This is a genomic window from Chryseobacterium arthrosphaerae, assembly GCF_001684965.1.
In the GTDB taxonomy this organism is placed as follows: Bacteria; Bacteroidota; Bacteroidia; order Flavobacteriales; family Weeksellaceae; genus Chryseobacterium; species Chryseobacterium arthrosphaerae.
Genome location: NZ_MAYG01000001.1, coordinates 2710564 through 2766948, shown reverse-complemented (window position 1 = coordinate 2766948; position 56385 = coordinate 2710564). Strand labels below are relative to the sequence as shown.

Sequence of the window (56385 nt, the reverse complement as noted above, 5' to 3'; positions counted from 1 at the left end):
GAGCATCGTAAACCAGGAAGATCCGTATACTTTCAAATATACGGTGGACGAAATTCTTCCGGGAACCGTTTATAAGATCAATTTCCTTTTAGGATTTAAAGTAGACCGAAGAATCAACGATTATTTCAATATGGTACTGAGAGATCTTATGGCAGATGGAACTATTCCTTCAAGAAGCAGTCATCCGTCTCTGAGAGCACATAATATTCCGCCGGATCTGAAATACGTTATCATAGATAACACCTATATCAACGATATTCTTTTAACTGTTAAACAGAAGATTACCCTTAATATCTACAACTTCGTGAAGTATATCGGAAGTGATGACTTTAAGGCCTGGGGAGTGTCTTCCCACAACGTTGAAGTGGAATCTGCACCGATTACGGAGCTTACTGTTTATGACAACAAGATTGAGCAGTCCGGGTACTTCCGTCACAACTCTTAACCGTTAGTATTTAACCATAATATCTATTTAAATAAAATTCAATAAATTTGTAGATAATTTTTTTATGGATACAGTACAAAAAGAAAAAAATATAGCTTTGATCAAGGATGTTCTGAGAAACTACTTATTAGAAAAAGGGTTCAGAAACACACCTGAAAGATATACGATATTAGAAGAAATTTATAATATGGATCATCACTTCAATGTTGATGATCTGTATCTTCTGATGATGCAGAAGAAATACCATGTTTCCAAAGCAACAATTTACAATACGATTGAGATTTTCCTGGATGCAGGTTTGATCCGTAAACACCAGTTCGGAGAAAAAACACTGACTTCTTCTTCTTATGAAAAGTCTTATTTTGATAAACAGCATGACCATTTGGTGATCTACAAAAAAGACTCAGATAAAGAAATTGAAGAAATTATCGAATTCTGCGATCCAAGAATCCAAGGAATTAAAGAAGCCATTGAAGAAGCATTTGGCGTAAAAATTGATTCTCATTCGCTATATTTCTATGGCACTAAGAATGACTAATTAATGAGAAAAATCCTTTTTCTGTTCATCTTGATCTCTGCGCTCAGCTTTGCGCAGGATAAAACCCCTGTGAAGAGAGATCCTTACCTGCAGCCTTCTTCACCGGCAAAAACCCAGCCGACAAAACCGGAAGATAAGATAAAGATCATCAATGCTGATAAAATCATCAAAGACCCTGCAAAATATGAAGGAAACCAATATTTTACAGGAAATGTGAAAATTGAGCATCAGGGATCTGTGCTTACTGCGGATGAAGTCGTTCTTTACAATGAAGAAAACTTCGTAAAAGCCATGGGGAATACCAGACTCCAGAATGCTGACGGTTCAGTAATCACTGCAGGAGAAATGGAATATGACGGTAACACCCAGAAAGGTGTGGCCCGGAAAAATGTAGTCCTTACCGATCCCAAGCAGACCATAAAAACGGATATCCTCTACTATGACAGATTAGCCAACCAGGCTTATTTTAATACGGGAGGAACCATTACAGACAGCCAGGGAAATGTAATGTATACCAAATCTGCAACGTACTTCCTGAATACCAAAATGATCGATTTTGTTGGCAATGTAAGAATAGACAATGCCCAGTATATCATAGAAGGTGTTAATATCAAACAAAATCAGAATACCAAGGTTGCTGAATTTTTTGGTCCTACAACCATTACCAACAGAGCCAATCCTAAAAACAGGGTTTACACCGAAAGAGGAACGTACAGAATGGAAACCAAAGAAGCTTTCCTGAATAAGAATTCCAAGATCTTCTATAATGATAAAATCCTTACCGGTGATGATATGTATTTCAATCAGATTACAGGTTTTGGAAAGGCTACTGGGAATGTAACACTGGACGACCCGAAGGAAAGAAGATACATTAAAGGGGGCTATGGAGAGATTTTTGAGAAAAAAGACTCTTCAATGATGACCAAAAACCCTTATGCTGTGAAAATCATGGAAAAAGATACCGCTTATTTTGCAGCCGAAAAAATTATCTCTTTTCAAAGACCGGACTCTCTTGACATCAATGTAAAGAAAAGCTTCTTAAGAGCCTATAAAAAAGCCCGTATCTACAAATCCAATGCACAGGGAAGAGCAGATTCTATTGCCTTTAATGAGACAGATGGGGTACTGCATATGTTTACGAAACCGATTCTTTGGAGCGGTGAGAAACAGGTAACAGGAGATAAGGTAGAAGCTTATTTTAATACCCAGAACGAAAATATAGATTCCCTGAAAGTAATCGGAAATGCTTTTGCCATCAGTAAAGTGGATTCCCTGAATTTGAAAGATGAATTCAACCAGGTGAAAGGAAAATTCATGACCGTTTACTACGAGAAAAATTATATTAAAGAAGCCAGAGTAGTAGGAAATGCACAGTCTATTGTATATGTGGATGATACCGATCAGGAAACCAAAAAACCTGAAAGAATCGGGATTACACTTTCTACCTGCGGAATTATAGGTGCTTTATTTGAAGAGAGAGCCTTGCAGATCATCTCATGCAGCATCGGTGCCGCTTCAGATACCTATCCGATGAGTAAAATTGAACCTTCGAGACGTAAGTTCCCTGATTTTAACTGGAATACCAAAGACCGGATCAGGAAATGGCAGGATATACTGGTAGACAGCCCGAACTATGAAGAAATAAAATACACAGCCGATAACGAGCTGTATGATCAGGCCCAAAAGGTTATAGATGATGAAAGAGCCAAAGAAGAAGCCAAAAAGCCAAAAAGAACCAGAAAATAATACATAAAAAGAACCGCTTGACAAAGCGGTTCTTTTGGTTTAATAATAATAATATGTTTTCAGGACCATACGGCAGCCCGTTGGTGTTGAACCACAGAACTCTGTTATTCCATGTCAATAATTTCCGCATTTGCTGAATCTTTTATAGCTTTGCTGAAATTTTTTGAGACGATGGAAATGCATAAAGATTTTTTTATATATCAGGCGCAAACCACAAAATTTGCTGCAGGTTTTGAAGTTGAAAAAGCCGAAGGAAATTATATCTACGGTACAGACGGAAAGAAGTACCTTGACTTCGTTGCAGGAGTTTCTGCCAACACACTTGGGCATTCTCATCCTAAAATAGTCAATGCGATCAAAGAACAGGCAGATAAATATCTTCACGTGATGGTATACGGTGAGTATGCACAGGAAAAACCTGTTGCCTTATGTAAATTGCTTGCAGAAGCCACTCCGGAGCCCCTTGAAGTGACGTATCTTGTAAACAGCGGGGCAGAAGCTATAGACGGAAGTTTAAAGCTGGCTAAACGATATACAGGAAGAGAAGAAATTGTTTCTTTCAAAAACTCTTACCATGGAAATACCCATGGAGCTTTAAGTGTTTCAGGAAATGAGAACCATAAAAGAGAGTTCCGTCCGCTACTGCCGATGGTTTCTTTTATTGAATTCAACAATGAAAAAGATTTAGATAAAATTACAGAAAAGACAGCAGGTGTGATCCTTGAAACCATTCAGGGAGCTGCAGGTTTTCTTGTTCCTGATGCTGATTATCTGATTAAACTGAAAAAAAGATGTGAGGAAGTAGGAGCACTTTTAATCCTGGATGAGATTCAGCCGGGATTCGGAAGAACCGGGAAGCTTTTCTCATTCGAACACTTCGGTATTGTTCCGGATATCCTGGTGATGGGTAAAGGTATGGGTGGCGGAGTTCCTGTAGGAGCTTTCATGAGTTCAGGAAAAATAATGGAAACCTTGTCCCATTCTCCCAAGCTGGGGCATGTTACTACTTTTGGCGGTAATCCTTTGATTGCAGCAGCCAGTTATGCTACTTTAAAAGAAGTTTTGGAAAGCGGGCTGATGAATCAGGTGGACGAAAAAGAAAAACTGTTCAGGGAACTTCTAGTTCATCCGAAAATTAAGAATATCAACGGTAAAGGGCTGATGCTTGCAGTAAATCTGGGCGCTCCTGAATATACCTTGGAGGTAGCTAAAAAATGTATGGAAAGAGGACTTATTGTTTTCTGGCAGCTCTACAGAAACGAGTACCTGAGAATCTCTCCTCCGCTTACATTATCTATGGACGAAATCAGAGAAGGGTGTCAGATTATTCTCGATATCCTGAATGAAAATTAAATACAAAAACCTCTCCGGAAAAGAGAGGTTTTTTTATGCCTTGCATGGTAGTTTTGAATAAGTTGACTTAACATAATACCGATTTGAATTCTGTGATAAATATCATACAGATTCTTTAAAAAAGTAATTGCTTTTTTGTGTAATAAAAAAATTAATTTATATATTGCGGGACGATAAAACAAAGATTATATGGCGAAACATAAAGTCCATTACGAATTTCCAATGCACTGTTTATCAGAGATTTTATATGAATATCTGGCTACTGCAGAGGGGTTGTCTGAATGGTTTGCGGATGAGGTAACAGAGAAAGGCGATGATTTCTTTTTTAGCTGGGGTGGAGGCCCTGCAGAAAAGGCCACTTTGATCAGATATAAGCCTGAAGGTTTCGTGCGTTTCAGATGGGAAGAAGATGAAGGAACTAAGAATTTCTTTGAAATGACTATCGTAATAGATGATATTACAGAAGATTTAGCTCTGAATATTACAGATTTCTGTGAAGAAGGAGATGAAGAAGAAAACGCAATGTATTGGGAAAATCTTATTGAAAACCTCAGAATAAAATTAGGTGCGGCATAATGCCGGACTGTATTAAATGATAAAACTGATGAACGATTTATCGTTCATTATTTTTTTGTAAATAAATCACATCAAAAATTGGAAAATCAATATTTTACGTCAGACGGGTTGAATGTTAAAAACAGAGCCTTTCTTTTGGGCGACTCGGTGAAGGTTTCTTTCTTTGTAAGAAACGGTAGATTGATCATGGATGAAGAATGCTATTTTTTTCTGATGGCTTCCATGAGAAAGATGAGAATGAATATTCCTTTGACTTATACCCTGGAGTTTTTCCAGTCCCTGTTTCATAAAGAGATCATAGAAGGCGCAGGAATACAGAACGGGATTATCAATTTCCAGGTGTTCAGAAACAATGATGGGGTAACTTTGGCGAAATCTTCCGTATCCTACTTTTATGAAGTGGCAGAAATGGATGATGTGCTTGCGGTATACCATAGACCTCAGGAGCTTGATCTTATCAAAGAAATCAATGTGAATAATAATCTGTTGAGCAATATCAGGGTACACTGCCCGGAAAATATTTACGGTGGAATTTATGCTCAGGAAAATGACCTGGACGATGTCATTCTTCTGAATCCCAATAAAAGGATTGCCCGTACCACTTCAGGAAACCTGCTGTTTCTCGAAGGAAATGTCATCAAAGTTCCGAAACAGACGGAAGGAGCATACATTTCTCCTCTGATGGAAAATTTTGTTACGTTTTTACATAAAAATAACCTGGCCGATATTCAGGAACACGAAATTATTGCCTTTGAATCTCAAAAAGCTGAAGAAATTCTAATGATTTCGGATGAAAAGGGAATATTCTCTGTAGGAAAAATAAGAAACAAGACTTTTGAAAATACCCGCTTCCTGGAACTGGTGGAAGGCTGGAAAAAAAGCTTCGATCAATAAAATTGACAAACCCGGTAAACAACAAAGTTCCAAAAGTCCTTTACCGGGTTTTATTCTGAATACATCAGAAATTGTTTCTTTATTTAATATTCATTGATGACTTCAATGAATTTCTGTGCGATTTCTTTCTGACCCTGCTCACTGGTCATATAATTTCTGTCTTTGGTATTGTTGATAAATCCCATTTCTACCAAAACAGCAGGAGCTTTAGTCTCTCTTAGAATACGGTAATTACTTTCTTCCTTTATTTTACGGGCCTTGAATTTTTTATAAATCTTTCCTGCCAGTTCCTTTGATGCTTCTGAGTTCTGGGCATAGACTTCAAGTCCGCTCTGTGGTGTTTCTTCCTGTGCCGAAGTATTGGCATGCAGCGAAATCACCATTTCAGGATTCAGTTTATTGATCTGTTCCGTTCTTTCAGAAAGAGTAGGAAAAATGTCCGTATCCCTTGTCAGTACCACTTCATATCGATCCTGAGTTTCATTGATCTTCTGAATCTCTTTGGCAATCTTTAATGAAATGTCTTTTTCCGCAAACTGTCCATGCGTAGCTCCCTTATCATTTCCACCGTGGCCGGCATCAATGACAATGTATTTTTTATTGACAGGAGTAAAGGATAAAAATGCTGCAGAAAAGACTGATAAAGTAAGTAGTGGTATCCCTTTCATTTCAGTGGTTTTTGTTTTTCCAAAGAACGTAAAAACTTTCTTTAAAATTGGTTAATGAAATCTTAAAGTTTGTTAATTATCTGTCTGTTATACAGCGAGATAGTTTTTTTAGTTCAGTGAAATGTCTTCAGGGGAATTGGCCCAAAGAAGAAACTCGCCACCAAGGTTCTGCATGATCGATTTCCAAAGCGTCTGATCATTCGGAAGCGTATAGTCTAAATTATAGACATCCACTACGGTCCACATTTTTCTCTGTACTTCAGTATCCAGCTGATTAGGAGACCATCCTGAATAGCCTGAGAATATTTTTATATTATGAATATCAAGCTCACTGCTCAAAACAGCATTGATGATGCGCTCAATATCTTCTGTAAGATAGTATTCATCGGTGATCTCTGTATAGATTTCAGTAACTTTCTGTCCTTTCACGATGAAAAACACCTTGTCGTTTTCTACAGGCCCCCCATCGTATACTTCGATTTTAAAATCAAAAAAATCTTTGAATTTACTACTCATCTGGCTATTCTTCTTATTCAATATCAAACCAAATGCACCGCTTTCATTATGTTCAATAACCAATACTACAGATCTGGAAAAAATATCGCCGGAAATGTCAGGTGTCGAGATTAATATTTTACCTTTGTATGAGTGATTCATACTCAAATTTAATAAAAAATATCTATGGAAAACCTGCACGACAAAAGAAAAGTGTACGAGAAATCCCAACTTATTGAAAGTGAGGTAAAACAAAATCCAATTGAGCAGTTCAGGGACTGGTTTTTGGAGGCAAGTGAAAGCTCAGTGATCTCAGAAGCCAATGCTATGGCTGTTTCTACGGTGGAAGAAGATGGATGCCCGAGAACGAGAATGGTGCTTCTGAAGGCCTACACCCATGAAGGATTTATCTTTTATACCAATTACAACAGCCGGAAGGGAAAAGCCATAGAAAATAACCACAAAGCCTGTCTGCATTTTTTCTGGCCTAATCTGGAAAGACAGATCATCATCAAAGCTGATCTTGAGAAAGTGGCTGAAAACCTTAGTGACGGTTATTTTCATTCAAGACCAAAGGGAAGCCAGCTGGGAGCCGTAGTTTCGCCCCAAAGCCAGGAGATACCCAACAGAGAGTTTCTTGAAGAAAAACTGAAAGAACTGGAAAAAGAATACGAAAATACAGAAGTTCCAAGACCCTCCAACTGGGGCGGTTATCTGGCAAGACCTTACGAAATTGAATTCTGGCAGGGAAGGCCCAACCGTCTTCATGACAGAATCATCTATACACTGGAAGATCTGGACTGGAAGATTTCAAGACTGGCGCCATAATGGGGGGAAATTAGAGTTTAGAAACTAAAAGTTAGAGTTTAGTGACGGTGGTTTTAATATGCCTCAAAACATAAACTCTGTCCACCAATAGAAGCGGGCTTTAGCCCGCTTATTTTTATTGTGCATAATGAATAGAGGCTTTAGCCAAAACTTAATATTCTTATTGCTTAAAATCTTTTAACGGTTGAATTAATTTCTCTTACTATTGGTAATAAAAAAAGGCTGCTTCTTTAGAAACAGCCCTTGAATTTTTGTAATCTGAATGATTATTTTTTCTTAGCACCGGAAACTGCATTTGATAAATCAGCTCCAGCTTTGAATTTAGCAACTTTTTTAGCAGCAATTTTGATTGGTTTCTTAGTTGCAGGGTTAATACCTTGTCTGGCTGCTCTCTCAGCTACTGAGAAAGTACCGAAACCTACTAAAGAAACTTTTCCGTCTTTTTTCTTTAAAGTAGAAGTTACGTTACCAATGAAAGACTCTAAAGCAGCTTTTGCTGCAACTTTAGTGATACCTGCATCTTTTGCGATTGCGTCGATTAATTCAGACTTGTTCATAATTTTTAATATTAAAGTTAGTTCGTAATTATAGCAAATATAATACTATTTTCTAATTGTGCAATTTTTTTATTAAAACTTATACAATTTTTTTACTTTTCAGTGAAAACAGTTAAAATATGATAATTCGGTTTTTCACGAAAAATCTACGTTACGGGTTACTAAAATCATGCCAAATGCTTATGTTTATTGACTTTAGCAAAAACTTAATATTATTTCCTGTATTTATTAAATCCTAAATTGTGTATAAAGTATTGATTTTTTTAAGCATATGATTGTTAACTTTATAAGTAAAATTAATATTCCTTGTGTTTTGTGAAATTAAACCCCTGTGTTTGTGGGAGTTTTTAAATGATAGTAAAGGTCTGTTTTATTAATTTTTATTAATAAATTTGCATCATGTTAATAGAAGTTTTCAAGTCCAAGATCCACAGGGTGAGAGTTACGGCCTCTGACCTTAATTATATAGGAAGTATAACGATAGATGAAGATCTTATCGAAGCTGCCGGATTGGTAGTGGGAGAAAGGGTTTATATCGTGAATGTGAACAACGGAGAGCGTTTTGATACCTACGTTATCAAAGGAAAAAGAAAATCCGGTGAAGTATGTCTGAACGGCCCTGCTGCAAGAAAGGTACAGAAAGATGATATCATTATCATTATTGCCTATGCACAGATGACACCTGAAGAAGCAAAAGATTTCCAGCCGAAGATCGTTTTCCCGGACGAAAAAACAAACCTTCTTACCTAGTTCATGGAGAAAACATCAAAAAATCCATTAAAATCAATACTTACAATAGTAATATCGCTTGCTTTTGCAGGCTTTTTTTTATGGCTTGCCTTACGCGGGCTTGATTTTAAGGTGATTCAACAGTCATTGGCCAAGGCCAATTACCTCTGGGTATTGTTGGCGTCTGTGTTTGGTCTTCTTGCTTACTGGTTCAGGGCTATCCGCTGGAATCTGATGCTGGAACCCATGGGGCACAGGATTTCCAACTCCAATGCGCTTTGGTCTATCTCATTTGGTTACCTGATGAATCTTACCATCCCAAGAAGTGGTGAAGTAGCAAGAGCAACCGCTTTATATGGAGTAGAAAGAGTACCTGTAGACAAATCTATTGGGACTATTATTTTGGAAAGAGTAGTGGATCTTATATGTATGGTGGGATTTTTGCTTCTAACAGGAATTTTTAAATTTAATGCAATTCTTGCTTTCTATCATTTTGTAATGGATAAAAAGGATGAAAAAGAAGAGTTTGTTCCTAATTTTTTTGAGAGGCAAATCATGAAGTTGGGGGTAAGTGATTTTGATTCATTTTATTTATGCGTTAAAATTGGTCTTGTAATATTGGTTTTAATTGGGTTAGGCGTACTTTATAAATATAAAAAAGAGAAACTTGTCAACTTTGGGAAAGGAATTCTTCTGGGAATAACTTCCATCTTTAAATTAAAAGAAAAAGGAAAATTCATCCTGTACACATTAGGAATCTGGATTTGCTATTACTTTGCTGCATATCTGGTATGTTTTGCTCTTCCTGAAACTTCAGCATTTACCTTTGCAGACGGTTTTTTTATTATTGTAGTAGGAACATTAGGAATGATTATCCCTGCCAGTGGAGGAATCGGAGCATATAACCTTGCCATGAAGTATGGTTTTATGGCGCTGTTTATTTCAGTAGGGAAAAGTGCAGATTTTGGTGGTGAAATGGGGCTTACCTACTCCTTTATTTCTTTACCGCTGCAGATTGTAATTATGCTGGTCATGGGATTAATCTCTATTCCTATGCTGGCCAAAGCAAGAAATACAGCAGTTTTGGATAAAGAATTTGAAAATTAATTCAATACATTTTTAACAATACAAGGTTCAATTTTTTAATTGGACCTTTTTTATGGCTGTTTTTTAACTTAAATCGTTTTAATTAAGCGGTCTATAGCATTTTTTCATCAATAAATTTGGTCAGTTCGTAAATCACTTCTATCTTAATGCAAAAAATAATTCATAATATAAAACACTATGGCAATTAATCTACAGAAAGGACAAAAGATCGAGATAGGATTGACGAAAATGACGATCGGGCTTGGCTGGGATCCTAATGAAGGAACAGGCTACGATTTTGATCTTGATGCTTCTGCTATCATGATCGATTCTGACAGAAAATTAGTAAGCGAAGAATATTTTGTTTTTTATAATAACCTTCAATCTCCGGACGGAGCTCTTACCCATACGGGAGACGATCCAAGCGGAAAGAATAGCGATGGGGATGATGACGAAGCGATCATTATTGACCTTGACAAAGTGGATTCAAGAGTTGAGGAAATTCTTTTTGTGGTAACTATTGAAGATTTTGAAAGAAGAAAACAGAATTTCGGACAGGTAAGAAATTCATATATCCGGGTGGTAGACAACAATACCAATCAGGAAATTGCCAAATATGAGCTTGACGAAGATTTCTCTATTGAGACTGGGGTAGAATTCGGAAGACTGTACAAGAGAAACGGAAGCTGGAAATTTGAAGCTTCAGGGATCGGTTACAGAGCAGACCTGGGATTCTTCCTTGAAAAATATTATAAAGGCCAGATTATCAAATAAAAAACATCAAATACACAAAATAGCTATGGCAATTAATTTACAGAAAGGTCAGACCATCGATTTGAGAAAGAATGACCGTGGAGAAAGTGTTTATGATCTTTCAAAAGTAACGATAGGCTTAGGATGGGACGTAAGAAAACAGGGTGGTTTCTTTGGAAAACTGTTCAATAAAGAAGCTGAATACGACCTTGATGCCGTTGCTTTTCTTTTGGATGGCAACGGAAAAGTGGCTAATCTCGGAAAGACGGTACAGACCAATGACGGAAGACAGATAGGACTATATCAGGGGGATGTGGTTTTCTTCAATTCTATGCAGCATCCGAGCGGAAATGTATGGCTTACGGGAGATAACAGAACGGGAGCCGGTGATGGTGACGATGAGCAGATCATTGTGAAGCTGGATCAACTGGATCAGAGCTATCAGAAAATTGTATTTCTGGTAACCATCTACCAGGGAAGAAGTAATAATCAGCATTTCGGAATGATTGAAAATGCATTCATCCGTGCAGTAGATGCCAGAGGAAAAGAGATTACCAGATACAGCCTTTCAGGAGATTCAAGCATGAACGGAATGTGCGCAATGGTTTTCGCAGAAGCCTACCGTCATAATGGAGACTGGAAGTTCCGTGCAGTAGGTGAGCCGCACAATACCGATAATTTTATCGATATTCTGAGACAGCAGTACGCTTATTCGAACTAGATTTACATTTTTATTAAACATCATATGAGCCGGCTTGGAAGTCTTCGACTTCCTCCGCCGGCTTCAGAACTAATATTTGCTTTATATGGCCAGAAGATTATTAGCCTATTTTTTATTGGATACTTCAGGTTCTATGAACGGGGAACCGATTCAGGCACTTAATAACGGCTTCAACGGGTTGATCAGCATGTTACGGTCAGATCCTCAGGCGATGGACAGCCTTCATTTGAGTGTGATTACCTTCGACAGGGAAGTGAAAAATATTTTCCCTCTGATTGATCTGGCAAGTTTCTATCCCATGGAAATCACCTGCCCGGACAGTGGCCCTACCCATACAGGAGCTGCATTGGAAATGGTTGCTGAGCTTGTTCAGAAAGAGCTGGTAAAGGAATCTGCAGATTCAAAAGGAGACTGGCAGCCGTTACTGTTTATATTTACTGACGGGAAACCATCGGATATCCAGAAATACAGACAGATGATCCCTGTGATCCGGGGACTGGAGTTTGGAGCCATTGTAGGCTGTGCTGCGGGACCCAAAGCTGACGAACAGTTTCTTAAAGAACTGACGGATCATGTAGTGAAGCTGGATACTACTGATGCTATTACACTTTCTTCTTTTTTCAGGTGGGTAAGTTCTTCCATTACACAGGGAGGACATTCACAGAATACGGGCGAAAATATTACACTTCCTCCGCCGCCATCGGAGCTTACTATTATTATTTAAAAAATTGTCTTTACCATGAGAAGACTGCCTATTTATTTTTTAGTGGATATTTCCGAGTCTATGGTAGGGGATCCTATCGAGCAGGTACAGGAAGGTATCGCCAATATTATCAGGGAATTAAAAAAGGATCCGTATTCATTGGAAACCGTCTATATCTCTGTGGTTGGTTTTGCAGGAGAAGCAGAGGTGATTACACCGCTTCAGGATATCATCAGTTTTTATCCTCCCAAAATCCCGATCGGAAGCGGGACCTCATTGTCTCAGGGACTCATCAAAGTGATGGATTGCATAGACAGGGATATTGTGAAAACCACTTATGACAGAAAAGGAGACTGGAAGCCTATTGTCTTTCTTTTTACGGACGGAGTGCCTACGGATGATGCTACCAAAGCTATTGAACGCTGGAATAATAAGTATAACGGAAAATCAAATACGATTGCCGTATCGATAGGCGAAAATACCAATTATAAACTTCTGGGATCTTTAGCAGATAATGTATTGCTTTTCAATAATTCTGATGAGAACTCCTATAAAGAATTTTTCAGATGGGTGACAGATTCCATTAAAACAACCAGTCAGAGTGTTACTGAAGCCAAGAAAGAAGGAATTAATCTCTCTAAAATTGATTCTCTGATTCTGGAAAAAGTAGATCCGGAAATGGAGCAGCGATTTCCGGATAATAATTTTGTAGTGCTGAACGGTAAGTGTTCGGAAACGGAGAAGCTCTATCTGATGAAGTTTAAAAAGACATTTGCAGAGTCAGGCATACCCGGAATGTCTACCCGGTATTACAGGCTGGATGGTGCTTACAAGATCGATGAAAAGGCATACTACAGGCTTTCATCTTCTCAGAAGACGAATCTTAAAATCTCCATAGAGGAACTGCAGGGGGGGACCTCATGCCCTCATTGTGCCAATCCTATTGCATTGGCCACCTGTTCCTGTGGCGGAATTCACTGTCTGGGTGGTGAAGGCTACAACAGATGCCCGTGGTGCGGTACATCAGATTATTACGGCTTTTCCAGTGAAGGATATGATATCAACAGAACCTTGGGATAAAAATCTTACAGATTGCTTATGAAAATACCTGGATTTTATTTCGGAGCCAAGAAAACTATGGAGAAATCTGTTGTTCATAAAGAAAAAGAAGACTTTAAAGAAATCCATTGGGTGTTCAAAAATGCACACTCCCATAAATTCTATGAATTCAGTTTTGATATGGATGATTTTCCGAATATAAGGATCCGGAAGATCATTAACCTTGAAGAAACAGGGCTTCGTTTTGAAGACAACAAGATATCAGGAATTCCGATGGTCAGTAATGTCTATCATTTGGGTATTGAATTTTACCATATCGACGACGAAAAGAATATTGAGATTAAAAATGTAGACCTGTTTGTCAATGCAGATCCTAAAGATTTATGGAAAAATATTCCAGGTGATCCCGATGATATTTTTTATAAACCGGATGATATTTCATACCAGGGAAAATTCCTGGATAAAAAAATTGTCGTTACCTCTAAGAGAGGGCGTTCTCATGCCCATGAAGGCAAATTCCGGGAAGATGATTTTGCCGTTAATGAACTTCCTGCAGACTGGTGTATTGTCTCTGTTTCAGACGGAGCAGGTTCGGCTAAAGCTGCAAGGGAAGGTTCAAGGGTCGCCACAGCTTCGGTGAATAGCTTTTTTAATTCTTCTGAGGTTTTAGCTGAATTGGACGATAATATTAATATCATCTACACTCCGGAAGATTCCACAAGAGATAAAGATGAAGCCCGCAGGAATGTAATCAAAACTCTGTATGAAGGTGTTTTGTTTACTTATACAGCGCTGGATAAAACCGCGACAGACCATGATTTGTCCATCAGTGACCTGCATGCAACCCTTATTTTTGCTTTGGTTAAAAAGTTCAGCTTTGGATATATAATACTGAGTTTTGGAGTAGGAGACTGTCCGGTTAATCTGATCAGTACAGGTTTTTCTGAAGTACAGCTTCTGAACCGCATGGATGTTGGCGAGTTCAGTGGCGGTACCCGTTTTATTACTATGAAGGAAATTTTTAACGATCAGATGGCTGCCCGTTTCAGTATCACCTGTGTAAATGACTTTGCATATCTTGTGTTGATGACTGACGGGATATATGATCCTAAATTCAGTACAGAAAATAAGCTGGAAGACAGAGAAAGCTGGAGAACATTTTTTAATGATCTGGCAGGACACAATGATGATTCAGCCAAAGTAGACTTTATAAACGATACCGGTATTGATGTACAGCTTTCCCTATGGGCAGACTTCTGGAGCAGGGGAAATCATGACGACCGTACATTAGCCATAATCTATTAATACCAATGAAAAATACCGTTAAGGTTGTTTCCGTTCTGGATGCAGCCAGATCCTATGAATACATTAATGAAAACCCTATTCAGGGTGGGGTGAAAGATGTCTACTTTTCTCCTGAAAGAGATTATGTAGTGGCATTTTACCGCAATCCTTTAGATCACGGCCAGAAAGAGCGTATTATGAGAATTGTTTCCACATATCTGCAAAATATACAGAGCGGAAATGCTTCAGAATACTTCCTGAATGAGATCTTCAGGTGGCCTTATGATATTGTGGAAAAAGGAAAACTTACAGGAATTGTGGTTCCCGTTTACAACAGGAAATTCTTCTTTGCCAAAGGATATATCGGTTCAGATAATATCCAGGGACAGGATAAGGTGGGGAAATGGTTTACAGCTCCTATGTTCCGGAATCCTCAGTATCCGTTGAGGTTGGATCAGTCTGAACTGGGTGATTGGCTGAGCTATTTCCAGATAGCGATCAATATCAGCAGGGGAGTCAAGAAGCTTCATCAGATGGGGCTGGCCCATTCGGATCTTTCCTACAATAATATTCTGGTGGATCCGGTGACAAAATCTGCCTGTATCATTGATATTGACGGTCTTGTGGTTCCAAAATTATTCCAGCCTGAAGTGATAGGGACAGCAGATTTTATTGCTCCCGAAGTTTTAAAGACCCAGCATTTGAATATTCAGGACCCCGGGAGACATTTACCCAGCCAAAAGACAGATCTGCATGCTCTCGCTGTGCTGATCTATATGTATCTGCTGAGAAGACACCCTTTGCGGGGCGGAAAAATATGGGACCTGGATTCTGAAAAAGATGAAATCATCTCAATGGGTGAAAAAGCATTATTTATAGAACACCCGAAAGACCCTTCCAACCAGGTGAAAGCAGATCAGCTGAGAAAATGGGATGCTTTCTGGGGAGATCCACAAAAGATTTCTTATTCGGTAACGGGACCTTATATTTCAGAATTATTCAGAAAAGCTTTTATAGACGGACTGCATGATCCTATCAGACGGCCCACTGCCAATGAATGGGAAACTGCTTTGCTGAAAACCGTAGACCTCATCCAGCCTTGCCGTAATTCAGAATGTACAGAAAAATGGTATGTCTTTGATAATACCAGTAACCCGAAGTGCCCTTTTTGCGGGACACCTCATCAGGGAACATTGCCGGTCCTTGATCTGTATTTTAAATTTGATGATGAGGTATGGAAGCCCGAAAATCACAGGCTGATGGTCTATCATAATCAGTATTTATTCAAATGGCATGTTTCCAGAAAGGTGATACGAAATGAAAACCTGACGATGCAGGATAAAATGCCTGTAGGATATTTTACATTCCACCAGGGAAAATGGGTATTTGTAAACCAAGGGCTTCAGGGAATGAAAGATATTACAGAACAGAAGGAAATTCCTCCGGGTTCCATGGTAGAACTGACTGATGGTAAAAAAATATTGCTGTCCCCGGAAGAAGGCGGCAGACTGATCTATGTGACAATGGCAAATCAATAGAGAAAAAACAGGATGGAAGATATACCCTCAATATAAAATATAAAATTCAATAGGAGCGGACTTTAGTCCGCTTTTATATGTTAGCACCAATCGATTGGCTTTAGCCAAAACTTACCATATTACAGATTTATGCATAATCCTCTCTGGTGAAAGATCTGCTCAATCCGCTTTATCAGTGAGAGAGATTTTATTTTTCCTGATCTGGAAATTGTGTCAGATTATTTGTGTTTACAAAGGTGAAAATTCCATACAATAAGAATGCTCATCCTCATCCACAATTGTAAAACCTAAGCTGGTATAGAGATGCTGTGCCTTATTGGTTTTCAACACACTTAAAGAAGCTGTTTTTCCTTGTTCAGACGCTTCTTCCAGAATATCGGTCAGAATCATTTTCCCCAGTCCTTTACCTTGCTGACCGGGATCTATCTGAAGTTGCAGAATATCGATATGGGTATCGGTCCTGTCCACTTTCAGAAGGCCAATAGGACGGTTGTCCAGAAAGATAATACTGGCCTTGTCAAACTGATAAAGAATCCTTTGGAGAGCTGTTTCCCGGTCTGTAGGAAGATTGGATTCGGCATAATGCGGAACCATGGTTTTTATCCTGAGGTCAAGAAGGTAATCGATGTCTTTTTCTGTAGCTTTTTGATAGGTAACGGGTGCTTTCATAGTTTTTTTGAATTCGAATTTCAGGCCATACCTTTTCTGTTGAGAAGAAAAATCAATAAGAATCTACAATGACAATTCTGGAATTTTTTTCAATATCAATTTTTAACTTCATTTCTATGGCTTTATTGAGAAAATCATAAGCATAGCAAATTGTCTGTGAATATGGACCTTTAGGATCAGTAGCAGATGTTTCTGTAATAAATTGTAATTCCTCTTCAATGACTTCAAACAGGACAGGGGTGCTTTGATTTTCAGTTTTAATGGTATCAATAATTTGTTCCTCTTCTTCAGTCAGCTGATAATCATAACCATCAAGCTTATTTTCGAGGATTCTTTTCATAAGGAGAATTATATAATCATTGAAGCGTAGAAAATCTTCAGACAATATATTGGTGCCGCCATCATCACTTTTCATTTCGTCAAGAGGAAAATAATGGGTATAGTTTGCATATTGAAACATATATGAATAACAAACCGTACTTGTTGGAATTTCATAAAGCAAGGTAATCCCCGAATGATCATAAAGCTTTTCAAAATATTGATCACGTTCACTTAACGGAGCGTTGTAAAATTGTGGATATACTTCCTCATCAAAAAACAAAGTGAGAACAAACAGTTCATCAGGGGTAATCATGTTGATATCATTTTTGACGGTTTCCAGAATTGTGTCAAAGCTGATATTATAATGATCATCGCTGAATTCCTTATTTCGGTCTTCAATAAACTTTTTAAATGTTCCGGCGTGATAAGTTCTGTGCTGAAGATCCTCATAAAGATGAGCTGCTGCTTTTTCTTTATTGAACATATAAATTGAAGTATGTCTTCCCATGAATCAGTTTGAATGTATATTGGAAATTTCCTTACTTTCTATGGTTTTTCTTAATCAAATGTAATATTTCTTTGCTGAAGATAAGTTTCATCAATATTTTCTCTTTCAATATGATCCGGATGCATTGTAATTTTTATCAACTCTTCATCACTGTAAAAGCCTGCTAAAAACAGTTCATTCCCTAATATTTTCATCCGGATGGTAAGGGCATTGATCAGGATCTCTTCGTTCTGTAACGTTCGGATATTGAAAATAAACAGCCTTTGATAATGCTTATCCTTGTATTTTATAATCAGATAATTTTCATGAAAGTATAACAGATAGTCCCGGAAAGTTGGCTGCTCCAGCGTACTTACGGGAGGTTTCCAGGTAATAATCCTTTTATCCCTGAATCTGACCTGAACCTGTTCTTTTCCGGCTTCATTGCATTGCCACCATGCAGTATCTCCATGGTTATTGGTCACAGTATGATGGGGAAACACAGTGCTTTCCGCAAGCTCAGGTTGAGTCCGGATTATTTTCTGTTCGTTCAGTTCCCTGTTCATATGATCACCCAACAGCTCTTCGTTGATCTGCTTAGGGATTTCAGCTTTCGCCATTATTTTTAGTTTACAGGGACGAAGATATTGATTTAATCGGACTAAAAGCATATAAAGAAAGCTGAAATAAAAACCGGAAGCACTCAATAGTATTCTTCCGGTTTCATATCCTTTTATACGAGCTCAAAGAAGTTTCTTCTGCCAAGTTTTATTTTAATCCCTGTTGAAAGTTCAATTTCCTGGTCGGGGTCTGAGACTTTCACCGAATTGATCTGAACTCCTCCGCTTTGGATGAGCCTTCGGACAGCTGATTTGCTGAGGTCATTTTTCAGCTGATGGCAAAGTTCAAGAACAGTCATTGTATGCTGGGTATGATTCAGCGTACTGATTGGAACAGGTTCAAAACTTTTCTCATCAAAATTTTTATTCTGAAACTGATTATTGAAGAACAGTTCTGCATTTTCAGCCGATGCATCATCATGGTATTGGCGGATGATATTTTTGGCAATCAGCTTTTTGATGTTCATCGGATTTTCACCATTCTTTATTTTTGATTGTAAACTGCTTTTTTCTTCAGCAGAAAAATCTGTAGTAAGATCTATAAACTCATCAATCAGAGCATCCGGGATAGACATTGTTTTGCCAAACATTTCATTAGGCTCATCAGTGAGTCCTATAATGTTGTTTAAAGATTTGCTCATTTTTTCTTTTCCGTCAAGGCCTTTCAGCAGAGGCATGCACATCACGATCTGGGCTGGCAGTTGATAGATTTCCTGCAGCTGCCTGCCCATTGTACAGTTGAACAGCTGGTCTGTACCTCCCATTTCAATATCACATTCAATTTTCACAGAATCGAACCCCTGGAGAATAGGATATACCAGTTCATGCATGGCAATAGGCGTGTTTTCTGTAAATCTTTTATTAAAATCATTACGGTGCATCAGCTGGGCGACAGTCACTTTTGAAAGCAGCTGAATAACTTCTGAAAAATCAAGTGCATCCAGCCAATCAGAATTGAATACAATCTCTGTACTTTCAATGTCAAGCACTTTGGAAAGCTGATTGATGTAAGTCTGTGCATTATGATGTACCTCCTCTGCGGTTAAAGGCTTTCTTGCCTTATTTTTTCCGGTAGGATCACCGATTCTTGCCGTAAAGCTTCCTACGACAATAATGATTTTGTGGCCAAGATCCTGAAACTGTTTCAGTTTTTTGAGAACCACGGCATGGCCCAGATGAAGATCGGGAGCCGTAGGATCAAAACCCAGCTTGATTGTTAATTTTCTGTTTTCTTTTTGGGCCTGTGCTAATTTTTCTTCCAGTCCGTTTTCCGGCAGGATTATAGCAACATTTTCTTGTAATGTATGGATCATGATAAATAATTTTAAAATGAAAAAGCCCGGACAGGTACTGTCCGGGCTCTATATATAATGTTAGATGATTTTAATGGATTACAGATATAGAAAGTCTTCCCGAACGATAGCCCGGAGTATAATATTCACTGAAGAATGGAAGACGCAATATGCTGTTGAGATGTTTCATTGATTGCAAATATAGCAGGTTTTCCCCACCGTTCCAATATCTAAACCATTAAGATGAGTGTAAGGGTTATAACAAGATTTGTTTTCAGAAAAAACTTAACCGTTTACGATCTTAATGGTTTAAAATAATGGTTCAAAACAATTTTACTTGTCATTTTTTTAGCTAATTCCATGCCAGAAATCATCCGGAAGGGCATTTTATGTTTTTTATCATGTTTCCCTCCTCAGTTGGGTTGAAACTTATGAAAATGAATTGAAATCATGGCAGGAGTTTATAATGTAAATTCAGGCTTGATTCCAGAATAGATATTTCTGATCTGTTCTTTCCAGAGCTCAACTTGTTCAGGAGAAACCTTATCAGCCCTGTCAAAAAAGAAATGCCTGATCACGTTCAATCCGGAATAGGTAAAAATCCCGTGATCAGAGGTAAGTGCCAGAGCTTTGTCCATCCCTGTCTTTTCATACTCTTCATGGGACTTTCCATGGGTATTGATGATAACAGTACTTTTCCCTTTCAGCAATCCCTTTTGTATACCCTGATCATAGCGGTACGCAAAACCATAACTGAAAACCCGGTCGATATACCCTTTCATAATGGCAGGCAAACCCGTCCACCAGATCGGATAAATAAAAGTAATCTGCTCTGCCCAGGAAATATGGTCCTGCTCCCGTTTAATATCTTCACATGCTTCTCCTGTAAACTGTCTCTGCATATCAGCAAGGGAAAGCATGGAGACAAATGTAGGACAGTGTATGATCCGGAAATTGTAAGAAAACGAAATCATTACTCTGATCTCGGATTGCAGATCTCCTGCTGGAACTTTATATATTGGGAAGGAGAAATGTTTATAAAATGTTTGAAATCATGGATGAGCTGGCTCTGGTCATAGTAACCACACTGATCAATAATAGTAAACCATTCGATTTTGCCCGGTTTTCCGGATTCTGTTTCTATGGCTTGTATGGCTTTTAGAAAACGGTTGTAGCGGGTAAGTTCTTTCAAAGAATACCCGAACTGCTCTTTCTGTTTACGCTGGATGTTTCTTTCTGTCTGCCGGGTTTGCTCTGCAATTACCTTTACAGGATTTAAAAGGTCACTTTCAAAACCGCTCAGCAGCTGGCTTGTATTGTCCTGATGTTTAAGGTAAGGACGGCAGAATTCCAGGATATAACCTACCTGTTCCGCAGTAGCGCTTATGTCTTTCAGCTGATACCAAAGATTTGTAAAACAGTTTTCTGTCAAAAGATCGTCAGGATGTTTTACCTTATTTTCAACCGTTGCCCTCCCGAAAAAGCGAAAGAATGCATCATTTTTAAAATTGGCAACTACTATGGAAGTACCGGCCGGAAGGATATACTCAAAAGCCTGTCTTACCGGTCCGAAAACCACACATTTATCAACATCGATTATTGTATTATCCCTTGTGATCATGGATGCTCTTTCCCCAAAACAAAACAGTAAAATAGTCTGGTAAGTGGGCAGCAGGGTTTGAGTGACGGGCACACGGGAATTATTTTCAGCAAAGTAAAAATGGGTAAAAACATTTTCAAATTCCTGAGGAACTGAAATTCTAAACTGATTGTATTCCGGCTGCAGTTCCATAGGTCAGGGCATCAGGTTTTTTATCATTTTATAATTGATGAGGTCAATTCCTTTTACATTGACGGTCTGCTCCTTCAGTATCCGGAAGCCGGATTTTTCAAAAAATGGCCTGGCAGTTTTGCTAACGTCTGCCGTAAGCTGCTTTTGACCATGCCTTAGCGCTTCTTCTTCCATTTTTGCATATAATAGAGAGGCAATTCCCTGGTGCTGATGATCTTTATGTACAAACAGAAGATCAATATAAGTTCCCTGATCAAGAGTAGAGAATCCCACTAGCTGGTTTTCAGCTTCGGCAATCAGAACATATTGACCCTTGATGACGTTCATCCATCTTTCTTCATTGTCTGCCCCTGCACTCCAGGCGTTGCGCTGTAGATCATTATAATCATTTTTGCAGATAACCTGTATCGTATCTGCAAAAAGCTGCTGCATGGCAGGAAGATCATTTAAACTGCCTTTTCTGATGCTGATGCTGGCATTATTTAATATACCGCTGCTCATAAAGTTTTTGCTGTTCTTTGTTGAGAAGAGGGTAGAAGAGATTCATCTGGAGAAGTGTATAATGGCTGATGGCCTCTTGCTGATCAAGCTTCAGGATGAGTCTGTTGTGAGTAAGCCAGTTATCGGCAAGGATGAAAATTTGTTCTGTAAGCCAGTCGATCACAAAAGCAGGAATATCCTTTTGAAAAATATCATTCTTCTGCAGACCTGAAAAGATCAGCTGAAACTCTTCTTTCCTGCTAAAATTAATGCCTTCATATTTCGACTCTATTTCAGGAATGTTCTTCAATATATCTACAAAGCTGATAAAAATAAAACGGTAAGAATAAAAAATCTTACAGGTGGAGCGTGTAAACTGGTACAGGTCTTCAAGCGTTTTATTGTCTGCTTTCTTCATGTGGTTCAGCAAATCATCCATTTTCAGGGTAAGCTCTGCAAAAAGAATTTTGATAATGTCTTCCGAGTGTCTGAAATGGTAATGCAGGTTTCCGGCACTGATGCTCAGCTCAGCTGCAATATGCCTTGTGGTGATAGTATTGTATCCTTTTTCATTAAAAAGTTCGAGGGCTTTGGACAGTATCTTTTCTTTCGTGCTCATTGCTCAAATATAAGAATAATAAGAATGGGGATAAATCATATTTACAAAATTAGAACAAATGTTCTAATTTTAATATATTTGTACCGTTAAATTGTATTACAATGGAAGGAAAGCAAAAGTTTGATTATGAATCAGCAGACAGAAAACCGACTGAAAATAATACGGACATTCAGGATATTGCAGCAAAGGTATTGCAGGTGGTTATCGGTTTTATAATGGCAGTGCTGCATATGTGATGAAAGGCAGGATTTCATATTGGTTTTTGCTGGGATTGGTATCCTGGGCCGGTATTGTAGTGCTGAGGCACAACAGTATTTATATTCCCGTCATCAATGATCATTTTACGGATTTCATCACGGTTCCCATGTATTGTTACCTGATAGAATACATCATGAATAGTGTACCTGGATATCACTGGAAACCGGATCTGAAATTTGTATTGACTTCCACATTGTATCTGACCTTCTTATTTGAAATTATCTGTCCGAACTTGTCGAGAGTTTTCACCGGGGATCTTTTGGATGTCCTGGCCTATGGGGCGGGAGGATTGTTATATTATTTTTTCAGCATTAAAAGTACCCTGAAAGATTTTAAAAATCAAAAGACCGGCAGCTCCACATCGTAAGAAGAGTCTGCCGGTCGGCGTTATAGTTTTTATCCTGGTTCTGTAAATAATTCAGACGGTGAAAGCTTAGTTGCCGCCACCTGCCCGGTTGGATTCTTCAAATTTCACCTGCTTGGTAGCTCCTTTTACATTATTGTTCCCGAATTTGTAAGTAAGCGAAAGATAAACGTTCCTTGTAATGCCCTTATATTGATAATCTATATTGTAATTGGGATAATATTCAATACCTTTCTCGCGGTTGGTATTCAGGATGTCGTTCAGGTAGACATTCAGCAGGAGCTTTTTATCCATAAAAGCCAGTTTCATCCCGGTATACAGTGAAGCGCTGGTATAATAATAGGTATTCCCGTTCCTGTTGGGAAGACTGCCCCAGAGTCCCAGCATAAAGGTTACTGTTTTTTCTTTATTCAGGAAGAAATTATTATCAATATTCATATTGGCACTGTAGCCTGCCGGTGCCGGTGAAATGGCAGGATCATAAGATTTTGATTTGGAATAGAATCCGTTGACAAAAATGGTGGATTCCAGCCATTTCAGTTTATTGTAATTGTAACTGATGTTGAGCCCCGCCTGATCCTCATTATAGAAGTTCTTGGCAACAGTATACCGGTAGTTTCCGTCTACCATCTGGATCCTGTCCCAGTTGTCTTTGTTGTAATTGTAGTATACAGTGAAGTTAAGATTGTTGTTTAAGACATACCCCAGTTCAAAATTGTCAGAGAAGGAAGGCAGTAAATATGGGTTTCCTGTAGAATATTCATATTCCGATGTATAATATTTGAAAGGATTCAGGTTTCCGAAATACGGACGGGAAATTCTACGGGAATAATTCAGGGAAAACGAATTGTTTTCATTAGGTTTATAGCTGATGTAGAGCGTAGGGAAGAATTTACCATATGTAATTCTGGCAGAAGTATTGTCATTCATTGAAATTCCTTCCAGGGTAGTATATTCATAGCGTAGTCCTGCTTTGGCATCCCACTTTTCACTGATCTTAAAATTGGTAGACACATAAGCCGCATAGTTTTCTTCGTTATAGAAAAATGTATTGGTTCTGTCTGTATTCAGATCATATTGTCCGTTATTGATCGTAAAAAAATTAAACTCAGAATCATTTTTTATTTTGGTATACTTCAGCCCCGATTCTGTTTTTACTTTTCCAAACGTTTTTTCAAGATCTGCCTGTCCGGAATAAATTCTGTATTTGCTGATCGGGTTGGCCATGGTAGAAATAGTCTGTGAGGTAATCGTATTGGAAAAATTCCTTGCATCAGAATTATTAAGCATCATATTGGCGGTAAGGTTCAGTTTGCCTCCCATACTGTCTAATTTAGCTTCGTAAAAGGCTGTTGCATTGTGAACATCTCTGCTGTTTCGGTTTCTGAAATTGGATATAATATTCAGCAGCCCTTCCTCATTGAATCTTTGTGAAGTGCTTTCTCCTGTTTCCAAAGGGTTGCTGTGGGAATAGTTGTAATTGATACCGATCAGGTTTTTATCATTGATCTTGTATTCCGCTTTCACATTTCCGCCTTTGTACTTGTAGTTATTGAGGTTTTGGCTATCTCTGTTCCAGTAATTATTGTTGGTTGTTCCTGTCAGGTAATTATAGATTGTGTAATACCAGTAGTTATCACCTAAAGATAAATTGGTGCTCAGAGAAAGTTTTTCGCCCTGATAATTAAATGTGGCACCACTTCTTGACGATACGGTAGGTCTGCCCCAGAAATAGTTTCCGGAGGTCTGAAGAGATCCGTTCCAGCCCAGATTGGTGTTCTTCTTAAGAATAATATTGATCAGTCCGCTTTTTCCTTCAGCATCATATCTGGCCGGAGGAGTGGTGATCACTTCAATTTTAAGAATATCATCGGAACGGAGTGTCTTCAGGTAATTGATAAGTTCCTGCCCGTTCAGATTCAGAAGCCTGTCATTGATCATCACGGCTACGTTACTCTTTCCGGCAATACTTATCGCATCATCACTGGTTTTTACCATCGGTGTTTTGGCGAGGGCTTCCATAGCATCAATTCCCTGGGAAGCTACAGAATTCTCTACGTTGAAGACCAGGCGGTCTACTTTTCTCTCGAATAATTTTTTCTTTGCTGTAACAGTTACTCCTTCTATCTTCTGTTCAGTTACAGGAGCTTCTTTGATCTGAATATCTTTCTTGTAAGGTCCGCTGACCGTAATTTTTTCACTGTTCGTTTTTATCCCGTCTTTTATAATTTCAATCAGATAATCTCCGTTTTCTTTTAAAGGAATTCGGAACAGTCCTTTTTCATCTGTGATGGCAGAAAATTTCGTGTCATTTCTGGTAATCAGAACTTCCGTTTCTGATACCGGCTTATTGTCTTTATCAGTAATGACACCTTCTACACTTTGTGCGAAAATAAATGGGGAAGAAATCAGACTTAAAAGAAAAATAATCTTTCGGTTCATACTTTAGTTTTATACAAGACAATTACTTTGGCCATCCTGTTACATAGGATGGTTAAAATTCTTTTGAAATATTGATGAATGTTGATGTTTTCTTTTGGTATTTTTGTATCAGACTCAAAAATATTCACTTCAATGCATGCCAAACTGTTAGAATATATCTGTTCAGATCACGATTGTACTCCTAGAGAGAGGGAAGCGGTCATCCGGTATTTTGAACCTGTGATATTTTCAAAAAATACTTTGATAGAAGGAGCCGGGAAGGTACCTCAATATCTTTACTATATTGTTTCCGGCTATCTCAGACTTTTTTATACAGATCAGAACGGAAATGAAGTGACGACCCATATCAATTGTCCGCCGGGATTTTTTACATCCTACCCGGAATTTATCAATAGTAAGGTTTCTGAAAATAACGTAGAATGCATTACTGATTGTGAACTGCTGAGGATTTCCAAGATCGACCTGGATCTCCTGATCCATGAAAGCCAGGCAATGAAAGATTTCAGCATTTCGGTTTTTCAGCAATCAATTGCCTATAATGAAAACCGGTCGAAAGCATTATCTGTTCTGAATGCCGGACAACGATATCTGAAACTCATGGAAGAGTATCCGGGAATCATTCAGAATGTTCCCATTCAGTATATCGCTTCGTTTCTGGGAATGAAACCGGAAAGCCTGAGCAGAATCAGAAGAAAAATAATTAACTAACAAAAGTCAAGTGGTTCCGGAGACAGGAAGAAGAAATTTGCAGCATTAAAATCAATGCAATGACAAATCATTTAAGTCTCGTTTCAGGAGCTAATGGACATCTAGGGAATAATTTAGTAAGATTTTTATTAAAAAAAGGTGTACCGGTACGGGCAACGGTAAGGAATATCAGTAACCGTAAGCCTTTTGAAGGGTTAAACTGCGAAATCGTACAGGCTGATATTACTAATAAAGCCTCCTTTGTAAAGGCACTGGAAGGTGTAGAGGTATTTTATGCTGTAGGTGCTTCTTTCAAATTATGGGCGAAAGATCCCCAAAAAGAAATTTATGATGTGAATATCAATGGAACCAGGAATACCATTGAAGCTGCTGCAGAAGCTGGTGTGAAGAAGATTGTGTATGTAAGTTCCATTGCAGCCCTCAATTATACGCAGTTGCCCGCTAAAGAAAGCAACGGGTATAATCCTGACCGGCGGGATATGTACTATAACTCAAAGAATGATGGGGAAAAACTGGCCTTTGAACTGGCTTCCAGGCTGGGAATAGAACTGGTCTCCGTAATGCCTTCAGCAATGATCGGAAGTGAAGCATTTCCGCCACTGAATGTTTCCTATGGAGTATTGAAACTTATTCTGAATAAAAAAATTCCGGTAGATACTAAAATTACCCTGAACTGGATTGATGTAAAGGATGTGGCGGAAGGATGCTATCTGGCGGCAGAAAAAGGGCGTGCCGGTGAACGTTATATTCTTGCCAATGAAAAATGCATGACTATTACAGATACCACCATTTTAGCCAATAAACTGTACCCTGAGCTGAAACTTGAAATTCCACGGTCAGTTCCTAGGGGAATCCTGATGACAATTGCTGCAATTATGGAGTTTACAGCCAGAATGAGTGGGAAAGCACCGGTACTGACCAGAAAAGATATTGCTATGTTTTCAGGGTTACAGCAGGATTTTGATATCTCCAAAGCCAGGAATGAACTGGGGTTTCAACCTAAAGACCCTGTGCAGGCGGTAAAAGAAGCGCTGGATTATCTGATGAGGAATCCTGAAATTCTAAAATAACATTTTTTTTCAAAGATTTTATACGGGATCCCCGAAGCATATTACCGGTTAAGTCACGTTATTGATGTTCAAGCTTTATAATAGATCCTTTATAAAATTTGGTAAGGTCATAAAGATCGGCAAAATGATGCTGAAGACCGGGAATCAGTTTTTCATCAAAATCTGTTGAGTTGAGCTGGTTTTCTGCCAACAGATACAAAGACGGGTAATCCGGTTTTAGAAAATCAGAAAGAATATTTTCATTTCCCTGTTTTCTTTTCATGATTTCTGTGAAAAAAATTCCATAGATTACAAACTGATTGAAGTGCTGGGCATCAACGATATAATCCAGATGCTGCCGGGAGACATCTTCATAATGAGAAAGGATCTGAAGGAAGTTTTCTGCATGATCTTCAGAAGGAATTTCATAAAAAACATCTATACCATTGATGAAAAGTTGTGTTTTAGCCTCTTCACGATCGGAACGATAAGCATTGCTGAACCATGAAAAAATCATCAGAAGTTCTTCCTGAGTAAGTTCTTCCACAGAGTCTTTTACTTTGTCTTTAATAATTTCAAGTTGTGCTTTCGCATCAGGCTGAAGGAAACTCAGGATATTTTCTTCCTCACGGCTGAGCTTATTGTACAAATTAATTTTGGCAATATTAGGATTGGTTTTGATGAAATAAAGTTCTTCTGCCATAGTTATTGACCAAATATTTTTTATGAAATGGTAATTAAAGGTACAAAATATACAGTACCCTTATCAAAAAAATATTATGTATTGAATGGTAATGCGTGTGAAAGAAATAGCTGGCGTTGAGAGAAATAGATTGTTGGATTGAAATCCGTAGAACCGGAAGATAGAAGTTGCTGAAACTTTTACTTCCGGGATTTCTTACTTCAGACTTTCATGTAAAGCAATCCTGTTCCCTTCGGAATCTTCAAATTCTGCTACGGCGCAATTGTATTTTTCATCAATTCTTTTAGGATAAAGAACTTTTCCGCCATGATGAAGGACCTTTTCCAAAGTTGTATCTATATTTTCTGTTTTAAAATAAATGATCACACCATTTTTAGTAGGTTTATATACGTCACCTTTTGCCAGTGCCCCGGTAATTCCGCTGTTTTTTTCTTCAAACGGAAACAATGCCATTTCATAATGATCAATGATTTCCTTTTCAAAACTGAAATTGAAAACCGCAGTATAAAAATTTTCCGCACGTTCCAGGTCATTGACCGGGATTTCAAAATAAACAACAGGATTGGATGAATTCATAATTTTTGTATGTGAGGGTTGATGAGGCTGATGACACGATATGCAGATCAAAACGAAGATGATAGGTAAATGCCACAGCCTCATCATTACTATTTTTTAAATGAAGGAAGTTCTTTTATTTCCGGTTTAAATGCAATTTCTGCAGAAATTGATCTGATCAGGGATCTTGCCAGGGAAAGCGGATGTTCCGGGAATTCAGAATCATATTGTTCCCGTTCAGACTTATTCATAGGAGTTCCCTGCTTGAAGTCAGGATCATAGGGATCTGCAAACCAGTTGGTGATACCTTCCTCACTGAATTCTACTTCTCCGGATCCCATGAGCATGCCAAGAATAGCACTGTCTCTGATACCGGTAACACCTACTTCATTGGCCTGTATTTTCACCACAAAACTGCAGTTTTCAAAAGGGATGGTAATGGAGGCTATGTAAATCATTCCTGTTTCCTCCTGTGGAATTTTAATGATTGTTTTTACGGCTGGAGTTTCGTGAATAGTCATTATATCGGTTTCAATAGTTCCGCCGTTGGCTGAGGCAGCTACATTTCTGTAAAATTTTTTAAGATAATCGAGGTCTTTTACAGTAGGAAGGTCAGGCTCCTTATCAAAAAAATGCAGAGCAATGAGAGCAGATTGTTCAGGATTGACCCATCGTATAGCCTCATCATCTTCAGAAATTTTGTTCCATCCCTGATCCGGAACGATCACAGAATGAATATTGACTTTATTTTTTTCTTTCTTATTGAAAATATTGAACATGGTTTGTTTTTTTATGCCGTAAATATCGTTTTTTTATTGTAGAACTTGTTTAAACTTTTTCAATGTTATCTGAAGTTTTAAAATGAAGGTCATGTAAACTTTCAAATTTTATGGCTGGATTAAACTGCGATTCATCTTCAACCTGTGTGAAGACGGAATTATTTTTATTTTAAAAATAGATAGACTTATCTATTTTTTTGTATAGCTTTGTAAAAAAAAAGAGATGAAAAAAGAAAAAGTACGGGAAAGGATCATCAGAGTAGCTTCAGATCTGTTTTACAGGCAGGGCTACAATTCTACGGGGATCAACCAGATTATTGCAGAGGCAGATATTGCTATCGGGTCATTATACAATCATTTTTCTTCCAAGACTGATCTTCTGCAGGCTTATCTTGCAAAAGAGGAATCTGAATGGCTGGAAGGTTTTGAAAACAGCATGGCGAAAATCTCAGATCCCGGGGAAAAGCTTCTTGCTCTGGTTGACTACCGTAAGAAACTGCAGCAGACTTCCAACTTTGCAGGATGTCATTTTATCAAAATTACTTCCGAAACAGGAGAGACAAATCCGTCGGTTTCCGCCTTTGTAAAAGCACATAAAGCAAAACAGAAAGACCTGATCAGGACTTTGGCTGAAGAATGCTATGCCGGAAAACCGGGATCTGATATAGACTCTATAACAGAAAATATTTTTCTATTGATTGAAGGGGCTGTTGTGACCTCAACAATTAATAAGCAGAATGATTCTTTTGATCAGGTTAAAAAAATTATTAAGGGCTTATTACCTTAATTTTTTTAATTATTTAAAAATAGATATATCTATATAAAAATGAAATATAAATATCTGCCATTGATGGTGATACTCTTTGGTCAGTTGCTGACCATTATGGATATTTTTATTATTAATGTATCCATCCCTTCTATACAGCGTGATCTCCGGGCTTCCAACGGAGCGATGCAGTTGATGATGGCAGCTTATCTCATCGGTTTTGCTTCTTTTCTGATTACAGGTGGGAGGCTGGGGGATCTGTATGGCCGGAAAAAGATCTTCATTTCAGGACTGTTATTCTTTATGCTCAGTTCTCTGGCCTGTGGAATTTCTTCGGGAGCTGTCCAGCTCGTGATTTCAAGACTGGTACAGGGGATCAGTGCAGCAATGATGGCTCCGCAGGTGCTTTCCATGATCCAGATTTTATTTCCTGTGCATGAAGAACGTACGAAAGCTATGGGCTGGTACGGAATTACCATTGGAACAGGAACCATCCTGGGGCAGTTTCTGGGCGGATATTTTTCTTCATTAAAAGGATGGGAAGAGCCATGGAGATTGATTTTCCTGGTCAATATTCCGGTGTGTCTGATTGCCATGTTATTCAGCTTCAGACAGTTGGAAGAATCTACGGTGAAAATCAAAAAATCCTTTGATATCCGGGGTGTTCTTGTACTTTCAGCAGGGCTTTTCCTTATCACTTATGCACTGACAGCTTCTGAGGAGAAAGGGATGGATCTTCAAAATGGAATAATGATGACTGTTTCAGCGGGAATATTAGTGTATTTTGTGAAAGACCAGAAAAATAAGATAAAAAAAGACAAATCTTATCTGATTGATTTTGAACTCTTCAGTTATAAAAATTTCAATCTGGGTATTATCGCTGTTTCTTTCTTTTTCATAATGCTGGATTCTTATTTTTATATCCTGTCTGTATTTTTTCAGGATGGATTAAAGATCAGCCCGTTGATGGCTGGAGAGATCATTGTTTTTCAGGGGCTGGGATTTATACTGGCATCAGTATTTTCAGTACAGCTTATTTTAAAATATGGGAAAAATGCCCTGATGGCAGGGCTTGTAGTCATTATTGCCGTTCTTGTTCTCCAGGTGTTTCTTTTCAGGATATCGAACGACTTTTATCTGTTTTGCCTGCTGTTATTTTTACATGGGTTGGGAGTAGGTGCTGTCATTCCTTCACTGGCCAATATTGCGTTATCCGGGATGTCTGAAAAACTGACAGGAAATGCATCAGGCGTTTACAATACCTTCCAGCAGATTGCAGCCATCATAGGGATTGTAGGTATAGGCGGCATCTTTTATTATTTTCTCGGAGATCAGCCTTTCACCGGAAATTATCATCATGCCTTTTCCATTGCTGTACTGATTAATGTGCTCTGTCTGCTTTTGGTGATCGTTGCAGTTTCCAGAGTCCCGGATAATGTGTTGCCTAAAAGAAAAGTCTGAAACAGGCGCTGTATTTGGGATAAAACAGTTATCTCTTAAGGCTTTTTTACAGGATTTTTCAATTCATTCAGCGTTATTTTGGCTATATTTCTGGTGATTTCAGTAGGAGAGTGACAATCACAGTTGCTGAGTCCTATAACGTAAATATCTTCACCGGGAATATAAACGCCCATACTTTTGAAACCGAAAACACTTCCGCCATGTTCACGGTCTGCAGTTCCATTCATTTCTTTCAGATGCCATCCGTATCCATAGGTGAATTCTTCACCGTTGTTCAGTTTATATTTCTTAAAGGCTTTCTGGGTTTCCACAGGGTTGAGCAGAAGGTTTTGATTTAAAGCCTGTTGCCATTTCCAAAGATCATCCACTGTAGACATCAGTGAGCCGGAAGAATAAGGAATACTGAAACTGATAACTGTCCTATTCACAAATCCCTCTTCTTTTTTATGGTAACCATAGGCTCTTTTAGGAATAACCTTTCTGTCAGAGGCATAATATGAATGAGTCATTCCTGCCTTGTCGAAAATATTTTTTTGAATGAAATTCTCATAGGTATCCCCGGAAACGAGCTCTATAATATAACCGAGCAGTACGTATCCCGAATTGTTGTAATCAAACTTTTCACCCGGAGCAAAATCAACAGGTTCATTTTTGAAAAAATCTACCATCGCCTCAGGCTTCATTTCTTTTTGAGCAATGGAAGAAAGCGTTTTCATTTTGGTAAAATCCTTAATTCCTGAAGTATGGGTGAGCAAATGATGAATCGTGATGTTTTCACCGTTGGGATAATCTTTACTGTATTTTGAAACAGGATCATTCACGCTCAGTTTTCCCTGTTGTTCCAGCATTAAAATAGCTACAGCTGTAAACTGTTTGGTCATAGAACCTATCTGAAAAACCTGGTCCGGGCTCATATCGATTTCAAGCTCAAGATTTGCTTTTCCAAAGGCCTTTTTGTAGATGCTTTTACCTTTCCTGGTAATCATAAAGACACCTCCCGGTTCATTTTTATTTCCAAATTCAGTCCGGATCAGGCTGTCTATTTTCTTTTCATAGCTTTTGGTAAGCTGCTGTGCATCCATTGTGCTGATAAAAAATGGAAGTACGATAAGGGCGGTAGTCAGTTTTTTTAAAATCATATTTTATACTTTGTTATGCAAAGATATAATTTATTTTAATTACTATGTTATACAATATAGTGATTTGTAATGTTAATGGTAACGAAGAATATCCATTATTAAAATATTACCATTATTATTAAAGCATATATCCTCAGAGGAGCCTTACCAATACCAGTTTACAGACCATCCGCTACATGCTCAAATAGAGAAGTTTGATGTTGAAATTTTTATAAAAGGTCTCTTATATCAGAGGAAGTACAGTCTGTATTTCAATAATAATTATTTTTCGGCAGAGATCAGTAGCATCATCGGGCGTCGGAGTTCTTCTTTCATTTCAGGAATTTCTTTCAGCAATTCCTGAGCTGGTTGAGGTTCGATAATTTCTTTGATTCTGAAGCCCTGTTGTAATAAGGTATTTAAATAAGAAGTCAGCGTTCTGTGGTATTTGATTACATTTTCACCCAGGAATGTGGTGTTTCTTTTTCCTTCAAGAAAATACCGGTCAACGGGCCAGCATGTTTTCTGCCCGTCTTTATCATAGACCCAGTCCTGTCCGCCTTCAGCCGTAAATATGGGATGTTCTACAGAAAACACAAAATGTCCTCCGGCAGTCAGCCATCGATGAATGTTTTGGGCCAGGGTATCAAATGATTCTATATAATGTAAAGTGAGTGAACTCAGGACAAGGTCAAACTGCTCTGCAGGATAGTCCACATCTTCCAAAGCTTTTCTTTCATACCGTATGCCTTCCAGACTGTTAATTTCTGCAGCTCTGGCCAGCATTCTTTCTGAAAGATCAATTCCAACAACGGATGCCGCTCCGTTTTCTATGGCATAACGGCAATGCCAGCCGAATCCGCAACCGAGATCAAGGACTTTCTTTCCCTTAAAATCCGGCAGCATGGTTTTCAGGGCATGCCATTCTCCGGCACCTTCAAGCCCCAGCTGTGACCGGAGCATTTTTTCATACTGGTCAAAAAATGACGGGTTGTCGTATTTATTTTCTTTCATAAGATCAAATGGATTGGTTACTATATGGGTGTCAGTTCACCCTCTGTTTTCAATAAAGCTCATAGCGTAGCGTTTCCTTACCCTGATTTTTTACAGTCACAGATTTCCCTTCATAGATATATTCTGTTTCGCTAGAAGGTGTAAATTCAGTACCTGAAGCATTTTTAGGGTATAAAAGGCTGGCTTTGGTAAGATGGTTTTTATCATTGTATTCAAAGACCATTTTAGCATTGAGAGTAGAGCCGGAATAGGATTTCATTTCTGTTAGCAATCCGTTTTTATAGGTATACTGATCCTGGGATGATTTTACCCCGCCTTTTATTTCAGAAACTTTGGTCAGAAGATTTTTTTCATATTCAAATTGTTTCTTTCCCAGATCAATGCCTCCGGAGTAATCAGTCATTGAAGACATATTGCCTGCACTGTCATAGGTATATTGGGTGAAGCTTTGTCCATTGCCATATTTTACCATTCTGTTTTTGGAATCATACGATATAGGATCCCTCATTCCTGAGCTTTTACCCATTATCTCTCCATTGCGGGTCGCTTCCTCTTTGTATTGAATGCCAATCAGGTTTTTATTGTTATCATACAGAAATTCTTCTGAGATACTCTTTTCTATCATGTTGTCCTTTATTTTTCTGTCTCTTTTGGCAAGCAATCCGTTTTTGTAGGTATACAGTTCAGTGCCGTTTGCAGATTTTACGGAAGAAATCTTACCATTCAGATAAGTAATATCGGTCTGTTGTTCGGAAGTGAGTTTCTTATCATTTCCTTTGAAGGTAAACTCCTGAGTACGGAAAGAAGTCACCTGATTTTTATTGTTGAGAGTTGCCGTATACAGACTTTCTGTTTTGTTGGGTTCGGCATAGGCCACACTGCCCATTCCGTTCCCTGCTATTTCAGCTTCTCCAGTTCGTAAAGACTCCCGGTTGGCTGCTTCTGTTTTTTCTTTATCTGGGAAGTAGAGGTATTGTCTTTCGGTGAGAACTCCATTGGTGTAGGTACATTTTATCGTCTTTCTGAAACTGCCATGTTGGGTTTCTTCTTTGATGATATTGCCGTTTTTATCGTATTCCGTTACCCCTGCAGGAGTAATTTTTTTCTTAATAGGTAATTTTTTTAAATTTAGATCTTCCACTTCCATATTGGGAGTAACAAGGAAGTTTATTTTGTTAATCCTTACTTCGGGAATAGTGTAAGTAGGGCATATGTTCATTTGTGCTGAAGCACTGAGAGAAGCAGTTAGCAGTAATAGAGGTAAGTATTTCATGGTTGTGTCCAATAATAATGAAGTAGAATTAATAAAGAATAAAATTACAACTATTGGCCGAATAAAGCTTGAAAATTTCAGGTTTAAAAACAAAAAATCCTTTACAGAATAAAGGATTTAAAGGTATATAGGTAAAAACAATTTTATTTCTGACTTTCACGCACAGCACGGATCAGATCTTCGTTGCGTTTATTGGCTCTTTCATTATTTAAGGACATGACAGCCCAGATAGCCGCCGGAAGCCAGCCGATCAAAGTGATCTGTAAGAAAAAGCACAGGATACCGGTAAGCACTTTTCCTCTAACGATAAAAGATAGGAAGGGAAGTACAACAGCTAAAAACATGATGTGAATTTTTAAGTTATTATAAAGTCTACTGAATCAAATGTACTGAAAAATAATGAATTAATCCTGAACGTGCTCAGCCCAGAGTTTTTCTGCATACTCCCTGAATACTTTTGGCCCCTGCTGAAAAGCTTTGTCAAAGGTATAAGTTCCGCCTTCAAATACGGGCTTACCCTGATCTTCCATTCCGGACCGTATTTTTGTTTCTCCGCGCATGGCAAACTTTTGTTTTCCTTCGTACATGATGACCTTCAGATCTGAAGGGCTTACGTCACCTTTACAGGCCATTTCATACATCACCCAGACTTCGGCAATACCGTTTTTATCAAGATCTGTTACGCTTAAAGAGTTTTTCTTAAATGCGGCATCAATATCTACCATACAGTCTTTGATAAAGTCATTCACCTTCCATATTTGTTGGTTATTTTCCAGAGAATAACAATGGGCAAAAACTTCAGCATCGCTGCCATCATTTTCGTGGGCAAAGCTTTCATTGATGTAAACACCTGTTTCAGAAGTAATGACCATATACTCTCCTGTTTTATCTTTCCACCGGAATCCATCTTTAAAATCTCCTTTATATTTCAGCCCCTTTGGAACCTGGGAAGAATCAATTCTTGCAGTCACCAGGGAATCTGTTTTTTCTGTCTGATGAGTTTCCGGAACTTTTGCCTCAGCGGTTGAATCTTTCTTTTCGTTTTTACAGTTTAAAAAGAACAGGAAGGGCAGGGTGTAAAGGAAGTAAGTTTTTTTCAAAATAATTTTATTTTCTGTTGGTCTGATAACAGGGCTCGAACCTGTGTCCTCCCGGTCCAAGAGCCGGGTGCTCTGCCACTGAGCTATATCAGAAATCAGGATAGGTGCAGGGCTCGAACCTGCGTCAATCCGGTTAAAGAGCCAGATGTTCTACCACTGAACTAACCTATCCTTTTATTTTCTTATCAGAGTTTTCCTGAAAAATATTTATTTTGTCTTAAAATCTTAGCCAGGAACGGATTGGAGACTGTTACCCCATGTACAAGTTCCGGCGTTGGCCTGTACTGGCTTACTCCGTGAGGGCGAGGGGCGATCCAGCCTGATTTTTCAGGATCAACACCTGCCTCTTTACAGGCATTTACGATCATTTCTTTGTTGCAGAAAGCCTTTTCCTGAAAGACTTCCCATGGCAAAGGTACAATATTCCAGACTTCTGTGTTGGGATCAATCTTTCCTCCGGTTGATAAATGCCATGCAATGACATCTGCTGCCATCAGCCGCATTACTTTTCCGAAGCATACCTCATCAAGAATAAATTCCATTCCCAGGGCATAGATCAGATTCATCCAGTTATCTCTGGCTTTGTTCCAGGCGCCGGCTGTATTGTTCCATGTTGTGGAATCGTTGCCTTTCTTTACTGCCATCGTTTTCCGGTAAATGTCATTGTCATTCCAGAGCACTTCCAGGAAGGCTGAAACTTCTTCAAGAATAAGGGTCCATTTGCCTAATAGTTTTCCTTTCTGTTCATCGGTCAGATGCTGTAACACTTCTTTGTCCGAATAGCTGTAGGAAATTGCTGACCAGTTTGTAGTATCAGGACTTTGCTTACACCTGTTGAACAGCATTTCACAAATTTCATCGAAGGGCCTGTCCTGGCTTTGGTTGGTAAATACACTCCTGAGATTACTGCGGGCATTGAAGTACGCAATGAAACAGGCTGCATTCAGATCTCTGCTGAACTCTTCAAAACCGATCGTATGGGTAAGCCCGTGTTTGGCAATTTTATGAAGCTCAAGCTTTTTTGATTCATGAATGAACTTTTGAAGTCTTATTTCGATCCGTTTCAAAAGCCTCCATTTTTTGTTGTAACTCCTTTTGGAAATATCCAGCCCGGCCAGTTTTCTCAGATCTTTATTCAGACGGTCGCTTCTGAAATCATTTTGCCCGACATCCTTGTGAATGAGGGGAGAAACTTCATTCAGAAATGTTTCAATGCCATCTGCCGTATGGTAAGAACTTTCTTTTTCGCTGATCCTGAAGATTTCAATGGCTTTTTTGATCTGCTTTTCTGCACCCACTGCTTTTCCAAATGTTTCAAGCATTGAGGTATATCCGTAGACACTGTTCTTCAGGGAACGGTTGGCAGCTTTACTCAACGTTGCCAGTTCATGAATAGCTAACTGACCTTTCATCAACTCCACAATCATTTCTGCGACGTCTTCGGGACGGCGGCGTTGATCCAGGGTTTGATAAAGTTGTTCAATCGTTGTCATGGTCTGCTATTTTGAAAATTACAGGTAATTTTTTCAGCTTTGCTCTTTAAATCAGTTCTTCTATTGTTTTATCCGTTTCCATCAGCTCTCCCTGAGGAATCTGATGATTAAGATAGGTAAAAAGTAAATTGGTTACCCATTTATTTTCGATACCGTGAATATAATAAGAACTGATCAGTCCGAAATCATCGGAAATATAAGCCGGCAAGTCTGATGATCCTGTAGATCTGAATATAGATACAAAAATCTCTTTTCGGATATCACTGATCTTGTCTTCAGTTTCTTCATCCGTTACTTTATCTTCAACTGCCTGGTAGGCCTCCATCCATACATCTGAAAATGTGGAAGAATCCCTGTTGTCTAATATTTTACCGATTGTTTCTGTATCGATATTGTCAAGAGCAGCTTTTAATGACTCATTAAAAGCTGCTGCCAGTTTATATATGTTTTCTGTTATCATTTAAAAAAGATATTCTCCGAAATTTCTTAACGGGATTGCGGTTCAAAATGCGCTTTAAAGGTAAGAGGGTTCTCCACTTTATCTTCCACTTCTTCAAGATACTCTAAATATTCCGACTGATGCTTCTCCATATAAATCATAACAATAGCCAGGTTTACAAAAAGATTTTTATCTTCTGAGCCCAGTTTCAGTGCCGTTTTTAAATATTCCAGCGCTTTCTCATTTTCTCCCATATCAGAATAAATAGCGCCGATATTGATGAGTGCAGAGGTATTCTCAGGCTCAATAAGTAAAATTTCATCCAATTCTTTAATCAGAAGATCATTTAAAGTATCCCAGTGGTCTTCATTCTGCCACCTTTTAGCCTGAAGCTTTTTAACGTTTTCAAGTCTTTGCGATATGCTGTTCATTGGTTTGAAGTATATCTGAATGTATTTTATCCAAAAGCTCTTTTCAACAAACTCTCCACTTTAGGCTCGCTTCCTCTGAAGTTTTTATAGAGTTCCATAGGATCTTTGGTTCCTCCCGAAGAAAGCAGTACTTTATATTTTGCCGCAATTTCAGGATTGAAGATTCCGTTTTCTTTAAAGTACTGGAAGGCATCGGCATCCAATACTTCCGCCCATTTGTAAGAATAATATCCTGCAGAATAACCTCCCTGGAAAATATGAGAGAAACTGGGGCTCATTGCTGTTTCCGGATTGGTAGGATAAAGTGCAGTAGCTTTGGTATATTTATCCTCGAAGTCTTTCACACTTTCGTGCTCCAGTTCTCCAGCTTTTGTGTGGTAATTCATATCCAGAAGCCCGAAACCTAACTGTCTTAGAGTCTGGTAGCCTTCCATAAAGTTTTTAGACTGCTCGATCTTTTCTATTTTTTCGTCAGGAAGAACTTCTCCCGTTTTATAATGCTTCGCAAAAGTCTTTAAGAACTCAGGCTCATAGCAGAAGTTTTCAAGGAACTGAGACGGAAGCTCCACAAAATCCCATTTTACAGAAGTTCCGGAAAGAGTAGGATACTGAGTGTCAGCCAACATTCCGTGAAGAGCATGCCCGAATTCATGGAATAAGGTCGTTACTTCCTGGAAGGTCAGCAGGCTAGGCGTATCTTTTGTCGGTTTACTGAAGTTGCAGACAATAGAAATATGCGGACGTGAATTTTCACCGTTCTTTTTGTACTGATTTTTATAGCTGGTCATCCATGCTCCGGCTCTTTTCCCTTTTCTCGGAAAATAGTCAACATACAGCAGTGCCTTATAAGTGCCGTTCTCTTTTACCTCATAAACTTTTACCTCTTCGTGGTATTTCGGAATATCATTCCTTTCTTCAAAAGTCAATCCGAAAAGCTTTCCGGCCAGTCCGAAAACGGCATCCTGAACCTGGTTCAGTGGGAAATAAGGTTTCAGTTCTTCATCATTCAGGTCAAATTTTTGCTTACGGAGCTTTTCAGCATAGAAGGCATGGTCATAGCTCTGCATATCTTCAATACCGTCGGCCTTTGCCAGGGATTTTAATTCTTCAATTTCTTTATCAGCATAAGGTTTTGCTTTGGTTAAAAGCTCGTTCAGGAAATCGAAAACCTTTACCGGAGATTTGGCCATTCTTTCTTCAAGAACAAAATCTGCATAATCTTTATATCCTAAAAGAACTGCTTTTTGTTGTTTTAAATTCAGAAGCTCCTTGATCATATTCTGGTTGTCATATTCTCCGCCGTCAAAAGATTTTTTACCGTTAGCCAGTGCAAGTTCCTTTCTCAGTTCACGGTTTTCAGCATAAGTCATGAACGGGATATAGCTTGGATATTGTAAGGTGACAACCCAGCCGTCAAGATTTCTTTCTTTGGCTTCCTCGGCATATTGCTCAATAATGGCTTCAGGAATTCCTGCAAGGTCTTCTTTATTGGTGATATGCTTAAAATAAGCATTCGTAGAGGCCAGTACATTCTGTCCGAACTGTAACGATTTTAAAGAAAGATCCATGCTGATGTTCTTTAATTTCTCCTTATCTTCTTCATTGAGTAAAGCACCGCTTCTTACAAAACCTTTATACGTTTCATTCAAAAGCATTTCCTGCTCTTCATTGAGGTTGTATTTTTCCTTTTCATCATATACTTTTTTGATTTTACTGAAAAGGGCTTCGTTTTGCGAGATCTTTGAAGAATATTCTGTCAGGATCGGGGAAACTTCCTGTGCGATCTGCTGGATCTCATCACTGGTCTCTGCAGAATTCAGATTGAAGAATATATTGGATACGATGTCCAGCTGTTCTCCGGAATAAGCCAGAGCCTCAATCACGTTTTCAAAAGTGGGCGCTTCAGGATTATTGACAATGGCATCAATTTCTGCTTCCGATTGTTGGATCAATTCCTTAAAAGCTGGAAGATAATCTTCATTTTTGATAGTATCGAATGGTGCTGAATGGTATGGTGTATTGAATTTCTCTGTTAAAATATTCATTTTTCAATTTTTATATAAGGTAAATTTAATGATTCATCGGGAATCAGAACTGAAATGCTCAAAAATAATGCCCGAATATCAGGGTATGACAAAAATACCTTATCTTTATATAATCTTGTCATATGGAAAGTGGGAGTGATGCAGGAATATTTAATTTTGAAAACAGATATCGATATATTGATCATTTTAAATACAACCTTAAATCAATAGACTATGAAAACACTCTTAAAAATCATTGGTGCCATCATTCTGCTGGTGGTAATATATGCCGTAATTGCCATGCTGGCTTTCAGTAAAGATTACCACTATGAAAAATCCATCGTCATCAATGCTCCGAAAGAGAAAGTATGGCAGCACGTAGGCTCTTTAAAGGCATACAATACCTGGGATCCTTTTTCTAAAGAAATAAAAAACTTTTCCGTCATTTATTCCGGGGAAGGCGATAAGATAGGAGATTCTTACCACTGGAAAGGTGATGACAGTGAAGGTGAACAGTCCATTACTGAGATCGTTCCGAATGAAAAAATGGGGACTCAGCTTCATTTCATTAAACCATTTGAAGGAATGGCTAAATGTAATTTTATACTGACACCCGAAGGAAGCGGAACCAAAGTAACCTGGATGATTGATAACGAACTGACCACCATGATGAAAGTGATGAAGCCTATGATGAACAGTAATATGGATAAAATGTTCGGCCAGGGATTGAATGATCTCAAGAAAATTGCAGAGAAATAAAAAGTATTTCCTGAACTTATTATATAACAAAAGACTGCTTTGAAAGCAGTCTTTTTTATGGGAAACAGGTTACCTTCTTTTATTACAGCTGCAGTGCTGATGCCCGCAATGTCTGCAGTGATCGCTGTGCAGCATAGTACTCATTAATGCATTCTGAAACTGATCTGTAGTGGTGTTGAAGGTATCATTACCTTCACCTTTCGGATTGGGACCATATTTATTGACTCCGTAATCACTGTCGCCAAATACCATAAAGAAAAAATAACCCGGAATAAACTGATACAATCCGCTGTTGCCTCTGTCATGGCATCTTCTTGCGCCTTTCACTAAAATAAAAATAATAAAAGGGATTATAAAAAGCCCTACGATTCCTTTTCCGTCTTCTGACAGTTCGTAATGCTTTTCAATCAACGTTAAAGGATATACGAATACGTAAAAGATAATAAGGGAAACCACATACTGCCCTCTGGTGATTCTTCCTTTGAAGGAAAACTGATTTAAAATTCTATGGATCATTAGTTTTTTTATGAAGTGACGAAAATATAAATTATTATTCTAAAAATATTATCTTTATATAAAGAATCGATTGTATGGAGAAGATTGTATTTGAAAAAAGTGATATCAGGGATTTTGTAAAAAACACCATTGCAGAGAAAATTGAGAAACTTAAAAATTTTATCGAATTTACTCTGGAAGCCAGCCGTGACATCAAAAAAACTCCGAAGTATGACAGCATGAGGGAAGAGATGCAGGAAGAGATCTATCAGATGCAGCGCCAGCTCGGTGCATTGAATGATCTGAGACGGAATATGGCAAAAGTCCTCAATACTGCTACAGAAAGAGTACAGCTGGGATCACTGGTGATTACCAATAAAGCCCGTTTTTATATTTCAGTTTCATTAGGTGAGTTCTTTTTTGAAGGCGACCGTTTCTATGCCATTTCCCCTGAAAGTCCTATGGCCAGAAAAATGATGGGAATGAAATCCGGAGATGAATTTACCCTGAATAAGATTCACCAGAAAATTGTGGAGGTGCTGTAAAGAAAAACGGATTTCGTGTATTGATGGAAGAAGAAAATCAGGTCAGCTGACCTGATACTATAAAGTTTAGCCTGTAACGATTAACCTATGGTGAGCAACTAATCCCATAAACCTTCACCAATACATGAAATTTGAAAAATTAAGAACAGGCAGGCTCAACCAATGGATAATAATTCATCTCCGTTATCTGGTGGGATTTGCATTTTTTCCGTCAGGGCTGGTAAAGCTCATGGGAAACAGATTCACAATACTCTCAACAGACGATCCGATCGGCTATTTCTTTGAAGCCCTGTACCAGTCCGGATTCTACTGGAATTTTCTGGGACTGGCACAGATCTCTGCAGGAATTTTACTGATGACACAACGTTACGCCACCCTGGGGGCATTGATGTTTTTAACGATATTAACCAATATCTGGATCATTACGATCAGCCTTTCCTTCAAAGGAACCTGGATCATAACCTCTTTAATGATGGTTGCTGTCCTTATATTATTGATCTGGGACAAACATAAACTGCTTCCGGTTTTCAATTATAATAAAGCAAGTATGGTAAAGGAATATCCTGATCCGGAACCTGTCTGGATCATTGCCGGAATGATATATGCTGTAAGTTGTATCGTTTTGTATATGCTTGATCCTGTCAAAGGAAACATCTATGAAAAATGGTTGAGTATCATATTGGGGGTAGGTATTGTGCTGACTTTTGTTTTCAGTAATTATAAAGCTTATAAAAATAGAAAACCGGTACTGAATACTTAATCAGGTTGCAGAGCTTTCCGGCAAAAACCAGGTGCTGTTTTTACCATGAAACTTTTTGAAAACTTCAATGATTTTAAATGGAACAGATTGAATTCCATATTGTAAATTTGCAGCTATGAATAAAGCAGAAGTTTTAAAAGAAATCATAGAGCAGAGAAGAAGTATTTTTCCGAAAGATTATACAGATACAGAAATAGCTCAGGAGGTCATTGATGAAATTTTACATTCAGCAACACTGGCCCCGAATCATAAAAGAACAAAACCCTGGCGTTTCAGGATCTTCAAAGGGGAAGAAAAAGCAAAACTGGCTTCAGAAATGCAGGCCATCTATAAAGCAACCCAGCCTGAACAGCTTTTCCTGGAGAAAAAGTACAATGATATTGGCTTTAAAATCAACAAAGCAGATGTTGTGGTATCCATTGTAGTCAATTTCAGCGGAATGGTTCCTGAATGGGAAGAAATTGCGGCTGTCTCCATGGCCGTTCAGAATATGTACCTTACCTGTACAGCCAATAATGTAGGGTGCTACTGGAGTTCGCCTAAAATTGTAGACCATCTGAAGGATTCACTGACGATTGAAGAAAACCAGAAGTGTCTGGGACTTTTTTATATGGGAATGGTGTAATATGAACAACATATACAGAAATTATAATGAAGAAGATTTGCAGGTTGCTTATCTTTATATGATTGATCATACAGGCAAAATCAATGATGAAATGCGTGAAGCGATCAATCAGAAATTTAATTATAATGAATTTGTAAAGAAAGCCGAGCATAGGAAAGTTTTAATTAAAGAAAAAGGCAGGATTTCGTTTGAAGTTCACAATAGGGTAAATAAGGGAGAGAATATAAACCTTATTCTTGAAAATATTTCTTCAGAAATCATGGAAAGTGGTGAGTTGAAGATTTTTATTCTTGAAAAATATGAACAGTTTTCAAAAATAAAAGAGAATAATACAATAGATAAAAAAACAATTTATAAAAGCATTTTAGGTGCCATAATAGCTTCTGTTACCGGACTTCTTTTTCTAAAAGCTATTATCCAAATTACCGGCCGGTTTTCATTCTTTTTGCTGATGCCGGTCTATATTATAAACTATTTTGTTATTTATGGAATAACAGGAAAAACAAGGGATAATCTTATTGTGTTTCTGGCTGTTTTTATTTCTGTAGTTATCTCAACGCTTCTACCATTTATCTTGCTTACTTAAAAAAATAAGAAAATATATTGATTTCAAAACATCTAATTGAAAAATTTATTTTATCTTTGCACTCTTAAATATTTAACTGGGACGAGTTCCCGTAAAATTCAAACATTATGTCAGTAAAAATCAGATTACAAAGACACGGTAAAAAAGGAAAGCCTTTTTTCCACATCGTGGTTGCAGATTCTAGAGCTAGAAGAGATGGTAGATTCATCGAAAAACTAGGAACTTACAACCCAATTACTAACCCGGCAACTATCGAATTGAACGTTGATTCTGCTGTACAGTGGTTAAACAACGGTGCTCAGCCTACTGATACTGCTAGAGCTATCCTTTCTTACAAAGGTGCCCTTTACAAAAAACACTTACAAGGTGGTGTAGCTAAAGGTGCTTTTGACGAAGCTGAAGCTGAGAAGAGATTCAACGCTTGGGTAGAGGCTAAAGAGTCTAAAGTACAAGGTAAAGTAGATGGTTTAGCTACTGCTAAAGCTGATGCTAAGAAAGCTGCTTTAGAAGCTGAAGTAAAAGTAAACGAAGCTAGAATCGCTGCTGCTGCACAAGCTGAAGCTGATGCTAAAGCTGCTGAAGAAGCTGCAAATGCACCTGCTGAGGAAGTTGCTGAAGCTACAGAAGGAGAAGCTCCTGCTGCTGAAACTGAAGAAAACACTGAAGCTTAAGAACAAACCCCTGTTATGCGTAAAGAAGATTGCTATTTTTTAGGGAAAATCACACGCAGACACGGACTTGCGGGTAACGTGATCCTTAAACTGGATACCGACCAACCCGAGCTTTACAATAAATTGGAATCAATATTCGTTGAAATCAACGGATTATTGGTTCCATTTTTTATTGAAAAATCATCATGGAGCAAATTAGATGCTCTGAACCTTGCCTTCAAAAATTCTTCTGAGGCTATGGTAGACCAGACTTTAGGTAAAAGTGTTTACCTTCCGTTGGCCTCTCTTCCAAAACTTACAGGCAAACAATTCTATTACCACGAAATCATCGGATTTGAGATTTTTGACCAGGATGGTAACAACTGTGGAGTAATCAGATCTGTAAACGATCAGACGGCACAGGTATATTTCATTACCAATCTGGATGGAAAAGAAGTGGTGATTCCTATGATCAAAGACTGGATTCTTGACGTTGACAGAGAAGAAAGAACGATCAAAATGGAACTTCCTGAAGGACTTATTGATGTTTTTCTGGTTCCATCCAAAAAAGACGAATAGTTTTGCAACAAGCAATAAGCTATTCTTTCTCACTTTTCTACATTACTATTACTTTATTACCGATTACTCATTACCCATTTTCAAAGCGGGTAAGAGATATTCCTGTACAATTTTGTCTGCCTGTGAATGGGCATAAGGCTGATTGTATGCCGTTGCGGTAATCACTATGACAACAGGGATTTCTGTAAATACAATGATTTTGTTTCCTCCATTTCCGCTGCACTGGTAAGCCTCAAAATTTCTATTCCCGGCCTTATACACTTTTCTCCAGAATAAATAACCATAACCTTCAAAGTCCTTATGATCAGCAAAATAATTGGTAAAAGATTTCTTGATCCAGACTTTATCCAATATAGTTTTCCCATTCCAGACCCCGTTATTTTTATAAAGCTGTCCGAATCTGGCAAAATCCAAAACTTTCATCCTTAATCCTCCTGCCAGTGAAGGCTTTTTCTGAGGAGTCAGCTGCCATTGATAATCTGTAATACCAAGAGGCTGAAATAATTTCCGATCAGCATAACTTTTCAGACCGCCGGGAACCGCTTTGTCCAGAATATCACCGCTTACCACAACTCCTGCGGTGAAATAGCTCCAAGTTTCCCCCATAGCATTTTCTGTCATGGGCAGATCCAGGGTAAACTTCACCCAGTTATCTGTAGGGTACATATTTTCTTCATTTCCCGGAGATTCATAATTGTCGTCATTTCCATCAAACCCGGAACTCATGGTCAATAAACTTTTGATGGTGACATTTCCTTTCTTAGAGGAATAATTTTTAAATGCTTTCAGATCATAAAACTCTCTCAGGCTCTGCTCTTCACTTTTTAAGAAGCCTTCCTGTATTGCAATACCTGTTAAAGCTGAAGAAAAAGACTTTCCTACAGACCGTGTATCCTGTAAAGAATCTCTTCCGGAGCCATTGAAATATTCTTCCAGAAGCAGCTTTCCGTTTTTGATAACAGCAATACCGGTAATATTTCTGAATCTGTTTTCAGCAATCTTTTTATTTAAATTTCTGATTGTTCCGGTATCAAAATTATCGGTGGAGCTTATCCATCCACTGTTGGGTTGAACAGGCTGAATGGCAATCTGCTGCTCAGAAATATTCTTTTGGGGAATGGTAAGAGTGATTTCTCCTTCTGCCATTACGGGGCCGGTCTTTACATCCGGTGTTTTCAGGTAAGGCCGGATTTCTATTGTCAGCATATGCTTTCCGTTAGACAGGGCATCAATTCCGTCATGTCCCAGATAAAAACGCTTCCACAGATATCTTCCCCAGGAATCTTCATTACTGCTGCTGATAAGAGGAATTCTAAGCGTAGTTTTGAATTTTTTATTTTCCGGAGTACCGGCTCCCGGATGTATATTTTCCTGATAGATCAGTTTTTTATCAACGTAAAATGAAAATTGATAATTCCCGTTTTTAAGCAATTCATCTGCATTTATAACCGGATCAATCTGGTGAAGGTAATTGACCAGAGAATTGTCAAAAAAAGCATGGATGTCCAGATCCTGATCCTCCTGCAACAGCGTTGAAGTAAGAATATCTGATTCCTTTATGTTTTCAGGAGAAAGCTTTTTGCTGAGAAAAATTATTTTTCCCGGATGTTTTTTCCGGATCTGGTATTCGTTTTTTTCCGGTGTCAGTATATTATGATCCTGCCCGGGACAGAGATAAAAGGTCAAAATAAAGATCGATAATAGAACGGGTTTCATGACAAGAAGTATCTAAACAAAAATAATAAACTTCTTTGCAGAAAAATAGAATGAGATTAACATTACTGTTTGAAAATCACTGGGGTATCCTAATTGAACCGTTTTCTAAATTCTCCCGGAGACTGACTTGTTTTTTGTTTAAACAGCTTACTGAAAGACTGCGGATGTTCAAAACCGAGTTCATAGGCAATTTCGCTCACGGATAAACTTGTAGTGCTCAGACGTTCTTTTGCAGAATCAATTAATTTATTCTGAATATGCTGCTGTGTATTTTGCCGGGTATGGAGACGAAGCAGGGTCCCCAGGTAATTGGGGGAAATATTCATCTGTTCGGCTATACATTTTACAGTGGGAATGCCATTTTCCATAAGGCTTCCGTTTTCAAAATATCCGGTAAGGATCTCTTCAAATTTATGAAGCAGTTCATGACTTGATTTTTTCCGGGTAAAAAACTGGCGCTCATAAAAGCGGTCAGAATAAATCAGCAATAATTCGATCTGTGCAATAATCAGTTCCTGTGTGAATTTATCAATGTTTGACAGATATTCCCGTTCAATATTTTTCAGAATTTCAACAATGATTTTCTCTTCTTTATCTGAGAGGAAAAGAGCTTCTTTTACCTGGTAGCTGAAGAAGTCGTAAGATTTTATTTTTTTGGTTAATGATGTGTTCCAAAGAAAGTCAGGGTGAATCAATAACAAAAATCCTGTGGGCTGTACCTGGATCCCCTGTTTTATTTCCAGACTTAAAAACTGCTGCGGCGACACAAAGCACAATACTCCTGAATCAAAATCATATTGCTGCTGCCCATAGTTGAATTTGGGATAGACGTTTTTCTTCAACCCGATCGAATAAAAATTCTGGATCCATTTCAATTCTTCATCCTCCACAATATAATTTACTTTGCTGTAATCTATAAGACTGATCAGGGGATGATCAGGATGGGAAAGACCACAGAAAGCATGAAAATCGGCAATAGAATTAAAACGCACTGGCTGTTTCATAATCGCTAAGTTAATTGTTTTTGTATTATATAGTATAAGAAATCCCTCGGCTTCATTTTGAATAAAGCTGAGGGATATTATGATATCATCAGATCGCTGTTGAAACGGTGAGGCTTTCCCATTTTTCAGCATCTTTCTTTAAAATATCAATTTTATTGTTGAGAAATTCGATCGTTCCTACCCCCAATAATAAATGAACAGGAGGATTTTTCTCTTTGCTGATCTGGATCAGGACATCAGCAGCTTTCACCGGATCATTAGGCTGATTCCCATTGATTTCATTAAGGTGAGCCTGCTCAGAATTCCTTGCGGCTTCATAGGCCTGAATAGGATTTGAAGGCGTTTTCACAGAATCTTTTTGTAAGAAATCTGTACGGAAATATCCAGGATAAACAACTGTGGCATGAATTCCGAAATCCTTTACTTCTTCGGCCAATGCTTCCGTAAATCCGGCAACGGCAAATTTTGTTGAGCAGTAAATTCCCCAACCCGGAAAATTAGCAGAATATCCACCGACAGAAGAGATATTGAAGATGTTTCCTGATCTTTGCTCACGCAGATAAGGCATGGCATTTCTGATCACATTTAAGGTTCCGAAAACATTCACCGCATAATTTTCCCTTGCTTCTTCATCGGTAAGTTCCTCCAGTGTTCCGATCTGTCCATAACCGGCATTGTTGACAACCACATCAATTTTTCCAAAATGTTCCACGGTTTTGTCAATCGCAGATTTGATATCATTGTTATCTGTAATGTTGGCACCAAGCGGAAGGAAATTTTCTGAAGTTTCTCCAATAGAAGAAATGAGGGACTCAACGGTACGGCTGGTGGCAGCCACCTGAAATCCTTCGGATAATAATTTTTTCACCAATTCGAATCCTAAGCCTTTTGAAGCTCCTGTCACGAACCATACTTTTTTTGTTTCCATTTTTAAATATTTTTTTGTTTAAATGATGGTACAAAGATGAAAACTTACAGCAGGGAAAATGTAGCCGAATCGGGGAATGATGTATCCAAATCGTGAATGATGACTGTATTCGGAAATATTTCAGCGGTTTTTCAGGAGATTCCTGTATTTCAATGGGGTAATTCCGATATTTTCTTTGAAGCACCGGATAAAATGACTTTGATCTGCAAAACCACATTCCAGCGCAATATCCGTTAATGAAGAAGACGAATGGAGAAGTTCCATTGATTGGGTAACCTTTAATTTCCGGAAATATTCTCCCAAATTGCAATGGAAATATTTATGGAAATCCCTGCTCAGGTGAACAGGATGAATATTCAGTATTTTGGAAAGTTCTGTCAGGTTCAGGGTTTCAGCAATGTTTTCATATAAGATCTCATGAATCTGGTTTACCCACAGAGGTTTTTTATCTTTGATTTCCCTTTCACGGGTTAATTGACTGAAAAGATGTAATAATAACTGATTGACAGCCATTTCGAAAGAACTGTCATTGGTTTTCGTTTCCTTAAAAATCTGATGTACCAGTAATTTGAAGGCCGGATTTTTTATATTGAAACTTCCTTCAACTTTGTTTTTCTGAATATCAAACCGTTCAAACCAATTTTGAGTGATTTCTATATGGAAGCCTCTGGTAAAAACATCCGGTTTAATATTATAGTGCGGATCTTCCCAATGATGATACAATAATGTTCCTGCTGAGCATCCGTATGTTTCCCTTTTGTTTCCTTCTGTCATATTACCCTGAAGAAGAAATGTAAAATAAGCATTTTCGTGATAGTGCCAGTCCACATAAGGGTGGGTGTATTCAGTATCTGTGATGGTCAATCCTTCAAAATTGATTATTTGATTGGTTTCACCAAAATATTCGCCGTTACGGAGACTGTTCATGATAAATGCTGTTTTAAACGTTCAATCTGTTCATACATTTTATTAAAAAACACTTTCCTTTCCCTGTTTCCGGATTCGTTCAGCGATCTTGAGTTTTTGATCTGATGTTCAAAATAGCTCAGGGAATCTTCACACGTCAGTTTATCATTGGTCATCATATACCCGAACATGCTGAAAGGAACAAAAAAGGAGCACTGCTGATCATTTTTAAATAAAATACTATTGTTTAAAATGACCAGATCATTCACATAGATCTGAAAATTAGTTTTTTCCAGGGTTTTGCTTTCCAGCCCTTCCAGTAATTTTCTCAGGTCATCAAGGATCAGATCTGTATCATTTTTCCTGACCAGTCCCATTTCATAATAAAAAGAAATCTGTCTCAGAGCGCTCATGATGGTGGTGTCATTCCATATTTCCGTTACATTCTGCTTGTCGTACAGGTCTTTCAGCATTTCATTTTTTACAGAATGATATTCCATTTTAAAATCATGGAACGGGCTCAGAAACTTATCCTGATTCAGTAAATTCATCCAGACGTAAAATTTAAAACGGGAGAGGATTGAATCTGAAATGGTATAGAAAAAAGGAATGTCTTTCGCAGAATAAAATACTTTAGAATGCGTAATGTCCTGGAAAACATTTAAAATCTTTAATGAGTTTTCAAAATAATTTAAAAGATCTTCAGTGGTTTTTACAGGCTGCGTTCTTTTCACAACCAGCTGATTTTCTGTTCCGAGAAACTGATCCAGCGAAATCTGATAATATTTTGCCAGTTCCAGAGCTTCTTCAAAGCTGAATCTGGCTTTCAGGGAAGTTCTTCTGTGGGCTGCATCATAACTGATATTAAGGATGTTGGCGATCTCATCATTTAAGGACCTTTCACCGATTTTTCTCCGGATTTCCTTCAGTAAAGTTTCCTGGTGCATAGTTTTGTGATTTTCACAAATGTAGTGTTTTTTGAGAAGGAGTTTTACAAGGAATGATTAAAAAGATGGAAGATGGAAGCTGGAAGAAGAGGAGTAATGAAGGTTGTGAAGAGTAGACTTTAGCCCCTTTCTTCAACTTCCCCGTTCTGGCTTTTGCGATTTTCACAAACGGAATATTTTTTTTAATTTTTTTTCACATTCGGAACTGCGGTTTCTGCTGATAATTTTGAAATATAATTTTAAAATAATGAGTTATGAAAGCACGAATCTTATTAATAGCAGTTCTTCTATCCGGTAGCCTGGTGTATGCATCAGACACATTAAGAGTTGATTCTTTAAAGCCTGGGTTTATTGCCGTTTCTCCTTCAAAGAATGTCAGAAATATCAACGGAGTTCTTTTTAAGTATTATGATGAAGAAGACCATTTTAAGCCTAAAAAAGTAAACGGGATAGGAATGGGGTTCAGTTTTCTGGGCATTTTTCTTCCGCCGTTGCTGTTTTTCGGATTACCATCTATTGGTGACTGGAGTCTTGATGATGATTACATTATTATTCCCAGAGAAAAAATGAATAAGATCAACGGATTGCAGTTGTCACTGATCAATATGGAGCCTACAGTAACGAATGGCCTGGAGGTCAATGTCTCCAGTAATATCAGCACGTATGCCGTAATCAACGGAGTTTCTGTTTCCCCCTTCTTTAATCTGCATCACGAGATGAAAGGCGTTTCTGTAGCGCCATTGGCCAATGTAGGTATGAAATGCCGGGGAATTCAGATCGGCTTGTACAACAGGTGCAATGATTTCAGAGGAATACAGATCGGAATGTGGAATGAGAACGGGAAAAGAAAATTACCGCTGATCAACTGGAACTTTAAAAGACAGATGCATAAAAAAGCATTATGAAAAATCCTTTTACAATCATCTGTGGTTTGGAATGAATACCGTTTTTAAAATTTAAAAAGAAGCATCGTGAAATCCAAAATTAAATTCAAAAAAGCCGTTTCTCCCTTTTATTCGGAGTTGCGTGAAGAGGTAAATATATTACTGACTGATGACGTTATTAGAAAAGCCGGTAGATTATTGATCCTGAAGTTTGTATCCTATTCTCTTGCTTTCCTGGTTCTGTATGCCAATATTTTCTTTAATCCTTATATGGAAAATAAAGGTTGGGCCGTCATACTGAATTATATACTGCTGGGGCTTACAGGCATATTACTGGCATTTAATTGCTCCCATGACTGTGTACACAATACATTTTCAAAATATAAAAAAATTAACCGGATCATCTATTATATCACTTTCAACCTGCAGGGAGTGAATGCAAGGCTGTGGAAAAAGAGACATATTGCTTCTCATCATGTTTTTCCCAATGTAGACGGTTGTGATGCAGATATTGATGATAATATTTTTATCAGGCTGTCTGCCAGTCAGGTTAAAAGGAAAATGCATAGCTATCAACACCTTTATGCTACGGTACTGTATTGTTTTTACACCCTTCATTGGATTTTGATAAAAGATTTTATTTATGTGAGAAAAAAAGAACTGGCGAATCTCAGAAATCAAAGCCATTCCTGGATGTCTGTTGCAGAGGTTGTCATTTTGAAATTAGCGTATTTCACATACATGTTGATCCTGCCTGTAATTCTTACTGATATTCCGGTACTGACGATTCTAATGGCCTTCCTGGTGATGCATCTCACTATTTCCCTGTTTTTTGTACTGACGCTGATCATTTCTCATTTAAGTCTGGAGACTGATTTTCCAAAAGCTGATGAAAATGGCTATCTCCCTTATGATTATTATGAACATCAGTTAGCCGTATCGCTGGATTATCATCCCACGAGCAGGCTTGCCAACTGGATTTTCGGAGGATTCAACTCCCATGCGGCCCATCATCTTTTCCCGGGCTTGCCTCATACGGTATACACCATTATTACCCCGGCAATAAAGAAAGCTGCGGTAAGAAATAACTTTCCGTATCATGAAAAAAGTATTGTGAACGCTGTTCTTTCCCATTATCAATATCTCAGGAAACTTAGCAAATGATCAGAATTTATTTTCTGATAAAAAAGAAACCACCTATAACTTAAAATAATTGAATCATGAAAAATTATCAATTGATATCACTCTTACTGATGCTGCCAACATGGCTTTTTTCACAACAGGCTAAAAATGACAGTCTGAATGCAGCTATTGACGATTCTATTGCGTATCAACAATATTATGACTGTGATTATGGTGAAGGAAATGTTTTGATTGTCATTAAAAAAGGAAAACAATTTATAGATCTTAAAGACTTAAAAGCTGCTAAAAAAGGTTTTGCTGTAAGAATGGAAGCCATCTACAGCATGGAATTTACTGATGGAAAAAGATATGAAACAAATATCGTAAAGAATATCACCAAAGACAGTATCGCCATCACTAATTTTTATAATGAAAATGCAGCCAGAGCAGCCGGAAAGCCATGGGCACTGATTACATATCCCCTTTCATCTCTCAAGTATATACGGCTGATCAATGACCGGATGCTTTCTATGTACAGCAAAAAGAATATCCTTAAAGATTATGATCTGATCGTGGTAAAGATGAATGAAGCAAAATTATGTCCTGCAGTCCTTACGTTTAAAGACCGGGGCGGGGAAGTAAAAGTCTGCCATTTCTATCTGACAGATCAGGGATATGATCTTCTTTACGAAAATAATGGTAAAGTCTATTATATGGAAGGCAAAGTAGAGTGGAGGTGATGCAAAGGATCACGGTCTGGAATCTGCAGATTCTTTGTATGAAATTACCACTTTTATATGAATGGAAAAGTTAAAAGGCTGGTGAGGTACTGATTAAAATAATATTTTTGTAATATAGCTAGGACCCACGATGAAAATAAAATTTTTGATACTGTTGTTGACTGTTTGTAATGTGCTCTATGCACAGATGAATAAAGTTGATGACCACCCTCTGGAGAAAATGACCTATCAGGAAATGGAGGAGAGGGTCTATAACTCCGGGATCGGTGATGCAGGAAGTAAAAAAATCGCAGAATATTACCTTAAAAAAGCCAAATCTGAGAAAAATAATACCCGGATTGCCGAAGCATATGTCATGCTGCACTTTGACAAACCTTTACCGGTAGCTTTACAATATCTTGACAGTTTACAATCCATTACAAAAAATTCTGAAGAAGATTATTATCCTGCCAGGACCTATCTGTTAAGAGGAAACCTTTATTACCGGTCAGACAATCCCCAGGCAGCTTTGAATAATTATATACTGGGTCTGAAATATGCCAAAGAGAAAAAGAATAAAAGGCAGATCGCTATGGCCAACATAAGTATCGCTTATCTGAATAATTATATTGGAAAACATGCCGAAACAGCAAAGACACTCAGGTATTACGCTTATAATGCGGACTATATGAATCCGGAAGAGCGTCAACTTCTTAAATTAAACCTGGCAGACACTTATATAGAGATCAATAAAATGGATTCTGCCTATATATTGATTCAGGAAGGGTTAAAGACCTCTGAAAAAAACAAAAATCATTATGGCCGTTATCAGAATATGGGATTGCTTGGGTACTATTATGTAAAACAGAAAAAATACAACGACGCTATTCACAACCTGGCTCCCTGCGAAAACTTTTTTTTCAAAACAAAGGAGTACAGCAAAAGAGCTCAGAATTATACACTTTTAAACTTAGGAAGATCCTATGCAGGTTTGCAGGATAAGGAGAAAGCAATAGGATATTTTTCCAAACTCGATTCTCTGGTTCAGAAAACGGGTTCTGTTTTTCCTGAGCTGAAGGAAGTCTATACTTATCTTATCCGTTATTATAAAGAAAATAATGACAAGGAAAAACAGCTGTATTATGTTGAACGGTTTTTAGAGGCAGATCATGTGCTGGATACTCAGTTCAGATATATCTCCAGGGAAGTGCCAAGGCGGTATGATGCTTTGAATCTGCAGCAGGAAAAAGAATCGATTATTGCCGAACTTCAAAGCAGGAAAAATCTTTTTTATATCGTTCTCAGTTGTCTGCTGATTTCTCATCTGCTTTTTATCAATGTATATTTTAAGTATAAAAGAACGGAAAAGAAATACAAAAAAATTGCGCAGGACTTAATTCAGTCTGTCAATGAAGATAAGGTGGCCCGGGAAGATGAATTACGACATGAATCAGTATCACAGGATCTCCCGGTAGAAAATACAGGAGACAAACCTGCTAAGATAATTTCTGAAGATGTCGTTCAGACCATTTTAAAAGAACTTGAAATCTTTGAAAGCAAAGAGCAGTTTTTAAATAAAGGAATTACACTGGGCAGTCTGGCAAAAAAAATCAAGACCAATTCCAGATACCTGTCGGAAATTATCAATACCTACAAAGGGAAAAATTTTGCCACTTATCTTAATGATCTCAGAATTGACTATGCCATCAACAGACTGGTCAATGACAGGAAATTCAGATCCTACAAGCTCCCTTTTATTGCCGAAGAATTAGGGTATAATAATGAACAGGCTTTCACTTTAGCGTTCAAAAAGAGAACCGGAACGCCCCTTTCCGTCTACCTGAAGGAAATTGAAAATATGAAATCAATTTAGGTTTATTTTATTGATATTCAGTATTTTAAATTCTATAGATTCATGATTTTAGTTATATAAATTTATGAATCTATAGAGTATTTGCTTGCATGATCATTCTTCTTTATAGCATCTTTGCTCCAGAGGTAAAAACACAACTCTTTTATATTTTGCGCTTCCACAGAACAAAATGTAAATACAAAAAAAATGAATTTGAGAAACTCAGAGATGAGGGAGTGAAACAGTAAAGTTAGGAACGTAGAGATTAGTGATCATTTAAAAAAGAATTTATGAAGTAATTAAAAACAATATACCTTGAGAAGATCCGCAATGGTTAAGATGAACTAAAAATAAAACAGAGAATCTTATCATTTAAAACTAATAACCATTTTCTATACATTATAAAACTAAACCATAAAAACTCAGGATATTCATTATCCTTCACGTGATAAAGATGGATCAGTTTTTAGTTCAGATCAATGCAGATTTTATCAAAGTTCAAGGTCATATTGGGGGGCATATGAAACTTAAAAAATGAAAAAGACACACGGAAGAAGACTGGGTTTTCTTGAACTGAAAGTTTTAATACTTGATAAATGATTTTTAAAGACAGCGTAACCATGAAGTTGCGCTGTTTTTTTGTAACTTTGCAGACATTAATTTTTATATAAAAAATTTATCATCAACAAATGAAAAAGCAAACGATCAAAGAAATCCTGAAGGATTACAAGAAAGTATTACATCATGACATTACAGTTTACGGATGGGTAAGATCCTTCCGTGCTAATCGCTTTATTGCGCTTAATGATGGTTCTACGATTAATAATTTGCAGATAGTTGTTGATTTCGAAAATTTTGACGAAGCAATCATCAAGAATATCAGTACGGCTTCTTCCCTGAAAGTGGTAGGAGAAGTAGTGGAAAGCCAGGGAGCAGGACAATCTGTGGAAATTATCGCTAAAAAGATCATTATTTTAGGAGATAACTTCACAGAAGAACTTCAGAACACAATTCTTCAGCCTAAGAAACACAGCCTGGAGAAACTTCGTGAGCAGGCACACTTAAGATTCAGAACCAA

The 56385-nt window shown here is 38.0% G+C and carries 63 protein-coding genes and 2 tRNA genes (2 of these 65 cut by a window edge); 33 read left to right on the top strand and 32 right to left on the bottom strand.

The window, feature by feature from the left end; genetic code table 11:
- The 6 genes from BBI00_RS12480 to BBI00_RS12455 all read left to right on the top strand — a co-directional run.
- On the top strand, nt 1-445 hold the 3' portion of the coding sequence (locus BBI00_RS12480; RefSeq protein WP_065399073.1) for a KUP/HAK/KT family potassium transporter. Its footprint begins 1547 nt before the window's first position; only the last 445 of its 1992 coding nucleotides appear in the window; the start codon falls outside the window, past its left edge; the stop codon is at nt 443-445.
- 64 nt (nt 446-509) lie between these two features.
- On the top strand, nt 510-983 hold the full coding sequence (locus BBI00_RS12475; RefSeq protein WP_027374694.1) for a Fur family transcriptional regulator: 474 nt from the start codon (nt 510-512) through the stop codon (nt 981-983).
- A 3-nt stretch (nt 984-986) separates the two neighbouring features.
- Nucleotides 987-2729 carry an OstA-like protein gene (locus BBI00_RS12470; protein WP_065399072.1) on the top strand — a complete coding sequence of 581 codons (1743 nt, stop codon included), beginning with the start codon at nt 987-989 and terminating at the stop codon, nt 2727-2729.
- A gap of 177 nt (nt 2730-2906) precedes the next feature.
- Nucleotides 2907-4082 (top strand): aspartate aminotransferase family protein, encoded by a 1176-nt coding sequence (locus tag BBI00_RS12465; protein ID WP_065399727.1) that lies wholly within the window; start codon nt 2907-2909, stop codon nt 4080-4082.
- A 189-nt stretch (nt 4083-4271) separates the two neighbouring features.
- Nucleotides 4272-4658 carry an START-like domain-containing protein gene (locus tag BBI00_RS12460; protein ID WP_027374691.1) on the top strand — a complete coding sequence of 129 codons (387 nt, stop codon included), beginning with the start codon at nt 4272-4274 and terminating at the stop codon, nt 4656-4658.
- Between the two features lie 78 nt (nt 4659-4736).
- On the top strand, nt 4737-5552 hold the full coding sequence (locus BBI00_RS12455) for an aminotransferase class IV (RefSeq protein WP_065399071.1): 816 nt from the start codon (nt 4737-4739) through the stop codon (nt 5550-5552).
- Between the two features lie 83 nt (nt 5553-5635).
- Here the strand turns inward: BBI00_RS12455 and BBI00_RS12450 are convergent, their stop codons facing one another.
- Together BBI00_RS12450 and BBI00_RS12445 are read right to left on the bottom strand one after the other, a co-directional pair.
- On the bottom strand, nt 5636-6220 hold the full coding sequence (locus BBI00_RS12450; RefSeq protein WP_065399070.1) for an N-acetylmuramoyl-L-alanine amidase family protein: 585 nt from the start codon (nt 6218-6220) through the stop codon (nt 5636-5638).
- Between the two features lie 108 nt (nt 6221-6328).
- Entirely contained in the window at nt 6329-6877 is a 549-nt protein-coding gene (locus BBI00_RS12445) for a YqgE/AlgH family protein (RefSeq protein ID WP_065399069.1), read from the bottom strand.
- A gap of 24 nt (nt 6878-6901) precedes the next feature.
- On the opposite strand from BBI00_RS12445, the gene pdxH reads away from it, so the two are divergent.
- Complete coding sequence (gene pdxH, locus BBI00_RS12440) at nt 6902-7543, top strand: pyridoxamine 5'-phosphate oxidase (RefSeq protein WP_065399068.1); 642 nt, start codon at nt 6902-6904, stop codon at nt 7541-7543.
- A gap of 266 nt (nt 7544-7809) precedes the next feature.
- Here pdxH and BBI00_RS12435 read toward each other — a convergent pair whose 3' ends face one another.
- On the bottom strand, nt 7810-8100 hold the full coding sequence (locus tag BBI00_RS12435; RefSeq protein WP_027379880.1) for an HU family DNA-binding protein: 291 nt from the start codon (nt 8098-8100) through the stop codon (nt 7810-7812).
- Nucleotides 8101-8499: 399 nt separating this feature from the next.
- Here BBI00_RS12435 and panD point away from each other — a divergent pair, with 399 nt between their 5' ends.
- The 8 genes from panD to BBI00_RS12395 all read left to right on the top strand — a co-directional run bounded on the left by panD (nt 8500) and on the right by BBI00_RS12395 (nt 15973).
- Nucleotides 8500-8850 carry an aspartate 1-decarboxylase gene (gene panD, locus BBI00_RS12430; RefSeq protein ID WP_002976902.1) on the top strand — a complete coding sequence of 117 codons (351 nt, stop codon included), beginning with the start codon at nt 8500-8502 and terminating at the stop codon, nt 8848-8850.
- A gap of 3 nt (nt 8851-8853) precedes the next feature.
- On the top strand, nt 8854-9936 hold the full coding sequence (locus BBI00_RS12425) for a lysylphosphatidylglycerol synthase transmembrane domain-containing protein (RefSeq protein ID WP_065399067.1): 1083 nt from the start codon (nt 8854-8856) through the stop codon (nt 9934-9936).
- Between the two features lie 177 nt (nt 9937-10113).
- Nucleotides 10114-10689 (top strand): TerD family protein, encoded by a 576-nt coding sequence (locus tag BBI00_RS12420; protein ID WP_065399066.1) that lies wholly within the window; start codon nt 10114-10116, stop codon nt 10687-10689.
- Nucleotides 10690-10714: 25 nt separating this feature from the next.
- Nucleotides 10715-11389, top strand: a complete 675-nt coding sequence (locus BBI00_RS12415) for a TerD family protein (RefSeq protein WP_065399065.1) — start codon at nt 10715-10717, stop codon at nt 11387-11389.
- An 85-nt stretch (nt 11390-11474) separates the two neighbouring features.
- Nucleotides 11475-12113, top strand: coding sequence for a vWA domain-containing protein (locus tag BBI00_RS12410; protein WP_065399064.1), 639 nt, complete (start codon nt 11475-11477; stop codon nt 12111-12113).
- Between the two features lie 15 nt (nt 12114-12128).
- Nucleotides 12129-13172: a TerY-C metal binding domain-containing protein gene (locus tag BBI00_RS12405; protein WP_065399063.1), complete on the top strand. Its 1044-nt coding sequence runs from the start codon at nt 12129-12131 to the stop codon at nt 13170-13172.
- Between the two features lie 18 nt (nt 13173-13190).
- Entirely contained in the window at nt 13191-14456 is a 1266-nt protein-coding gene (locus BBI00_RS12400) for a PP2C family serine/threonine-protein phosphatase (RefSeq protein WP_065399062.1), read from the top strand.
- Between the two features lie 5 nt (nt 14457-14461).
- Entirely contained in the window at nt 14462-15973 is a 1512-nt protein-coding gene (locus tag BBI00_RS12395) for a helix-hairpin-helix domain-containing protein (protein WP_065399061.1), read from the top strand.
- Nucleotides 15974-16201: 228 nt separating this feature from the next.
- Here BBI00_RS12395 and BBI00_RS12390 read toward each other — a convergent pair whose 3' ends face one another.
- The 8 genes from BBI00_RS12390 to BBI00_RS12355 form a co-directional block, all read right to left on the bottom strand.
- Nucleotides 16202-16642 carry a GNAT family N-acetyltransferase gene (locus tag BBI00_RS12390; RefSeq protein ID WP_065399060.1) on the bottom strand — a complete coding sequence of 147 codons (441 nt, stop codon included), beginning with the start codon at nt 16640-16642 and terminating at the stop codon, nt 16202-16204.
- A 52-nt stretch (nt 16643-16694) separates the two neighbouring features.
- Entirely contained in the window at nt 16695-17471 is a 777-nt protein-coding gene (locus BBI00_RS12385) for a hypothetical protein (protein ID WP_065399059.1), read from the bottom strand.
- A 50-nt stretch (nt 17472-17521) separates the two neighbouring features.
- Entirely contained in the window at nt 17522-18070 is a 549-nt protein-coding gene (locus tag BBI00_RS12380) for a hypothetical protein (RefSeq protein WP_065399058.1), read from the bottom strand.
- A 113-nt stretch (nt 18071-18183) separates the two neighbouring features.
- The gene (gene tyrS, locus BBI00_RS12375; protein WP_065399057.1) at nt 18184-19383 is read right to left on the bottom strand and encodes a tyrosine--tRNA ligase; all 1200 of its coding nucleotides are present in this window, start codon (nt 19381-19383) and stop codon (nt 18184-18186) included.
- Between the two features lie 440 nt (nt 19384-19823).
- Nucleotides 19824-20282: an NAD(P)H-dependent oxidoreductase gene (locus tag BBI00_RS12370; RefSeq protein ID WP_228394757.1), complete on the bottom strand. Its 459-nt coding sequence runs from the start codon at nt 20280-20282 to the stop codon at nt 19824-19826.
- Nucleotides 20283-20335: 53 nt separating this feature from the next.
- Nucleotides 20336-21154, bottom strand: coding sequence for a helix-turn-helix domain-containing protein (locus BBI00_RS12365; protein ID WP_065399055.1), 819 nt, complete (start codon nt 21152-21154; stop codon nt 20336-20338).
- 3 nt (nt 21155-21157) lie between these two features.
- Nucleotides 21158-21655: a GNAT family N-acetyltransferase gene (locus tag BBI00_RS12360; RefSeq protein WP_065399054.1), complete on the bottom strand. Its 498-nt coding sequence runs from the start codon at nt 21653-21655 to the stop codon at nt 21158-21160.
- Complete coding sequence (locus tag BBI00_RS12355; RefSeq protein WP_065399053.1) at nt 21633-22253, bottom strand: TetR/AcrR family transcriptional regulator; 621 nt, start codon at nt 22251-22253, stop codon at nt 21633-21635. Before BBI00_RS12355 ends, BBI00_RS12360 begins: the two co-directional genes overlap by 23 nt.
- 101 nt (nt 22254-22354) lie before the next feature.
- Between BBI00_RS12355 and BBI00_RS23685 the strand changes: the two genes are divergently transcribed.
- Nucleotides 22355-22489: a hypothetical protein gene (locus tag BBI00_RS23685; protein WP_262487264.1), complete on the top strand. Its 135-nt coding sequence runs from the start codon at nt 22355-22357 to the stop codon at nt 22487-22489.
- Nucleotides 22489-22878 carry a hypothetical protein gene (locus BBI00_RS12350; RefSeq protein ID WP_065399052.1) on the top strand — a complete coding sequence of 130 codons (390 nt, stop codon included), beginning with the start codon at nt 22489-22491 and terminating at the stop codon, nt 22876-22878. The genes BBI00_RS23685 and BBI00_RS12350 overlap by 1 nt, the downstream gene beginning before the upstream one ends.
- A 66-nt stretch (nt 22879-22944) precedes the next feature.
- Here the strand turns inward: BBI00_RS12350 and BBI00_RS12345 are convergent, their stop codons facing one another.
- Nucleotides 22945-25317 carry an outer membrane beta-barrel family protein gene (locus BBI00_RS12345; RefSeq protein ID WP_065399051.1) on the bottom strand — a complete coding sequence of 791 codons (2373 nt, stop codon included), beginning with the start codon at nt 25315-25317 and terminating at the stop codon, nt 22945-22947.
- 132 nt (nt 25318-25449) lie between these two features.
- Between BBI00_RS12345 and BBI00_RS12340 the strand changes: the two genes are divergently transcribed.
- On the top strand, nt 25450-26025 hold the full coding sequence (locus tag BBI00_RS12340; RefSeq protein ID WP_065399726.1) for a Crp/Fnr family transcriptional regulator: 576 nt from the start codon (nt 25450-25452) through the stop codon (nt 26023-26025).
- 59 nt (nt 26026-26084) lie between these two features.
- The gene (locus BBI00_RS12335) at nt 26085-27095 is read left to right on the top strand and encodes an NAD-dependent epimerase/dehydratase family protein (protein WP_065399050.1); all 1011 of its coding nucleotides are present in this window, start codon (nt 26085-26087) and stop codon (nt 27093-27095) included.
- Between the two features lie 58 nt (nt 27096-27153).
- Here the strand turns inward: BBI00_RS12335 and BBI00_RS12330 are convergent, their stop codons facing one another.
- The 3 genes from BBI00_RS12330 to BBI00_RS12320 form a co-directional block, all read right to left on the bottom strand.
- Nucleotides 27154-27777 (bottom strand): hypothetical protein, encoded by a 624-nt coding sequence (locus BBI00_RS12330; protein WP_065399049.1) that lies wholly within the window; start codon nt 27775-27777, stop codon nt 27154-27156.
- A 195-nt stretch (nt 27778-27972) separates the two neighbouring features.
- Nucleotides 27973-28353, bottom strand: a complete 381-nt coding sequence (locus BBI00_RS12325) for a VOC family protein (protein ID WP_065399048.1) — start codon at nt 28351-28353, stop codon at nt 27973-27975.
- Between the two features lie 89 nt (nt 28354-28442).
- A complete protein-coding gene (locus BBI00_RS12320) occupies nt 28443-29111 on the bottom strand; it encodes a hypothetical protein (protein WP_065399047.1) in 669 nt (222 codons plus the stop codon).
- 223 nt (nt 29112-29334) lie between these two features.
- Here BBI00_RS12320 and BBI00_RS12315 point away from each other — a divergent pair, with 223 nt between their 5' ends.
- Both BBI00_RS12315 and BBI00_RS12310 read left to right on the top strand, forming a co-directional pair.
- Nucleotides 29335-29898 (top strand): TetR/AcrR family transcriptional regulator, encoded by a 564-nt coding sequence (locus BBI00_RS12315; RefSeq protein ID WP_065399046.1) that lies wholly within the window; start codon nt 29335-29337, stop codon nt 29896-29898.
- Between the two features lie 39 nt (nt 29899-29937).
- Nucleotides 29938-31338 (top strand): MFS transporter, encoded by a 1401-nt coding sequence (locus BBI00_RS12310; protein ID WP_065399045.1) that lies wholly within the window; start codon nt 29938-29940, stop codon nt 31336-31338.
- A gap of 35 nt (nt 31339-31373) precedes the next feature.
- Here the strand turns inward: BBI00_RS12310 and BBI00_RS12305 are convergent, their stop codons facing one another.
- The 11 genes from BBI00_RS12305 to BBI00_RS12255 form a co-directional block, all read right to left on the bottom strand.
- On the bottom strand, nt 31374-32477 hold the full coding sequence (locus BBI00_RS12305) for a serine hydrolase domain-containing protein (RefSeq protein ID WP_065399044.1): 1104 nt from the start codon (nt 32475-32477) through the stop codon (nt 31374-31376).
- Between the two features lie 261 nt (nt 32478-32738).
- Nucleotides 32739-33470 (bottom strand): class I SAM-dependent methyltransferase, encoded by a 732-nt coding sequence (locus tag BBI00_RS12300; RefSeq protein ID WP_065399043.1) that lies wholly within the window; start codon nt 33468-33470, stop codon nt 32739-32741.
- Between the two features lie 49 nt (nt 33471-33519).
- Nucleotides 33520-34743 carry an RHS repeat domain-containing protein gene (locus tag BBI00_RS12295; RefSeq protein WP_083988489.1) on the bottom strand — a complete coding sequence of 408 codons (1224 nt, stop codon included), beginning with the start codon at nt 34741-34743 and terminating at the stop codon, nt 33520-33522.
- 143 nt (nt 34744-34886) lie between these two features.
- Nucleotides 34887-35087 (bottom strand): YqaE/Pmp3 family membrane protein, encoded by a 201-nt coding sequence (locus BBI00_RS12290; RefSeq protein WP_212649396.1) that lies wholly within the window; start codon nt 35085-35087, stop codon nt 34887-34889.
- Between the two features lie 60 nt (nt 35088-35147).
- Nucleotides 35148-35843 (bottom strand): M949_RS01915 family surface polysaccharide biosynthesis protein, encoded by a 696-nt coding sequence (locus BBI00_RS12285; RefSeq protein WP_065399040.1) that lies wholly within the window; start codon nt 35841-35843, stop codon nt 35148-35150.
- Nucleotides 35844-35863: 20 nt separating this feature from the next.
- Nucleotides 35864-35936: transfer RNA gene (locus BBI00_RS12280), tRNA-Lys, on the bottom strand.
- Nucleotides 35937-35940: 4 nt separating this feature from the next.
- Nucleotides 35941-36015, bottom strand: a tRNA-Lys gene (locus BBI00_RS12275).
- Nucleotides 36016-36028: 13 nt separating this feature from the next.
- Nucleotides 36029-37336, bottom strand: a complete 1308-nt coding sequence (locus BBI00_RS12270; RefSeq protein ID WP_065399039.1) for a hypothetical protein — start codon at nt 37334-37336, stop codon at nt 36029-36031.
- A 46-nt stretch (nt 37337-37382) separates the two neighbouring features.
- Nucleotides 37383-37796 carry a hypothetical protein gene (locus BBI00_RS12265; RefSeq protein ID WP_065399038.1) on the bottom strand — a complete coding sequence of 138 codons (414 nt, stop codon included), beginning with the start codon at nt 37794-37796 and terminating at the stop codon, nt 37383-37385.
- Between the two features lie 26 nt (nt 37797-37822).
- A complete protein-coding gene (locus BBI00_RS12260; RefSeq protein ID WP_065399037.1) occupies nt 37823-38206 on the bottom strand; it encodes a tetratricopeptide repeat protein in 384 nt (127 codons plus the stop codon).
- Nucleotides 38207-38232: 26 nt separating this feature from the next.
- Nucleotides 38233-40251 carry a M3 family metallopeptidase gene (locus BBI00_RS12255; protein ID WP_065399036.1) on the bottom strand — a complete coding sequence of 673 codons (2019 nt, stop codon included), beginning with the start codon at nt 40249-40251 and terminating at the stop codon, nt 38233-38235.
- 213 nt (nt 40252-40464) lie between these two features.
- On the opposite strand from BBI00_RS12255, the gene BBI00_RS12245 reads away from it, so the two are divergent.
- Complete coding sequence (locus BBI00_RS12245; protein ID WP_065399034.1) at nt 40465-40989, top strand: SRPBCC family protein; 525 nt, start codon at nt 40465-40467, stop codon at nt 40987-40989.
- A 69-nt stretch (nt 40990-41058) separates the two neighbouring features.
- Here BBI00_RS12245 and BBI00_RS12240 read toward each other — a convergent pair whose 3' ends face one another.
- Nucleotides 41059-41505 (bottom strand): DUF805 domain-containing protein, encoded by a 447-nt coding sequence (locus tag BBI00_RS12240; protein WP_065399033.1) that lies wholly within the window; start codon nt 41503-41505, stop codon nt 41059-41061.
- A 74-nt stretch (nt 41506-41579) separates the two neighbouring features.
- On the opposite strand from BBI00_RS12240, the gene BBI00_RS12235 reads away from it, so the two are divergent.
- From BBI00_RS12235 to rimM, 6 genes are all read left to right on the top strand, one after another.
- A complete protein-coding gene (locus tag BBI00_RS12235; protein WP_065399032.1) occupies nt 41580-42029 on the top strand; it encodes a hypothetical protein in 450 nt (149 codons plus the stop codon).
- 124 nt (nt 42030-42153) lie between these two features.
- Nucleotides 42154-42789, top strand: a complete 636-nt coding sequence (locus BBI00_RS12230) for a DoxX family membrane protein (protein WP_065399031.1) — start codon at nt 42154-42156, stop codon at nt 42787-42789.
- Between the two features lie 115 nt (nt 42790-42904).
- Nucleotides 42905-43414 (top strand): nitroreductase family protein, encoded by a 510-nt coding sequence (locus tag BBI00_RS12225; protein ID WP_065399030.1) that lies wholly within the window; start codon nt 42905-42907, stop codon nt 43412-43414.
- A 1-nt stretch (nt 43415) separates the two neighbouring features.
- Nucleotides 43416-44000, top strand: a complete 585-nt coding sequence (locus BBI00_RS12220) for a hypothetical protein (protein ID WP_065399029.1) — start codon at nt 43416-43418, stop codon at nt 43998-44000.
- 107 nt (nt 44001-44107) lie between these two features.
- A complete protein-coding gene (locus BBI00_RS12215; RefSeq protein ID WP_065399028.1) occupies nt 44108-44671 on the top strand; it encodes a 30S ribosomal protein S16 in 564 nt (187 codons plus the stop codon).
- Nucleotides 44672-44686: 15 nt separating this feature from the next.
- Entirely contained in the window at nt 44687-45229 is a 543-nt protein-coding gene (rimM, locus tag BBI00_RS12210) for a ribosome maturation factor RimM (RefSeq protein ID WP_065399027.1), read from the top strand.
- Between the two features lie 63 nt (nt 45230-45292).
- On the opposite strand, the gene BBI00_RS12205 is transcribed toward rimM, so the two are convergent.
- From BBI00_RS12205 to BBI00_RS12185, 5 genes are all read right to left on the bottom strand, one after another.
- A complete protein-coding gene (locus tag BBI00_RS12205; protein WP_065399026.1) occupies nt 45293-46945 on the bottom strand; it encodes a serine hydrolase domain-containing protein in 1653 nt (550 codons plus the stop codon).
- Nucleotides 46946-47034: 89 nt separating this feature from the next.
- Complete coding sequence (locus BBI00_RS12200) at nt 47035-47949, bottom strand: helix-turn-helix domain-containing protein (RefSeq protein WP_065399025.1); 915 nt, start codon at nt 47947-47949, stop codon at nt 47035-47037.
- 88 nt (nt 47950-48037) lie between these two features.
- Nucleotides 48038-48877 (bottom strand): SDR family NAD(P)-dependent oxidoreductase, encoded by an 840-nt coding sequence (locus BBI00_RS12195; RefSeq protein WP_065399024.1) that lies wholly within the window; start codon nt 48875-48877, stop codon nt 48038-48040.
- A gap of 120 nt (nt 48878-48997) precedes the next feature.
- Nucleotides 48998-49804 (bottom strand): helix-turn-helix domain-containing protein, encoded by an 807-nt coding sequence (locus tag BBI00_RS12190; RefSeq protein WP_065399023.1) that lies wholly within the window; start codon nt 49802-49804, stop codon nt 48998-49000.
- Nucleotides 49801-50730, bottom strand: a complete 930-nt coding sequence (locus BBI00_RS12185) for a helix-turn-helix domain-containing protein (RefSeq protein ID WP_065399022.1) — start codon at nt 50728-50730, stop codon at nt 49801-49803. The genes BBI00_RS12190 and BBI00_RS12185 overlap by 4 nt, the downstream gene beginning before the upstream one ends.
- 254 nt (nt 50731-50984) lie before the next feature.
- On the opposite strand from BBI00_RS12185, the gene BBI00_RS12180 reads away from it, so the two are divergent.
- From BBI00_RS12180 to asnS, 5 genes are all read left to right on the top strand, one after another.
- A complete protein-coding gene (locus tag BBI00_RS12180) occupies nt 50985-51635 on the top strand; it encodes an LA_2272 family surface repeat-containing protein (RefSeq protein ID WP_065399021.1) in 651 nt (216 codons plus the stop codon).
- Nucleotides 51636-51701: 66 nt separating this feature from the next.
- Nucleotides 51702-52778 (top strand): fatty acid desaturase family protein, encoded by a 1077-nt coding sequence (locus tag BBI00_RS12175; RefSeq protein WP_065399020.1) that lies wholly within the window; start codon nt 51702-51704, stop codon nt 52776-52778.
- A gap of 56 nt (nt 52779-52834) precedes the next feature.
- A complete protein-coding gene (locus BBI00_RS12170; RefSeq protein ID WP_228394756.1) occupies nt 52835-53476 on the top strand; it encodes a hypothetical protein in 642 nt (213 codons plus the stop codon).
- Between the two features lie 187 nt (nt 53477-53663).
- A complete protein-coding gene (locus tag BBI00_RS12165) occupies nt 53664-55328 on the top strand; it encodes an AraC family transcriptional regulator (RefSeq protein ID WP_065399019.1) in 1665 nt (554 codons plus the stop codon).
- 668 nt (nt 55329-55996) lie between these two features.
- A protein-coding gene (asnS, locus tag BBI00_RS12160; protein ID WP_065399018.1) for an asparagine--tRNA ligase crosses the window boundary here: on the top strand, nt 55997-56385 show its beginning. 1060 nt of this gene lie beyond the right edge of the window; 389 of the gene's 1449 nt are visible here — the first part of the coding sequence; it begins with the start codon at nt 55997-55999; its stop codon lies off the right edge, out of view.

Excerpts from the sequence above, each read along its gene's own strand:
- BBI00_RS12475 (WP_027374694.1), top strand. The coding sequence starts at position 510 with ATGGATACAGTACAAAAAGAAAAAAATATAGCTTTGATCAAGGATGTT.
- BBI00_RS12470 (WP_065399072.1), top strand. The coding sequence starts at position 987 with ATGAGAAAAATCCTTTTTCTGTTCATCTTGATCTCTGCGCTCAGCTTT.
- BBI00_RS12465 (WP_065399727.1), top strand. The coding sequence starts at position 2,907 with ATGCATAAAGATTTTTTTATATATCAGGCGCAAACCACAAAATTTGCT.
- BBI00_RS12460 (WP_027374691.1), top strand. The coding sequence starts at position 4,272 with ATGGCGAAACATAAAGTCCATTACGAATTTCCAATGCACTGTTTATCA.
- BBI00_RS12450 (WP_065399070.1), bottom strand. The coding sequence starts at position 6,220 with ATGAAAGGGATACCACTACTTACTTTATCAGTCTTTTCTGCAGCATTT.
- BBI00_RS12445 (WP_065399069.1), bottom strand. The coding sequence starts at position 6,877 with ATGAATCACTCATACAAAGGTAAAATATTAATCTCGACACCTGACATT.
- pdxH (WP_065399068.1), top strand. The coding sequence starts at position 6,902 with ATGGAAAACCTGCACGACAAAAGAAAAGTGTACGAGAAATCCCAACTT.
- BBI00_RS12435 (WP_027379880.1), bottom strand. The coding sequence starts at position 8,100 with ATGAACAAGTCTGAATTAATCGACGCAATCGCAAAAGATGCAGGTATC.
- panD (WP_002976902.1), top strand. The coding sequence starts at position 8,500 with ATGTTAATAGAAGTTTTCAAGTCCAAGATCCACAGGGTGAGAGTTACG.
- BBI00_RS12425 (WP_065399067.1), top strand. The coding sequence starts at position 8,854 with ATGGAGAAAACATCAAAAAATCCATTAAAATCAATACTTACAATAGTA.
- BBI00_RS12420 (WP_065399066.1), top strand. The coding sequence starts at position 10,114 with ATGGCAATTAATCTACAGAAAGGACAAAAGATCGAGATAGGATTGACG.
- BBI00_RS12415 (WP_065399065.1), top strand. The coding sequence starts at position 10,715 with ATGGCAATTAATTTACAGAAAGGTCAGACCATCGATTTGAGAAAGAAT.
- BBI00_RS12410 (WP_065399064.1), top strand. The coding sequence starts at position 11,475 with ATGGCCAGAAGATTATTAGCCTATTTTTTATTGGATACTTCAGGTTCT.
- BBI00_RS12405 (WP_065399063.1), top strand. The coding sequence starts at position 12,129 with ATGAGAAGACTGCCTATTTATTTTTTAGTGGATATTTCCGAGTCTATG.
- BBI00_RS12400 (WP_065399062.1), top strand. The coding sequence starts at position 13,191 with ATGAAAATACCTGGATTTTATTTCGGAGCCAAGAAAACTATGGAGAAA.
- BBI00_RS12395 (WP_065399061.1), top strand. The coding sequence starts at position 14,462 with ATGAAAAATACCGTTAAGGTTGTTTCCGTTCTGGATGCAGCCAGATCC.
- BBI00_RS12390 (WP_065399060.1), bottom strand. The coding sequence starts at position 16,642 with ATGAAAGCACCCGTTACCTATCAAAAAGCTACAGAAAAAGACATCGAT.
- BBI00_RS12385 (WP_065399059.1), bottom strand. The coding sequence starts at position 17,471 with ATGGGAAGACATACTTCAATTTATATGTTCAATAAAGAAAAAGCAGCA.
- BBI00_RS12380 (WP_065399058.1), bottom strand. The coding sequence starts at position 18,070 with ATGGCGAAAGCTGAAATCCCTAAGCAGATCAACGAAGAGCTGTTGGGT.
- tyrS (WP_065399057.1), bottom strand. The coding sequence starts at position 19,383 with ATGATCCATACATTACAAGAAAATGTTGCTATAATCCTGCCGGAAAAC.
- BBI00_RS12370 (WP_228394757.1), bottom strand. The coding sequence starts at position 20,282 with ATGCTTTCCCTTGCTGATATGCAGAGACAGTTTACAGGAGAAGCATGT.
- BBI00_RS12365 (WP_065399055.1), bottom strand. The coding sequence starts at position 21,154 with ATGGAACTGCAGCCGGAATACAATCAGTTTAGAATTTCAGTTCCTCAG.
- BBI00_RS12360 (WP_065399054.1), bottom strand. The coding sequence starts at position 21,655 with ATGAGCAGCGGTATATTAAATAATGCCAGCATCAGCATCAGAAAAGGC.
- BBI00_RS12355 (WP_065399053.1), bottom strand. The coding sequence starts at position 22,253 with ATGAGCACGAAAGAAAAGATACTGTCCAAAGCCCTCGAACTTTTTAAT.
- BBI00_RS23685 (WP_262487264.1), top strand. The coding sequence starts at position 22,355 with ATGGAAGGAAAGCAAAAGTTTGATTATGAATCAGCAGACAGAAAACCG.
- BBI00_RS12350 (WP_065399052.1), top strand. The coding sequence starts at position 22,489 with ATGAAAGGCAGGATTTCATATTGGTTTTTGCTGGGATTGGTATCCTGG.
- BBI00_RS12345 (WP_065399051.1), bottom strand. The coding sequence starts at position 25,317 with ATGAACCGAAAGATTATTTTTCTTTTAAGTCTGATTTCTTCCCCATTT.
- BBI00_RS12340 (WP_065399726.1), top strand. The coding sequence starts at position 25,450 with ATGCATGCCAAACTGTTAGAATATATCTGTTCAGATCACGATTGTACT.
- BBI00_RS12335 (WP_065399050.1), top strand. The coding sequence starts at position 26,085 with ATGACAAATCATTTAAGTCTCGTTTCAGGAGCTAATGGACATCTAGGG.
- BBI00_RS12330 (WP_065399049.1), bottom strand. The coding sequence starts at position 27,777 with ATGGCAGAAGAACTTTATTTCATCAAAACCAATCCTAATATTGCCAAA.
- BBI00_RS12325 (WP_065399048.1), bottom strand. The coding sequence starts at position 28,353 with ATGAATTCATCCAATCCTGTTGTTTATTTTGAAATCCCGGTCAATGAC.
- BBI00_RS12320 (WP_065399047.1), bottom strand. The coding sequence starts at position 29,111 with ATGTTCAATATTTTCAATAAGAAAGAAAAAAATAAAGTCAATATTCAT.
- BBI00_RS12315 (WP_065399046.1), top strand. The coding sequence starts at position 29,335 with ATGAAAAAAGAAAAAGTACGGGAAAGGATCATCAGAGTAGCTTCAGAT.
- BBI00_RS12310 (WP_065399045.1), top strand. The coding sequence starts at position 29,938 with ATGAAATATAAATATCTGCCATTGATGGTGATACTCTTTGGTCAGTTG.
- BBI00_RS12305 (WP_065399044.1), bottom strand. The coding sequence starts at position 32,477 with ATGATTTTAAAAAAACTGACTACCGCCCTTATCGTACTTCCATTTTTT.
- BBI00_RS12300 (WP_065399043.1), bottom strand. The coding sequence starts at position 33,470 with ATGAAAGAAAATAAATACGACAACCCGTCATTTTTTGACCAGTATGAA.
- BBI00_RS12295 (WP_083988489.1), bottom strand. The coding sequence starts at position 34,743 with ATGAAATACTTACCTCTATTACTGCTAACTGCTTCTCTCAGTGCTTCA.
- BBI00_RS12290 (WP_212649396.1), bottom strand. The coding sequence starts at position 35,087 with ATGTTTTTAGCTGTTGTACTTCCCTTCCTATCTTTTATCGTTAGAGGA.
- BBI00_RS12270 (WP_065399039.1), bottom strand. The coding sequence starts at position 37,336 with ATGACAACGATTGAACAACTTTATCAAACCCTGGATCAACGCCGCCGT.
- BBI00_RS12265 (WP_065399038.1), bottom strand. The coding sequence starts at position 37,796 with ATGATAACAGAAAACATATATAAACTGGCAGCAGCTTTTAATGAGTCA.
- BBI00_RS12260 (WP_065399037.1), bottom strand. The coding sequence starts at position 38,206 with ATGAACAGCATATCGCAAAGACTTGAAAACGTTAAAAAGCTTCAGGCT.
- BBI00_RS12255 (WP_065399036.1), bottom strand. The coding sequence starts at position 40,251 with ATGAATATTTTAACAGAGAAATTCAATACACCATACCATTCAGCACCA.
- BBI00_RS12245 (WP_065399034.1), top strand. The coding sequence starts at position 40,465 with ATGAAAACACTCTTAAAAATCATTGGTGCCATCATTCTGCTGGTGGTA.
- BBI00_RS12240 (WP_065399033.1), bottom strand. The coding sequence starts at position 41,505 with ATGATCCATAGAATTTTAAATCAGTTTTCCTTCAAAGGAAGAATCACC.
- BBI00_RS12235 (WP_065399032.1), top strand. The coding sequence starts at position 41,580 with ATGGAGAAGATTGTATTTGAAAAAAGTGATATCAGGGATTTTGTAAAA.
- BBI00_RS12230 (WP_065399031.1), top strand. The coding sequence starts at position 42,154 with ATGAAATTTGAAAAATTAAGAACAGGCAGGCTCAACCAATGGATAATA.
- BBI00_RS12225 (WP_065399030.1), top strand. The coding sequence starts at position 42,905 with ATGAATAAAGCAGAAGTTTTAAAAGAAATCATAGAGCAGAGAAGAAGT.
- BBI00_RS12220 (WP_065399029.1), top strand. The coding sequence starts at position 43,416 with ATGAACAACATATACAGAAATTATAATGAAGAAGATTTGCAGGTTGCT.
- BBI00_RS12215 (WP_065399028.1), top strand. The coding sequence starts at position 44,108 with ATGTCAGTAAAAATCAGATTACAAAGACACGGTAAAAAAGGAAAGCCT.
- rimM (WP_065399027.1), top strand. The coding sequence starts at position 44,687 with ATGCGTAAAGAAGATTGCTATTTTTTAGGGAAAATCACACGCAGACAC.
- BBI00_RS12205 (WP_065399026.1), bottom strand. The coding sequence starts at position 46,945 with ATGAAACCCGTTCTATTATCGATCTTTATTTTGACCTTTTATCTCTGT.
- BBI00_RS12200 (WP_065399025.1), bottom strand. The coding sequence starts at position 47,949 with ATGAAACAGCCAGTGCGTTTTAATTCTATTGCCGATTTTCATGCTTTC.
- BBI00_RS12195 (WP_065399024.1), bottom strand. The coding sequence starts at position 48,877 with ATGGAAACAAAAAAAGTATGGTTCGTGACAGGAGCTTCAAAAGGCTTA.
- BBI00_RS12190 (WP_065399023.1), bottom strand. The coding sequence starts at position 49,804 with ATGAACAGTCTCCGTAACGGCGAATATTTTGGTGAAACCAATCAAATA.
- BBI00_RS12185 (WP_065399022.1), bottom strand. The coding sequence starts at position 50,730 with ATGCACCAGGAAACTTTACTGAAGGAAATCCGGAGAAAAATCGGTGAA.
- BBI00_RS12180 (WP_065399021.1), top strand. The coding sequence starts at position 50,985 with ATGAAAGCACGAATCTTATTAATAGCAGTTCTTCTATCCGGTAGCCTG.
- BBI00_RS12170 (WP_228394756.1), top strand. The coding sequence starts at position 52,835 with ATGAAAAATTATCAATTGATATCACTCTTACTGATGCTGCCAACATGG.
- BBI00_RS12165 (WP_065399019.1), top strand. The coding sequence starts at position 53,664 with ATGAATAAAGTTGATGACCACCCTCTGGAGAAAATGACCTATCAGGAA.